General features: G+C 60.8%; 54 protein-coding genes (1 of these 54 cut by a window edge). 28 read left to right on the top strand and 26 right to left on the bottom strand.

Features of this window, described 5'->3' with window-relative positions; genetic code table 11:
* The 7 genes in view from Q5Y75_RS19515 to radC are tightly spaced (at most 35 nt apart) and all read left to right on the top strand, a layout consistent with a single transcriptional unit that may run on beyond the window.
* Positions 1–375 carry the 3' portion of a thiamine phosphate synthase gene (locus Q5Y75_RS19515; protein WP_306200720.1) on the top strand. Its footprint begins 222 nt before the window's first position, so 375 of the gene's 597 nt are visible here — the last part of the coding sequence; its start codon lies beyond the left edge, outside the window; its stop codon occupies positions 373–375.
* Entirely contained in the window at positions 354–1337 is a 984-nt protein-coding gene (locus Q5Y75_RS19510) for a ThiF family adenylyltransferase (protein ID WP_371933292.1), read from the top strand. The genes Q5Y75_RS19515 and Q5Y75_RS19510 overlap by 22 nt, the downstream gene beginning before the upstream one ends.
* 16 nt (positions 1338–1353) lie before the next feature.
* A complete protein-coding gene (locus Q5Y75_RS19505; protein WP_306200718.1) occupies positions 1354–2289 on the top strand; it encodes an ABC transporter substrate-binding protein in 936 nt (311 codons plus the stop codon).
* Positions 2286–2969: a thiaminase II gene (tenA, locus tag Q5Y75_RS19500; protein ID WP_306200716.1), complete on the top strand. Its 684-nt coding sequence runs from the start codon at positions 2286–2288 to the stop codon at positions 2967–2969. The genes Q5Y75_RS19505 and tenA overlap by 4 nt, the downstream gene beginning before the upstream one ends.
* Complete coding sequence (locus Q5Y75_RS19495; RefSeq protein ID WP_306200714.1) at positions 2966–3694, top strand: ABC transporter ATP-binding protein; 729 nt, start codon at positions 2966–2968, stop codon at positions 3692–3694. The genes tenA and Q5Y75_RS19495 overlap by 4 nt, the downstream gene beginning before the upstream one ends.
* Entirely contained in the window at positions 3691–4425 is a 735-nt protein-coding gene (locus tag Q5Y75_RS19490) for an ABC transporter permease (protein ID WP_306200712.1), read from the top strand. The genes Q5Y75_RS19495 and Q5Y75_RS19490 overlap by 4 nt, the downstream gene beginning before the upstream one ends.
* A 35-nt stretch (positions 4426–4460) precedes the next feature.
* Complete coding sequence (gene radC, locus Q5Y75_RS19485; protein ID WP_306200710.1) at positions 4461–5219, top strand: RadC family protein; 759 nt, start codon at positions 4461–4463, stop codon at positions 5217–5219.
* A gap of 50 nt (positions 5220–5269) precedes the next feature.
* On the opposite strand, the gene Q5Y75_RS19480 is transcribed toward radC, so the two are convergent.
* The 3 genes from Q5Y75_RS19480 to secA form a co-directional block, all read right to left on the bottom strand.
* The gene (locus Q5Y75_RS19480) at positions 5270–6829 is read right to left on the bottom strand and encodes a phosphate ABC transporter substrate-binding/OmpA family protein (protein WP_306200708.1); all 1560 of its coding nucleotides are present in this window, start codon (positions 6827–6829) and stop codon (positions 5270–5272) included.
* A gap of 23 nt (positions 6830–6852) precedes the next feature.
* Entirely contained in the window at positions 6853–7833 is a 981-nt protein-coding gene (locus tag Q5Y75_RS19475; RefSeq protein ID WP_306200706.1) for a hypothetical protein, read from the bottom strand.
* Between the two features lie 100 nt (positions 7834–7933).
* Positions 7934–10684, bottom strand: a complete 2751-nt coding sequence (gene secA / locus Q5Y75_RS19470; protein WP_306200703.1) for a preprotein translocase subunit SecA — start codon at positions 10682–10684, stop codon at positions 7934–7936.
* A gap of 175 nt (positions 10685–10859) precedes the next feature.
* Between secA and Q5Y75_RS19465 the strand changes: the two genes are divergently transcribed.
* The 4 genes from Q5Y75_RS19465 to Q5Y75_RS19450 all read left to right on the top strand — a co-directional run bounded on the left by Q5Y75_RS19465 (position 10860) and on the right by Q5Y75_RS19450 (position 13664).
* Complete coding sequence (locus tag Q5Y75_RS19465) at positions 10860–11711, top strand: foldase protein PrsA (RefSeq protein WP_306200701.1); 852 nt, start codon at positions 10860–10862, stop codon at positions 11709–11711.
* 5 nt (positions 11712–11716) lie between these two features.
* Positions 11717–12943 (top strand): bifunctional glutamate N-acetyltransferase/amino-acid acetyltransferase ArgJ, encoded by a 1227-nt coding sequence (argJ, locus tag Q5Y75_RS19460; protein ID WP_306200699.1) that lies wholly within the window; start codon positions 11717–11719, stop codon positions 12941–12943.
* Positions 12940–13338: an 8-oxo-dGTP diphosphatase MutT gene (gene mutT, locus Q5Y75_RS19455; RefSeq protein ID WP_306200697.1), complete on the top strand. Its 399-nt coding sequence runs from the start codon at positions 12940–12942 to the stop codon at positions 13336–13338. The genes argJ and mutT overlap by 4 nt, the downstream gene beginning before the upstream one ends.
* Positions 13339–13529: 191 nt before the next feature.
* Positions 13530–13664 carry a hypothetical protein gene (locus Q5Y75_RS19450; protein WP_306200695.1) on the top strand — a complete coding sequence of 45 codons (135 nt, stop codon included), beginning with the start codon at positions 13530–13532 and terminating at the stop codon, positions 13662–13664.
* A gap of 79 nt (positions 13665–13743) precedes the next feature.
* Here Q5Y75_RS19450 and infB read toward each other — a convergent pair whose 3' ends face one another.
* From infB to Q5Y75_RS19390, 12 genes are all read right to left on the bottom strand, one after another.
* Complete coding sequence (gene infB, locus Q5Y75_RS19445; protein WP_306200693.1) at positions 13744–16230, bottom strand: translation initiation factor IF-2; 2487 nt, start codon at positions 16228–16230, stop codon at positions 13744–13746.
* Between the two features lie 9 nt (positions 16231–16239).
* On the bottom strand, positions 16240–16863 hold the full coding sequence (locus Q5Y75_RS19440) for an RNA-binding protein (RefSeq protein ID WP_306200692.1): 624 nt from the start codon (positions 16861–16863) through the stop codon (positions 16240–16242).
* 22 nt (positions 16864–16885) lie between these two features.
* Positions 16886–18514: a transcription termination factor NusA gene (nusA, locus tag Q5Y75_RS19435; protein ID WP_306200690.1), complete on the bottom strand. Its 1629-nt coding sequence runs from the start codon at positions 18512–18514 to the stop codon at positions 16886–16888.
* A complete protein-coding gene (gene rimP / locus Q5Y75_RS19430) occupies positions 18514–19152 on the bottom strand; it encodes a ribosome maturation factor RimP (protein ID WP_306200688.1) in 639 nt (212 codons plus the stop codon). The genes nusA and rimP overlap by 1 nt, the downstream gene beginning before the upstream one ends.
* Positions 19153–19313: 161 nt before the next feature.
* Positions 19314–20414, bottom strand: coding sequence for a flagellar basal body P-ring protein FlgI (locus Q5Y75_RS19425; protein WP_306200686.1), 1101 nt, complete (start codon positions 20412–20414; stop codon positions 19314–19316).
* Positions 20411–21418, bottom strand: coding sequence for a flagellin (locus Q5Y75_RS19420; RefSeq protein WP_306200684.1), 1008 nt, complete (start codon positions 21416–21418; stop codon positions 20411–20413). The genes Q5Y75_RS19425 and Q5Y75_RS19420 overlap by 4 nt, the downstream gene beginning before the upstream one ends.
* Before the next feature lie 3 nt (positions 21419–21421).
* Positions 21422–22873, bottom strand: coding sequence for a flagellar hook-associated protein FlgK (flgK, locus tag Q5Y75_RS19415; RefSeq protein ID WP_306200682.1), 1452 nt, complete (start codon positions 22871–22873; stop codon positions 21422–21424).
* 36 nt (positions 22874–22909) lie between these two features.
* Positions 22910–24208 carry a flagellar hook protein FlgE gene (locus Q5Y75_RS19410; RefSeq protein ID WP_306200680.1) on the bottom strand — a complete coding sequence of 433 codons (1299 nt, stop codon included), beginning with the start codon at positions 24206–24208 and terminating at the stop codon, positions 22910–22912.
* Positions 24209–24296: 88 nt separating this feature from the next.
* Positions 24297–25145 (bottom strand): flagellar motor protein MotB, encoded by an 849-nt coding sequence (locus Q5Y75_RS19405; RefSeq protein ID WP_306200678.1) that lies wholly within the window; start codon positions 25143–25145, stop codon positions 24297–24299.
* Between the two features lie 98 nt (positions 25146–25243).
* On the bottom strand, positions 25244–25933 hold the full coding sequence (locus Q5Y75_RS19400) for a DNA-3-methyladenine glycosylase I (protein WP_306200676.1): 690 nt from the start codon (positions 25931–25933) through the stop codon (positions 25244–25246).
* A 180-nt stretch (positions 25934–26113) separates the two neighbouring features.
* Positions 26114–27220 (bottom strand): Gfo/Idh/MocA family protein, encoded by a 1107-nt coding sequence (locus tag Q5Y75_RS19395; RefSeq protein ID WP_306200674.1) that lies wholly within the window; start codon positions 27218–27220, stop codon positions 26114–26116.
* Between the two features lie 10 nt (positions 27221–27230).
* Positions 27231–27941, bottom strand: a complete 711-nt coding sequence (locus Q5Y75_RS19390; RefSeq protein WP_306200672.1) for a GntR family transcriptional regulator — start codon at positions 27939–27941, stop codon at positions 27231–27233.
* Between the two features lie 103 nt (positions 27942–28044).
* Between Q5Y75_RS19390 and Q5Y75_RS19385 the strand changes: the two genes are divergently transcribed.
* Genes Q5Y75_RS19385 through Q5Y75_RS19360 form a run of 6 tightly spaced genes read left to right on the top strand, consistent with a single transcriptional unit; the run spans position 28045 to position 33811 of the window.
* On the top strand, positions 28045–29199 hold the full coding sequence (locus Q5Y75_RS19385) for an LLM class flavin-dependent oxidoreductase (RefSeq protein WP_306200670.1): 1155 nt from the start codon (positions 28045–28047) through the stop codon (positions 29197–29199).
* Positions 29199–30089, top strand: a complete 891-nt coding sequence (locus tag Q5Y75_RS19380; RefSeq protein WP_306200668.1) for an aldo/keto reductase — start codon at positions 29199–29201, stop codon at positions 30087–30089. The genes Q5Y75_RS19385 and Q5Y75_RS19380 overlap by 1 nt, the downstream gene beginning before the upstream one ends.
* Positions 30089–30604 (top strand): flavin reductase family protein, encoded by a 516-nt coding sequence (locus Q5Y75_RS19375; RefSeq protein WP_306200666.1) that lies wholly within the window; start codon positions 30089–30091, stop codon positions 30602–30604. Before Q5Y75_RS19380 ends, Q5Y75_RS19375 begins: the two co-directional genes overlap by 1 nt.
* Before the next feature lie 51 nt (positions 30605–30655).
* Positions 30656–31246 (top strand): TRAP transporter small permease, encoded by a 591-nt coding sequence (locus Q5Y75_RS19370; RefSeq protein WP_306200664.1) that lies wholly within the window; start codon positions 30656–30658, stop codon positions 31244–31246.
* On the top strand, positions 31247–32722 hold the full coding sequence (locus Q5Y75_RS19365; RefSeq protein ID WP_306200662.1) for a TRAP transporter large permease: 1476 nt from the start codon (positions 31247–31249) through the stop codon (positions 32720–32722).
* A gap of 24 nt (positions 32723–32746) precedes the next feature.
* Positions 32747–33811 carry a TRAP transporter substrate-binding protein gene (locus Q5Y75_RS19360; RefSeq protein ID WP_306200661.1) on the top strand — a complete coding sequence of 355 codons (1065 nt, stop codon included), beginning with the start codon at positions 32747–32749 and terminating at the stop codon, positions 33809–33811.
* 99 nt (positions 33812–33910) lie between these two features.
* Here the strand turns inward: Q5Y75_RS19360 and Q5Y75_RS19355 are convergent, their stop codons facing one another.
* Positions 33911–34378, bottom strand: a complete 468-nt coding sequence (locus Q5Y75_RS19355) for a tetratricopeptide repeat protein (RefSeq protein ID WP_306200659.1) — start codon at positions 34376–34378, stop codon at positions 33911–33913.
* Positions 34379–34381: 3 nt separating this feature from the next.
* Between Q5Y75_RS19355 and Q5Y75_RS19350 the strand changes: the two genes are divergently transcribed.
* The 5 genes from Q5Y75_RS19350 (at position 34382) to Q5Y75_RS19330 (ending at position 41156) form a co-directional block, all read left to right on the top strand.
* Complete coding sequence (locus Q5Y75_RS19350) at positions 34382–35665, top strand: cytochrome-c peroxidase (protein WP_306200656.1); 1284 nt, start codon at positions 34382–34384, stop codon at positions 35663–35665.
* A 169-nt stretch (positions 35666–35834) separates the two neighbouring features.
* The gene (locus tag Q5Y75_RS19345; protein ID WP_306200654.1) at positions 35835–37424 is read left to right on the top strand and encodes a peptide ABC transporter substrate-binding protein; all 1590 of its coding nucleotides are present in this window, start codon (positions 35835–35837) and stop codon (positions 37422–37424) included.
* A 58-nt stretch (positions 37425–37482) separates the two neighbouring features.
* Complete coding sequence (gene oppB, locus Q5Y75_RS19340; protein ID WP_306200652.1) at positions 37483–38400, top strand: oligopeptide ABC transporter permease OppB; 918 nt, start codon at positions 37483–37485, stop codon at positions 38398–38400.
* On the top strand, positions 38393–39523 hold the full coding sequence (locus Q5Y75_RS19335) for an ABC transporter permease subunit (protein WP_306200650.1): 1131 nt from the start codon (positions 38393–38395) through the stop codon (positions 39521–39523). Before oppB ends, Q5Y75_RS19335 begins: the two co-directional genes overlap by 8 nt.
* A 1-nt stretch (position 39524) precedes the next feature.
* Complete coding sequence (locus tag Q5Y75_RS19330; RefSeq protein WP_306200647.1) at positions 39525–41156, top strand: ABC transporter ATP-binding protein; 1632 nt, start codon at positions 39525–39527, stop codon at positions 41154–41156.
* On the opposite strand, the gene Q5Y75_RS19325 is transcribed toward Q5Y75_RS19330, so the two are convergent.
* Positions 41157–42056 carry a LysR substrate-binding domain-containing protein gene (locus Q5Y75_RS19325; RefSeq protein WP_306200645.1) on the bottom strand — a complete coding sequence of 300 codons (900 nt, stop codon included), beginning with the start codon at positions 42054–42056 and terminating at the stop codon, positions 41157–41159.
* Between the two features lie 96 nt (positions 42057–42152).
* Between Q5Y75_RS19325 and Q5Y75_RS19320 the strand changes: the two genes are divergently transcribed.
* From Q5Y75_RS19320 to phnY, 3 genes are read left to right on the top strand one after another with little or no spacing between them, the layout of a single operon-like run.
* The gene (locus Q5Y75_RS19320) at positions 42153–43340 is read left to right on the top strand and encodes a 2-aminoethylphosphonate--pyruvate transaminase (RefSeq protein ID WP_306200643.1); all 1188 of its coding nucleotides are present in this window, start codon (positions 42153–42155) and stop codon (positions 43338–43340) included.
* 18 nt (positions 43341–43358) lie between these two features.
* Entirely contained in the window at positions 43359–44603 is a 1245-nt protein-coding gene (gene phnA, locus Q5Y75_RS19315; protein ID WP_306200641.1) for a phosphonoacetate hydrolase, read from the top strand.
* A 15-nt stretch (positions 44604–44618) separates the two neighbouring features.
* On the top strand, positions 44619–46067 hold the full coding sequence (gene phnY / locus Q5Y75_RS19310) for a phosphonoacetaldehyde dehydrogenase (protein ID WP_306200639.1): 1449 nt from the start codon (positions 44619–44621) through the stop codon (positions 46065–46067).
* 46 nt (positions 46068–46113) lie between these two features.
* On the opposite strand, the gene Q5Y75_RS19305 is transcribed toward phnY, so the two are convergent.
* The 6 genes from Q5Y75_RS19305 to Q5Y75_RS19280 form a co-directional block, all read right to left on the bottom strand.
* A complete protein-coding gene (locus tag Q5Y75_RS19305; protein ID WP_306200637.1) occupies positions 46114–47757 on the bottom strand; it encodes a DUF4139 domain-containing protein in 1644 nt (547 codons plus the stop codon).
* Between the two features lie 133 nt (positions 47758–47890).
* Positions 47891–48082 (bottom strand): hypothetical protein, encoded by a 192-nt coding sequence (locus tag Q5Y75_RS19300; protein WP_306200635.1) that lies wholly within the window; start codon positions 48080–48082, stop codon positions 47891–47893.
* A gap of 52 nt (positions 48083–48134) precedes the next feature.
* On the bottom strand, positions 48135–48314 hold the full coding sequence (locus Q5Y75_RS19295; RefSeq protein ID WP_306200633.1) for a hypothetical protein: 180 nt from the start codon (positions 48312–48314) through the stop codon (positions 48135–48137).
* A 46-nt stretch (positions 48315–48360) separates the two neighbouring features.
* Complete coding sequence (locus Q5Y75_RS19290; protein WP_306200631.1) at positions 48361–48597, bottom strand: hypothetical protein; 237 nt, start codon at positions 48595–48597, stop codon at positions 48361–48363.
* A 332-nt stretch (positions 48598–48929) separates the two neighbouring features.
* Positions 48930–49952, bottom strand: coding sequence for an aspartate-semialdehyde dehydrogenase (locus Q5Y75_RS19285; protein WP_306200629.1), 1023 nt, complete (start codon positions 49950–49952; stop codon positions 48930–48932).
* A 111-nt stretch (positions 49953–50063) separates the two neighbouring features.
* Positions 50064–51101, bottom strand: coding sequence for a glycosyltransferase family 4 protein (locus Q5Y75_RS19280; RefSeq protein WP_306200907.1), 1038 nt, complete (start codon positions 51099–51101; stop codon positions 50064–50066).
* Between the two features lie 146 nt (positions 51102–51247).
* Here Q5Y75_RS19280 and Q5Y75_RS19275 point away from each other — a divergent pair, with 146 nt between their 5' ends.
* Positions 51248–52405, top strand: a complete 1158-nt coding sequence (locus Q5Y75_RS19275) for a DUF3095 domain-containing protein (RefSeq protein ID WP_306200626.1) — start codon at positions 51248–51250, stop codon at positions 52403–52405.
* Here the strand turns inward: Q5Y75_RS19275 and Q5Y75_RS19270 are convergent.
* Entirely contained in the window at positions 52398–53165 is a 768-nt protein-coding gene (locus Q5Y75_RS19270; RefSeq protein WP_306200624.1) for an HpcH/HpaI aldolase family protein, read from the bottom strand. The two genes, Q5Y75_RS19275 and Q5Y75_RS19270, sit on opposite strands and share 8 nt — an antisense overlap.
* 136 nt (positions 53166–53301) lie before the next feature.
* Here Q5Y75_RS19270 and hpaR point away from each other — a divergent pair, with 136 nt between their 5' ends.
* Positions 53302–53739, top strand: a complete 438-nt coding sequence (gene hpaR, locus Q5Y75_RS19265; RefSeq protein ID WP_306200623.1) for a homoprotocatechuate degradation operon regulator HpaR — start codon at positions 53302–53304, stop codon at positions 53737–53739.
* 44 nt (positions 53740–53783) lie between these two features.
* Here hpaR and iolB read toward each other — a convergent pair whose 3' ends face one another.
* Entirely contained in the window at positions 53784–54611 is an 828-nt protein-coding gene (iolB, locus tag Q5Y75_RS19260; RefSeq protein WP_306200621.1) for a 5-deoxy-glucuronate isomerase, read from the bottom strand.
* A gap of 22 nt (positions 54612–54633) precedes the next feature.
* Positions 54634–55635 (bottom strand): inositol 2-dehydrogenase, encoded by a 1002-nt coding sequence (gene iolG / locus Q5Y75_RS19255; protein WP_306200619.1) that lies wholly within the window; start codon positions 55633–55635, stop codon positions 54634–54636.
* A gap of 196 nt (positions 55636–55831) precedes the next feature.
* Here iolG and Q5Y75_RS19250 point away from each other — a divergent pair, with 196 nt between their 5' ends.
* Positions 55832–56851 carry an adenosine deaminase gene (locus Q5Y75_RS19250; RefSeq protein ID WP_306200617.1) on the top strand — a complete coding sequence of 340 codons (1020 nt, stop codon included), beginning with the start codon at positions 55832–55834 and terminating at the stop codon, positions 56849–56851.
* The last annotated feature ends 447 nt before the right edge of the window (positions 56852–57298 follow it).

Genomic DNA, 57298 nt, shown 5'->3' with positions numbered 1-57298 from the left:
CATCTGGGGCAGGAGGATCTGGACGAGGCCGACCTGTCTGCGATCCAAAAAGCGGGTCTAAGACTGGGACTTTCGACCCATGATGACGCGGAACTGGACCGCGCCCTGTCGCTTGACCCGGCTTATATCGCGCTTGGCCCGGTCTATCCGACGATTCTGAAAAAGATGAAATGGCATCAGCAGGGCCTGCCGAAAGTCAGCGAATGGAAGGCTCGCGTCGGGTCGGTGCCCTTGGTCGGCATCGGCGGCATGAGCGTGGAACGCGCGCCCGGCGTGTTGGAGGCGGGGGCGGATATCGTCTCGGTCGTGACCGACATCACGCTGAACCCTGACCCCGAGGAGCGTGTCCGGCAATGGATCGAGGTCACGCGATGAACCGCTATGCGCGTCAGATGAAGTTGCCAGAGGTCGGTGCTGACGGTCAGGCATTGCTGTCTGATGCCCGCGTTCTGGTAATCGGTGCGGGCGGTCTTGCCGCGCCGCTGCTGCCGCTTCTGGCAGGCGCGGGTGTCGGGCATTTGACCATCCTTGATCCGGACGCGGTCGAGTTGTCGAACCTGCATCGACAAACCTTGTTCAGCGAGGCGGATTGCGGTCAACCCAAGGCGCTACGTGCCGCGATGCGCTGTCAGGAAATCAACTCCGAAGTCTCGGCTGTTGGCGTTGTGCAGGCCTTGACCCCCGCAAACGCGGCGCAACTCGTCCAGCAGGCGGATATCGTGCTGGATTGCGCCGACAGCTATGCGGCGAGCTATGTATTGAGCGACACTTGTCGCGATCTGAAAACTCCGCTGATCAGCGCCTCGGCGCTGGGGTTGGGCGGTTATGTCGGCGGGTTCTGCGGCAACGGTCCCAGCCTGCGCGCGGTGTTCCCCGAGATGCCCGACAACACGCAAAACTGCGCCAGTTCGGGTGTGCTAGGGCCTGTTGTGGCAATGATCGGCGCGCTGCAAGCACAGATGGCGCTGTCGGTCTTGCTGGGGTTTGACCCATCGCCCATCGGTCAGATGGTGCAGGTCGAGGCCAAGAGTTTTCGCCTCTCGACCTTCCGGTTTGACTCCGCGCCTGAGCCCGAAAGCGGCTTTGCCTTTGTGGCCCCGGCCAGCCTCGGTGCTCAGTATAAGATCTTCGAACTGCGTGATGCCATAGAAGCAGCAATTCCGGCCCATCCGGACGCCGTGCGGATCGCGCCGGATCAACTGCACGCCGCGCTTCCCGATCCCGATACTCCGCTTGCGCTGTGCTGCGCTACCGGTCTGCGGGCCTGGCGGGCAGCAGAACAGATCACAGAAATCTGGCCCGGCGAGATCGTCCTCGTCGCGGCCTCCACCTCATGAACAGGGTATTGATAACATGAAGAAAATTCTCACCACATTGGCGCTCCTTGCCGCCACTCCGGCTTTTGCCGCAGACAAGATGACTGTCCTGCTGGACTGGTTCGTGAACCCGGATCACGGGCCCATCATCGTGGCGCAGGAAAAGGGTTACTTCACGGATCAGGATCTTGAGGTCGAGATCATCGCCCCCGCCGATCCGTCCGCCCCGCCGCGTCTGGTTGCGGCCGGTCAGGGCGATCTGGCGGTCAGCTATCAGCCGCAGTTGCATCTGCAAATCCATGAGGGTCTGCCGCTGAAACGTGTCGGTACGCTGGTTGCCACGCCGCTGAACTGCCTGCTGGTGCTTAAGGACGGGCCGATCAAGACGCCCGCCGACCTAAAGGGCAAGAAGATCGGCTTCTCGGTCGCCGGTGTGGAAGAAGCGGTGCTGAGCACGGTTCTGGGCAATTACGGCGTCAAGCTGGACGAAGTTGAACTGGTCAATGTGAACTTCTCACTGTCGCCTTCACTGATGTCCGGTCAGGTCGACGCGGTGATCGGGGCCTATCGGAACTTCGAGCTGAACCAGATGGATATCGAAGGGCGCCCCGGCACCTGCTTTTATATCGAGGAAGAGGGCGTGCCGCCTTATGATGAGCTGATCTATGTCGCCAACCCGGCGAACATGGATGCCGACAAGGTGGCGCGCTTTCTGGACGCGACCGAAAAGGCCACGCAGTTCATCGTGAACCATCCGCAAGAAAGCTGGGAGATTTTTTCGGGCACCTCGCCGGAATTGCAAGATGAGCTTAACAAGCGGGCCTGGAAAGACACTCTGACCCGCTTTGCACTGCGCCCCGCCGGGTTGGATGCGGGTCGCTACATCAGGTTCGAAGAGTTCCTCAAGGACAAGGGCCTGACCGACAGCGTCAATCCGGTCTCCGACATGGCCATTGACGTGACCGCACAATGAGCGCTGCGCCCGAGTATGGCCGCGCCTTCGGCCTGATGCGCGCGGCCACCGGCGAGACGTGGCGGGATTATACCCGCCACGCCTTTGTCGAAGGTCTGAGTGATGGCAGCCTGCCCAATGACGCCTTTCTCCACTATCTGCGGCAGGATTTCGTGTTCCTCACCCATTTCTCGCGCGCCTGGGCGCTGGCGGTGGTCAAGGCCGAAACCCATGACGAAATGCTGGTGGCGTCGTCCACCGTGAACGGGCTGATCCATGAAGAGATGATGCTGCATGTCGGCGTTTGCGCCGAGGCTGGCATTTCGCATGAAGAGCTTGCCGCGACGCCGGAACGGCCCGAAAACCTCGCCTATACGCGCTATGTGCTTGAGGCCGGGTATAGCGGCGACTTCCTGACCTTGCTGGCTGCGCTCGCACCCTGCGTTATGGGCTATGCCGAGATCGGATTGCGCCTGAAGCAAGAGGCACGCTCGGACACCTATCAGCAATGGATCGACACCTATGCGGGCGATCAATACCAAGCCTATTGCCGCGATGTCGGGGCCATGATCGACAGCGCTGTAACCCGCCGTCTGGGCGAGGGCTATGACCAACTGCCGGTCTGGCAGAGCCTGTGCAAGACCTTCCGCACCGCCACAGAGCTTGAGGTCAAGTTCTGGGAAATGGGCCTGACCCCGTGAATGCAGCACCCGAGATAGTGGTCGAAGGGGGCGCCTCCATCGATGGGGTGCCCCTTTTTGCGCCGCTGTCGCTTGTTCTGAAGGCGGGGGAATGGACCTGCCTTCTTGGCGGCTCGGGTATTGGGAAATCGACGGTTCTGCGCCTGATCGCCGGGTTACAGACCGGGGCCATGTTTGACGGTGCAATCCGCGCCTCTGACGGACAACCGGTGGCGCCGCGCGTCGCCTATATGGCTCAGGACGATCTGCTGCTGCCCTGGGCGGATGTGGCGCGCAATGTGACCCTGGGCGCGCGTTTGCGTGGCGAAAAGCCCGATGCCGACCGGTTGGCAAGGTTGTTGGGCCGCGTCGGCCTGTCCGAGCATGCGCATAAGAAACCCGCGGAGCTGTCAGGCGGGCAACGGCAGCGCGCGGCATTGGCACGGACGCTGATGGAGGACAAGCAGATCATTCTGCTGGATGAACCGTTCTCGGCACTCGATGCTCGGACCCGGGCCGATATGCAGGAACTGGCGGTCGAATTGTTGCAGGGGCGCACCGTTCTGCTGGTGACTCATGATCCGGGCGAGGCGGCACGTCTGGGCCAGACCATCGCGGTGATGTCGCACCGCAGTCTCGATCATTGCGCCGTGCCCTCGTCGTCTGCGCCGCGTCTGGTGGATGATATCGAGATGCTGGAAACCCAGGGCGCGCTGCTGCGTTTGTTGCGAGAGCGCGCGGCATGAGGATCGGCGCCCCCCTTGCAGCGACGGTTTTTGCGCTTCTGCTCTGGCAGGGCGTGGTGATGTTCACCGGCCTGCCGCGCTTTATTCTGCCGGGTCCCATGGTGGTGGCCGAGGCCTGGTGGGCAAACCGTGCGGTGATCGCTGAAAACACGCTTGTCACTGGTCTGGAGGTTCTGATCGGCCTTGTCGTCGGTTCGGCGCTAGGGGCTGCCACGGCGATTCAGCTTGCCTCGTCGCGGACCGCGCGGGTGCTGGTGCAGCCGATGCTGGTCTTCACCCAAGCGCTGCCGGTTTTTGCCTTGGCCCCGATCCTGACATTGTGGTTTGGCTACGGGTTAGGGTCGAAAGTGGCCATGGCGGTGCTGATCATCTACTTCCCGGTGACCTCGTCTTTTTTCGACGGGCTGATGCGCACGCCCGAGGGGTATCTGGATCTGGCGCGCACGATGCAGGCCAGCCGCCGTGCGATCCTGTGGCAGATTCGCGTGCCTGCGGCGCTGCCCTCGCTGGCCTCGGGGCTACGGCTGGCGGCGGTCTATGCGCCGATCGGGGCGGTGATCGGCGAATGGGTCGGATCGTCGCGTGGGTTGGGCTATCTGATGCTGCTGGCCAATGGCCGGGCCAAGACTGATCTGATGTTTGCTGCTATGCTGACGTTGGGCGTGCTCTCGGTGCTGCTGCATCTGGTGGTGCGCAAGCTGACTGCGCGTATGGCAGGCGAAGCGCGTTAACCTCGTAGAAAGTGATTCCCGCGCAGCCTCGCGGCATGTCCAGTAAAGACGCGTTTCAAGATGCCCCGATGCTGTTCGACCCGGATGAGGCCCCGGCGGTTGCGCTGCCCAAGGGCCGCATGCCGTCTTATATCAAGGATCACCGCAAACGCCTGCGCGACCGGTTCATGTCGGGTGGGGCTGCGGCGATGCCGGATTACGAGATGCTGGAGCTGGTGCTGTTCCGCGCCATCCCCCGGCAGGACGTGAAGCCGCTGGCGCGCTTGCTGTTGGGGACATTCGGGGACTTCAACCGGGTGCTCAGCGCGCCGTCGGAGCGTTTGGCCAAGGTCAATGGGGTTGGAGAGGCGGTGATCACCGAACTCAAGATCGTCGAGGCCAGCGCGCATCGGCTGGCGCGGGCACGTGTGCTGCAACGCCATGTGCTATCGGGCTGGGATGCGCTGCTGGATTATTGCCACACCACCATGGCCCATCGCGAGACCGAGCAGTTTCGCGTGCTCTATCTGGATCGCAAGAACGTACTGATCGCTGATGAGGAACAGGCACGCGGAACGGTCGATCATGTGCCGGTTTACCCGAGAGAGGTCGCAAAACGGGCGCTAGAGCTGAATGCCTCGGCGCTGATCCTGGTGCACAATCACCCCTCGGGCGACCCGACCCCCTCGCAATCGGATATCGACATGACAATGCGCATTCAGGACGTGTGCCAGGCGCTGGGACTGATTCTGCATGACCACCTGATCATCGGAAAATCGAACGAGTTGAGTCTTCGCAGCGAAGGGTATCTCTGATGCGCGATCCGAAAAACGGCATCCGGATTCCGGCGCAAATTGCGTCTCTCCTAACGGGTCCAGACCTCGACCCGGCGATTCACTTGACGGCCCCATTCGCTGTCATCGCAAGCCATCGGCATCGCCTCGCCAAATGCCTCGACGCCAATTTCCACGCGGTCGAGATTGACCGTTTTGGCGGCCGCAATCACCGCATCGCGCACCGCCTTGGCCCGGCGCAAGGCGATATTCTGATTACCCGAGGCCGGGCCGACCCCATCCGAAAACCCGACAAAGACCAGCTTGCGCGCATCATAGGTGCCGATTTCAAGCGCTTGCGCCAGTTGCTGGATGTTCGAGCGGGATTGCGCGTCGGGGCGTGAAGATCCCGCTTCGAAGCGGAACGAGGTGGTCAGGCGCGCCAGTGGTGACAAGGTTTGTGTCAACCGCTGCAACTCGGTTAACGGCACTTCGCCCCCGGCTGTTGCGATCGCATTGGCCAGCCGGGCACCCTGCGTGTTCAACTCGACCAGCTCCGGCATTTGATCGACAAACCCGGCCTCCCGGATGACCATCTGCGCCGACGAACCGCGCGCATAAACCAGAAATTCGCGAGCGATTTTCGGCAAACGGCGCGCAGGGATATAAAGGAACATGGGCGAATTGAGCGGGTAGTCCTCGGTCTTGATCGACCTGCGGGTGGCGGTGATCAAATACCCGCAAGCCCCGCTGAGCGTGAGGGGGCTGGCAGTGCCAATCTCGGCAAAACTTGCAATTCCGAGGGCGAAAGGGTCGGCCTCGACCGCGCGGGCCAGGCGGCTGCCGCGGCCGTGGCGCACTACATCCGCCGTCGCCACCGCGCTGGCCGGTTTCAGAATGCGATCTTCGACCGCCTGCGCCTGGCCAGACCCCTCGCCGGGCAGATGTACGGCAATGGGCGCATCCGGCCCACCCAACTCGGCCCAGTTGGTCACCGCGCCGGACAGAACCCGCGCCAGATCATCGATCGACAGGCTGCGCACCGGGTTGCCGGGTGCAACGATGGGCACCATGGCGTCAAGGCTCAGAACGCGGCTGCGATTGGGCTCTGTCAGATCGCCGAGCCCGGCTTCGCGGGCGCGCTCCCGCTCCTCTGGCCGAATTTCGCGCAACGCCAGGGCGATATCCGCACGGCCATTCAGCAACGCGTCGATGCCCTGATCGGTATTCGATATCTGAAACAGGAAGCGGGCTGCAGGCAGGGCCCGGTCCGACTGGCGCAGCTCATAGATGAACCCGTTGTCGGGCAGGGGTGCGCGCTGGGTGATATAGCCATTGTGGCGCGCGAACCCCTCAAGCAAGGCAGGCAGCAACACCTCGGCCATGGTGGGGGATCCGGCGAGCGTGATCTCGGCCACGAAATCGGTCAGCTTGGGGCAGGCCGGGCCATCGCAATTGACGCCCGAGGCATCGACTGTCAGCTCTCCAAATTTGGTCTCGACGCGGTAAAACTCGCCGTCAAAACCCAGAAACGCGCCGGTGATTGCCACCGCGCCATCGCGCGAGGTGAGCGTCACATCCTGTGCCAGACCGGGACGCATGGTGCCAGAAACAAAAAGCGCGGCGCAAACCGCCGCACGGAGCCAATTCATGGGAAACCTGATTTGCCTGCGGGTTATTTTTCGGCGATCTTCAGGTCTTCGACAAGATTATTCAACACCAGAAAGTCCCCCGTCGCATCGCAGCTTGGCATCGACAGGGTCAGGTCACGCATGCGCAGGCTGCGGTTCGCGCGCAGTTCCAGCGATTGCGCGGCAATGTCGCGGTCGCAATTGGCGGCGGTCACCTGGGCCTCAATCGTCAAAGAGATCGCATCCGATTGCGCCAGCTGATCGCGGGGAAAGCTGTATATCTCGGCCACGCGAGAGCTGCTGTTGTTTAGTTTTCCCAGGCGAACGACATCACCATAAGCGGTTGAATTCAAGTCGTTCTTGTCTGCCTCGTCATCGCCCTTGGCGTTGATCTGCAGGCCGGATTCGCCGCCCCATTGGATCGCCACGCGCTCGAAATCCAGCAGCTCGTCGACCTCGGCACGGGCAACCGCACCGGCCCCGTTGTCAAACTCGATGATGAAGACCGCATGTTCCGATAGGGCCGGGATGGTGACATTCAGCATACCTTGTCCATCGGTGCTGTCGGTAAAGAAGAGGCCGCTATGATGCACCGTCACCCGCTGGTTCGGAAAACAGGGGGCATCCACGGATAGCCCCACACGAGCCAGCGGCAAGACCGAGGATGCCACGGTTACGTCACATCCCAGCTTCGGCAATGTGGAGTCAACAGGCGGCTCTGGCGGGGTCAGAAACTTGGCGGAAACCGCGCCGTCGGTCACATGTTCCAGCGTTGGTTGCGGCAGCCGTGAGGGGAGTGGCAAGCCCGGCAGTGTTGAGGTCAGCTTGATATCGCGAACCTCAAGCATGCCGTATTCATCCACCTCGGCGCGTGCAAATGGGGCAAGGACGCGTTGTTGCAACCCGGACGGATGTCGGATCATCGACGCATATTGCACCGGCGTTTCGCGCTGCATGAAATACCCGATTGCCAGTGCGCAAAAGGCCGTTCCGCCGACTGTCAGTAGGTTGCGTGTCCGAATCATCACCGTTCCCCCGGCTGTGTTCGGATTAACTTTCTTTAAAAAAGGCGGCCGGTTTGTGGCCGCCGGGGGGAGTCATTTTGTCCGAATAAGGGCAAGCCTCTCAGATCAGGCGCCCGTGGCAGTGTTTGAACTTCTTGCCAGAGCCACAGGGACAGCGATCGTTGCGTGAGGGGTTGCCCCAGGTTGATGGGTCGTCTTCGACAAAACCGGGGGCCGCCTGCGCGCCGCTCTCGGTGGCCTGCTCTGCGCCTGCCAGTGCCGGTTCCTTGGCTTTCGCATTCGGTTGCGCCTCGCCTTCGCCGGACGCGGCGCGCTGCATATCCGCCTGCTGGGCGGTCATCTGGGCCAGCATCTCGCGCTGTTCCTCTTCGGTCAGCGGACGGACCCGTGACAATTGCTGGGTCACCGTTTCGCGCAGACTGTCCAGCATCCCCTCGAACAGCTGGAAGCTTTCGTTCTTGTATTCATTGAGCGGATCGCGCTGGGCGTAGCCGCGGAACCCCACGACCGAGCGCAGATGTTCCAGCGTCAGCAGATGCTCGCGCCAGTTGCTGTCGATGGTTTGCAGCAGCACCTGTTTTTCGATGTTGCGCATGTTCTCGGGCCCGAAATCGACCGCCTTTTTCGCCATGTTCTCATCGGTGGCTTTGATCAGACGTTCGCGGACCTGTTCGTCGTCAACGCCCTCTTCATCCGCCCAATCGATGATCGGCAGATCGACGCCCAGCTTTTCGATTACGGCGGCATATAGCCCCTGCATGTCCCACTGATCGGCATAGGATTTCGGCGGCATATACTGATCAATGATATCGTCGATCACCTGCTCGCGCATGTCCGACACGATCTCGGACAGGTCTTCGGCGGCCATGATCTCGCGGCGCTGGCTGAAGATCACCTTGCGCTGGTCGTTCATCACGTCATCGAATTTCAGGACGTTCTTGCGCATATCGAAGTTGCGGCCTTCGACTTTGGCCTGCGCACGCTCCAGCGATTTGTTGACCCAGGGGTGAATGATCGCCTCGCCTTCTTTCATGCCCAGCGTTCTGAGTACTTTTTCCAGCCGCTCCGAGCCGAAGATCCGCATCAGGTCGTCTTCGAGGCTGAGGTAGAACACCGTGCGGCCCGGGTCACCCTGACGGCCCGAGCGGCCCCGCAGCTGGTTGTCGATGCGGCGGCTTTCATGGCGTTCCGAGGCCATCACGAACAGCCCGCCCGCCTCAAGCACCTTCTGTTTCTCGGCGGCATGCTTGGCTTCTTCGGCGGCGCGCAGCTCGACCGGATCGGCCTCGGGGTTTTCGGCCAGGGCGGCCAGCACCTTCATCTCGACATTACCGCCAAGCTGAATATCGGTGCCGCGACCGGCCATGTTGGTGGCGATGGTGACCGCGCCCAGATGGCCTGCTTCGGCGACGATCTGCGCCTCTTTTTCATGTTGGCGGGCGTTCAGGACGTTGTGTTTGATGCCCTCTTCTGTCAGCAGCTGGCTGAGCATTTCTGACTTTTCGATCGAGGTGGTGCCGACCAGAACCGGCTGGCCCTTTTCGTTGGCTTTCCGGATTTCCTTGATCATCGCGCCGTATTTCTCGCCGGTGGTGCGGTAGACCTGATCGTCCTCATCCACCCGCATGATCGGCTTGTTGGTCGGAACCTCGACCACGCCCAGACCGTAGATTTCGGAAAACTCCTCTGCCTCGGTCAGCGCCGTACCCGTCATCCCGCTCAGCTTGTCATAGAGGCGGAAATAGTTCTGAAAAGTCACGCTGGCCAGTGTGACGTTCTCGGGCTGGATCGGGGCACCTTCCTTGGCCTCGATGGCCTGATGCAGACCTTCCGACAGGCGGCGGCCCGGCATCATGCGGCCGGTGAATTCGTCGATCAGCACAACCTGACCGTCGCGGACGATATAGTCCTTGTCCTTTTGGAACAGTTTATGCGCCCGCAGACCCTGATTGACGTGATGCACGATGGACGTGCTTTCGGGATCATAAAGCGACTGTTCGTCGCTCAGCAGATCACGCGCCTTGAGCTGGTTTTCCAGAAACTCGTTGCCCTCGTCGGTAAAGGTCACGTTCCGGGTTTTTTCGTCCAGCTCATAGTGGCTGTCGTCCAGCGTCGGAATCACCGTATCGATGGTCAGGTAGAGATCCGAGCGGTCCTGCGCTGGCCCCGAGATGATCAGCGGCGTCCGCGCCTCGTCGATCAGGATTGAGTCGACCTCATCCACGATGGCGAAATTGTGATGTTTCTGGAACAGCTGATCCAGGTCTGACTTCATGTTGTCGCGCAGGTAGTCAAAGCCCAGCTCGTTATTGGTGGCATAGGTGATGTCGCAGTTGTAAGCAGCGCGTTTCTCGTCCTCGGGCATGCCGGTCCAGATCACGCCGGTGGTCATGCCCAGCGCCCCGAACACCTTGCCCATCCAGTCGGCGTCGCGCTTGGCCAGGTACTCGTTCACGGTTACCACATGCACACCCTTGCCGGTCAGCGCGTTCAGATAGGCCGGGAAAGTGGCCACAAGCGTTTTGCCTTCGCCTGTCTTCATCTCAGAGATATTGCCCTGATGCAGGAACGCGCCACCCATCAACTGCACGTCAAAGGCGCGCAGGCCCAGCGCCCGCTTGGCCGCCTCGCGCACATTGGCAAAGGCTTCGGGCAGCAAATCGTCCAGGCTTTCCCCGTCAAGGGCGCGCTTGCGCAGGTCGTCGGTCTTTTCCTTTAGACCGTCATCGGACAGCTTTTCGAACTCTTCTTCCAGCGCGTTGATCTTTGCGATCAGCGGGCGGGTCGCCTTGATCTTGCGGTCATTCGGCGTTCCGAACACCTTTTTGGCGAGCGTTCCCAGTCCCAGCATGTTCACTCCAGCGGATCTATTCTTATCGAGGTTGCGACAGGCTTGCCCGCCCTGCGCGCAACCCATAGATACGGGGGGTGAAGGCGGCCCTGTCCAAGGCTTCAACGCGATGTAAGCGGCAGGTCTAAGAGTGTCAACGCCGCGCCCTGTCGCGGCCTGAATATAGGATGAATACATGCCCAAAGGCTTCACTTTTCTGCCATCTCTGGCGCTCGCTGCCGTGATGGCGCTGCCTGTGGCCGCACAAACCCAGCCAGATGCCGACACTGTTGTTGCATCGGTCAACGGTGAAGACATCACGCTTGGGCATTTGATCCTGGCACGGGCGGCGCTGCCGCCAGAATATCAACAGGTCGAGGATCAGGTGCTCTATGACGCCATTCTGGATCAGTTGATCCAGCAGAACCTGCTGCGCGCCGCACTGGGCGACGAGATGCCGCGTCAGGTTGCGCTGTCGCTGGAAAACGAGGAGCGCTCGCTGATGGCGGTGACCATGATCGACCGGCTGACCGCAGAGGCCGTGACCGACGAGGCGCTGCAGGCTGCTTATGACGCGCAGTTTGCAGATTGGGAGGGCGGCGACGAATTTGACGCCGCGCATATTCTGGTCGAGACCGAGGATGAGGCCAAGGCGATTAAGACCGATCTCGATAACGGGGCCAATTTCGCGGAAACCGCAAAAGAGAAATCTACCGGCCCCTCGGGTCCGAATGGCGGCGCGCTGGGCTGGTTTGGGGCAGGTCAGATGGTGCCCGAGTTCGAACAGGCGGTGATGGCGCTGGAACCGGGTCAGGTCTCGAACCCGGTGCAGACGCAGTTCGGCTGGCATCTGATTATCCTGAACGACAAGCGCAAATCCCAGGCCCCGGCGCTGGATGCCGTGCGCGGGGAACTGGCACAGCAGATCCAGCGTGATGTGATCGAGGCGAAAGTGGCGGAACTGACCAGCGCCGCGACGGTGGAACGCCCCGAGATCGAAGGCCTGCAGCCCGAGATCATCAAGCAGCTCGACCTCGTGCAGGAGTAAGCGCCTTGGCGACGATCACCCAGGTCTCACCGCTGGCACCAGCGGGCTTTCCCGATCTGCCGCAAATCGGTGGCGTGCGCTTTGCCACCGCCGCAGCGGGTGTGAAATATACCGGGCGCACCGATGTGATGCTGGCGGTTCTCGATGCGGGCACGTCGGTGGCGGGTGTGTTCACCCGCTCTTCGACCCGCGCTGCACCGGTGCTGGATTGCCAGCAAAAGCTGGGCGGTGACAGCACCGGCCCCGCCGCGATCCTGGTGAATTCGGGCAATGCCAACGCCTTTACGGGCCATTACGGGCAGGCCTCGGTTGCCGAGGTGACCCAGGCGGTCGCAAAGACCACCGGGGTTCCGGTAACCCGCGTCTTCACCGCCTCAACCGGGGTGATTGGCGAGCCGCTGCCCCATGACCGGATCGTATCACGTATCGAAGACATGAACGCGGGCCTGTCCGGTGGTGCCATCGAGGGTGCCGCGCAGGCGATCATGACCACCGACACCTTCGCGAAGGGCGCAAGCGCCCAGGTCGAGATCGAGGGCAAGACCGTGTCCATCGCGGGGATCGTCAAAGGATCAGGCATGATCGCGCCCGATATGGCGACGATGCTGGTCTATATCTTCACTGATGCGGGGTATGATCAGGCGGCACTGCAAGGTGTGGTCTCGGCCATGGCCGACCGGACCTTCAATTGCATTACCGTGGACAGCGATACTTCAACCTCGGACAGCTTGCTGGTCTGTGCCACCGGCGCGGCGGAAGTGGATGCGACCGGGGACGCCGGGTTTGACGCGGCATTGGAACAGGTGATGCGCGATTTGGCGCATCTGGTGGTGCGCGACGGCGAAGGCGCGACCAAGTTCATCGAAATCCGGGTCACCGGTGCAGTGTCGGATTCCGACGCCAAGACCCACGGGTTGTCGGTGGCGAACTCCCCGCTGGTCAAGACCGCCATCGCGGGTGAAGACGCCAATTGGGGTCGCGTCGTGATGGCGATCGGAAAATCCGGCGCCACGGCGGACCGGGACCGGCTGAGCATTTCCTTCGGCGATATTCTGGTGGCGGAAAAAGGCTGGGTAAGCTCGGATTACCGCGAAGAAGACGCAGCCGCCTACATGAAAGCGCAGGAGTTGGTGATCTCCATCGATCTGGGGCTGGGCGCGGGCAAAGCCACCGTCTGGACTTGCGATCTGACTCATGGATATATCGAGATCAACGCGGATTACCGGTCGTGAAGATCATTCTCGTCTCGGCGGTGGCGCTGATTGATCCGGATGGCCGGGTGCTGCTGGCGCAGCGCCCCGAGGGCAAATCCATGGCCGGTCTTTGGGAGTTTCCGGGCGGCAAAGTCGAATCGGGTGAAACGCCAGAGATGGCGCTGATCCGCGAGCTCGAAGAAGAGCTGGGCATCAACACCTGGGAATCCTGCCTTGCCCCGCTGACATTTGCGAGCCACAGCTACGATGATTTCCACCTGCTTATGCCGCTTTTTGCCTGCCGGAAATGGGAGGGCATACCGCAATCCAATGAAGGCCAGAGGTTGAAGTGGGTACGGGCAAAAGATCTGCGCGACTACCCGATGCCGCCCGCCGATATTCCGCTTATTCCGATCCTGCGAGACTGGCTGTGATCTGAATTAGCTGGCTTTCTTTCCGCTGTTGAGCCGCGCCATTCACGGCGTTTTGTATGTAATATCCAAATTCCACGCTACATCTAGAGTTGCAGCGTCAGATCCTTCGATCACCTGACGCTAAACAGTGTCTATTTTTGTTTTTTCGTGTATAATGATGAAATCCAAATACCTATTTGGGAGGATGTCACGTGCTACGGACAATTACGATTGGCACGTGTGTGTTCGTTCAGGGCACATATGTGCGTGCGCTCTCTGATGGTCGCATCGAAGTAAAAGTCGGCAAAAAGCTCTATTCGGGGCGTCCGGTCAAGGCTGCGGCCTGACGAAACGGCAAACTGCCACTCACACGATAAGGGGTTGGCCCATCGGCCAACCCCTTGCTTTTTGTCTTGTAAGAACTGATCAGTCCAGCGTGCGGGTGACTTCCTCGCGCTCGAAAATCTCGATCACGTCGCCAGCGCGGATATCGTCGTAATTCTCGAAGGCCATACCGCATTCCTGACCCGACTGAACCTCGGCCACTTCGTCCTTGAAGCGTTTGAGGGTCTTCAGCGTGCCTTCGTGGATCACCACATTGTCGCGCAGCAGGCGCACACCTGCCGAACGACGCGCAACACCTTCGGTCACGAGACAGCCCGCAACCTTGCCGACGTTGGAGACCTTGAACACGTCCTTGATCTCGGCATAACCGATGAAGTTTTCCTTGATCTCGGCGCTCAGCAGGCCCGAAGCGGCGGCTTTCACGTCATCCACAAGGTCGTAGATCACCGAATAATACCGGATCTCGACACCTTTCTGGTTCGCCGTGTTCCGGGCCGAGGTATTGGCTCGCACGTTGAAGCCCATGACCGGCGCGCCGGACGCTTCGGCCAGACCGATATCGGTTTCTGTAATGGCCCCGACGCCGGAATGCAGCACGCGCACGCGCACCTCGTCATTGCCGATCTTTTCCATCGCCTGAACGATGGCTTCGGCAGAACCCTGCACGTCCGCTTTGACCAGAATCGGCAGTTCCGAGACGTTTTCGTCGTCCTTGGCTTTCTGCATCAGCTGCTCAAGCGTGGTTGCGGCACCGGCAGCGGCGCGTTTGTCCTTGGCGGCCTGTTCGCGGTAATCCGCGATCTCGCGCGCCTGCGCTTCGGTATCGGTCACGTTCAGAACGTCCCCGGCCTCGGGCGTGCCGTTAAGGCCCAGAACCTCGACCGGAACCGACGGCCCGGCCTCTTTCACCCGGTCGCCCTTATCGTTGATCAGCGCACGGACCTTGCCGTATTGCTCACCCACAACAAAGATATCGCCCTGACGCAGCGTGCCTTTCTGAACCAGAACGGTTGCGACGGGCCCCCGGCCCACATCCAGCTGCGCCTCGATCACGGCGCCCTGGGCGGCGCGATCGGGGTTGGCTTTCAGCTCCAGAATTTCAGCTTGCAGCGCGATCGCCTCAAGCAGCTCGTCCAGGCCCTGACCGGAGATGGCGGAAACCTCGACATCCTGAACCTCACCGGACATCTTCTCGACGATCACCTCATGTTGCAGCAGGTCGGTGCGCACCTTGTCCGGGTTGGCCTCGGGTTTGTCGATCTTGTTGATCGCCACGATCATAGGCACCTGCGCCGCCTTGGCGTGGTTGATGGCTTCGATGGTCTGCGGCATGACCGCGTCATCCGCAGCCACCACAAGCACGACGATATCCGTCACCTGCGCCCCGCGCGAGCGCATCGAGGTAAAGGCGGCGTGGCCTGGTGTGTCGAGGAATGTCAGCGTGGTGCCGCCATCGGTTTTCACCTGATAGGCGCCGATATGCTGGGTGATGCCACCCGCCTCGCCGGCGACAACCTTGGCATCGCGAATCGCATCCAGCAGCGAGGTCTTGCCGTGGTCGACATGGCCCATGATGGTGATGACCGGCGGGCGCGGCTGCAGATCGTCTTCATTGTCTTCGACATCGGCGATGACGTCTTCGACATCGGCGTCCGAAACACGCACCACCTTGTGGCCGAATTCCTCGATGATCAGTTCGGCAGTGTCCGCGTCAATCGATTGGTTCTGCGTGACCATCATGCCCATGTTCATCAGCGACTTGACCACGTCACCGACACGTTCGGCCATCCGGTTGGCCAGTTCGGACACCACGATGGTTTCCGGCACCTGAACGTCGCGGATCACCTTTTCACGCTCGACCGAACCACCCATGGCCTTCTGCCGTGCGCGTTCCTGTTTCCGCTTCATCGCGGCCAGCGATTTCTGGCGGCCACCTTCGCCGCCCGACAGCGCCTGGTTCAGCGTCAGCTTGCCCGAGCGGCGGTTGTCGTCGCGGCCCTTGCCACGCGACGGGCGTTGCTCGCGGTCGCGACGCGGCGTTTCGGCAGGGGCGGGGCGACTAGCCGGTGCGCTGCGCTGTTCCGGTTTGGGCGCTTCTTTGGCAGAGGCGGCCTCGGCAGCGGCGCGGCGCGCGGATTCTTCGGCTTCCTTGCGCTGGCGTTCTTCGTCGGCAGCTTTCTGCTTGGCACGCTCTTCGGCCTCGCGCTGCTCGCGTTCCTTCGCCTCGGCCTCGGCCCGGCGACGCTCGCGCTCTTCGGCGCGCGCCTTTTCCTCAGCCGCGCGGCGCGCGGTTTCCTCGGCCTCACGCGCCTTGGCGGCCTGAACCGCTTTCAGGCGGCGGGCCATCTCGGCGTCAGAGATCCCGGCCGGGCGACGCGAGGGATCACCTGAGGGCGCGCCAGACCCGGCCCCGGGCTTTGACGCACCGGGCTTGGGGACCACAACGCGCTTGCGCTTGGTTTCCACCACGACATTCTTGGTCCGTCCGTGGCTGAAACTCTGTTTCACATTCCCCGAGCGGGGCGCTCCACGAAGACCCAATGTCTTTTTGCCGTCACTATCGCTCATCAAGCTTACTTACCCTTCCGTGCGGCCGCTGCCGCCGTCATCCGTTTCGCGCATGCCGCGCAGGCGCTGCGCTTCCTCTACAACACGTTTGGCGAGTCCACCAGAGGCCAGCGCCGCATGTATCACTGTTTGGCGTCCAAACGCCATGCCCAATTCGTCCGCAGTGAGCCAGCCGATGTATTTACCAAAATGCGGCGTGCTCAATTTCGTCTTTCCGCGCGCCGATCCATCGCTGGCCTGAAGCAGAACCTGGGCCTCTTCCTTGTCGAGCCAGGTCTTGACTTTTTCATAGCCCGCCACCGCATCACCCGACTTGCGGGCCAGGCTCAGCAGGTCAACGACGCGGCGCGACAATTGCCGCTCCAGCTCATCGATGAGCCCGTCGGGAACCTTGGCCTGCATCTTCAGGCCCCGGCTGAACAGTTTCTTGTCCACGGCGCGCCCCAGCGCCGCACGGTCGGCTGCGACATAAACGCCGCGACCCGGCAGCTTGCCCATCACATCGGGCACAATCGTGCCGTCCGGTCCCGCCACAAAGCGGATGAGTCCATATTTAGGACGCACCTCGCCCGTGGCGACGCATTTGCGTTCGGGACCGTCCGACCGGTCTTTCGAGGCGCCACCGCGACTCATCTCGACCCAACCGGGCCTGAGATCAGGCCCCGGCCTCCGCGCTGGTTTCTTCGCCGTCTTCTGACTCGATCTCTTCTTGGTCCGCCTCAAGCTCGGCCGGATCAACCCAGCCCAGCAGAACGCGTGCGGTCATCACCATTGCCTGTGCCTCTTCCAGGCTCATGCCGAACGGTTCCAGAATGCCGTCATCCTTGACGCGCTCGCCATCGACCGTGGTCCAGCCGCCCGCCAGCTCCCAGTCGGCGCAGGTGGCAAAATCTTCCAGCGTCTTGACGCCGTCTTTGGCCAATGCCTCGATCATCTGGGGTGACAGACCCTCGAATTCAACCAGGCTGTCCTCAACGCCCAGCGCGCGGGCATTGTCCAGCGCCTGCTTGGCTTGCGCTTCCAGATAGTCGCGGGCGCGCGCCTGAAGCTCCTGCGCGGTGCCTTCGTCGACGCCATCTATGACCAGCAACTCGTCGAGTTCGACATAAGCGACCTCTTCGAGGTTGCCAAACCCTTCGGAGACCAGCAGCTGGGCAAAGAATTCGTCCAGATCCAGCGTTTCCATGAACAGGCTGGTCCGGGCCTCGAATTCCTTCTGACGACGGGCCGATTCCTCGGCTTCGGTCATGATGTCGATGTCCAGATTGGTCAATTGGCTGGCCAGACGCACGTTCTGACCGCGGCGACCAATCGCGAGCGACAGCTGTTCCTCAGGCACGACAACCTCGATCTTGCCAGCCTCTTCGTCCAGAACCACCTTGGAGACTTCGGCGGGCTGCAGCGCGTTCACCAGGAAGGTCGGCTGATCCTCGTTCCACGGAATGATGTCGATCTTTTCGCCCTGCAACTCGTTCACAACGGCCTGAACGCGGCTGCCGCGCATCCCGACACAGGCCCCGACCGGATCGATCGAGCCGTCATAAGAGATCACGGCGATCTTGGCGCGCGACCCCGGATCGCGGGCGACTGCCTTGATGTCGATGATGCCGTCGTAGATTTCCGGCACTTCCATCTTGAACAGTTCGGCCATGAATTCCGGCGCGGTGCGCGACAGGAAAATCTGATGCCCGCGCGGCTCGCGGCGGACCTCTTTGATATAGGCGCGCAGACGGTCGTTCGGGCGATAGCTTTCGCGGCCGATCTTGTCGTTGCGGCGCAGCACGGCTTCGCCGCCGCCCACATCGACGATCACATTGCCAAACTCCTCGCGCTTGACCTGACCGTTGATGATGGTGCCGGCGCGGTCCTTGAATTCCTCATACTGACGGTCGCGTTCGGCTTCGCGCACCTTCTGTAGGATCACCTGTTTGGCCGATTGCGCGGCGATCCGGCCCATCTCGACCGGCGGAACCTCTTCGACGAACTGGTCACCCACGGCGGGGTTCTCCAGATATTGCTTGGCCTGTTCGACGGTGAATTCGGCCTGATAGTTCTCAAGCTCTTCATCCTCGACCACGGTGCGGACGCGGGTAAAGGTGGCCTTGCCGGTCTTGCGGTCGATGCTGACGCGGATATCCATCTCGGCGCCGTAGCGGCTCTTGGCGGCACGGGCGAGGCTTTCTTCCATCGCCTCGACCACCAGACCGGGATCGATCATCTTTTCCCGGGCCACGGCCTCGGCGGTTTGCAGCAGTTCAAGCTGGTTGGCTGAGGTGATTGCCATCAGTTCGTCTCCTCTTCGGACCCTTCCTCGGGCACGATTTCGTCGCCCCGCAGGGGCGCATCTTCTACGATTTCGTCGAATTGGTCTTCGTTCAGGTTTTCGGGCAACGCGCCCGCCGCCTTGCGCTGGCGCAGCATTTCTTTGATCAGATCATCGGTCAGCACCAGCTTTGCATCGCTCAGCCAGTCGAATTGCAGCCCGATGGTGATGGTCTCACCATGCTCGGGGATGTTGATCAGAACCTCATCGCCCTCGACCCCGGCCAATTCCCCCTTGAAGCGGCGGCGGCCATCGATCAGTTCGGCGGTTTCGATCTTGGCCTCATAGCCTTCGAACATGTCGAAATCCTTGAGCCGGGTCAGCGGCCGGTCGATGCCGGGGCTGGACACTTCCAGCGTATAGGCGTCAAGAATCGGGTCCTCGACATCCAGCGTCGCGCTGACCGCGTTCGAGATTTCGGCGCAATCGTCCACCTCAATGCCGCCATCGGGTTTATCTGCCATGATCTGCAGCGTCGACTGCTTGCCGCTCATCAGACGGATGCGCACCAGCTCAAACCCGAGATCTTCGATCACGGGGGTGACGATTTCGGCCAGCCGCCGGTCAATCGCTGCCTTTGCTATCAGGTCGTTGCTCATCTTGGTCCAAACACAAAAAAACGGGCCCGCGGCCCGTCGATATTTCCCGGTGGAGCTTCAGGCCAGAGCCCGACGCGCCGCTGTTGAGAGGCATATACGTGGTGGCGGGTGAGTCTGCAAGAGGCGAAAACGCACGCATCGCTCACCACAGCGTGCGTGTCTCAGCGCACGACAAATTCCGCGTGCAGAGCCCCGGCCGCCTTGATCGTCTTGAGAATGTCGATCATGTCCCTGGGCGAGACCCCAAGTGCGTTCAGACCGGCAACAACCTGCGACAGCGAGGTTCCTTCCGGCACCTCGGCCAGCTTGATGCCGTCACCCTCTTCAAGTTCTGCGGTGGTGCGGGGAACAACCACGGTGCGCCCATTGGCAAAGGGGTTTGGCTGTACGACCAGCGGCGCCTCTTCGATCCGCAGAGTCAGATTGCCCTGCGAAACGGCAACGCGCGAGATGCGCACATCATCGCCCAGCACGATAGTGCCCGATCTTTGATCGACCACCACGCGCGCCCGGCGCTCCGGCGTGACGAGGATGTTTTCAACCCGTCCGATGGCGTGGGCCACCGAGGCCGAGCGTGTTGCTGCGATATCAAGCTCGACTGTTCCGGAATCGCGCATCACCGCCACCGCGCGCCTGAATTCGCGGTTCACTGCTGTTTCGATGCGCCCCGCCGTGGTAAAATCGGGTTCCCGCAGGGCAAGGCGCAGCCGGGTCAGCGATGACAGGTCGAAATCGATCTCTTTCTCGACCCGCGCGCCAGATGGGATGACACCCGAGGTGGGCACACCGCGCACGACCGAGGCCGCCTCTCCTTCGACACTGGCGCCACCGGCCAGCACGGTGCCCTGCGCGACGGCATAAATCTGCCCGTCGGCAGCGTTCAGAGGTGTCATGATCAGCGTCCCCCCCAGCAGGCTTTTGGAATCCCCGATTGCGGAGACGGTAACGTCGATCTGCGAGCCCACCCTTGAGAAGGGCGGCAGGCTGGCCGTTACGAACACGGCGGCGACATTCTTGGGGCGAAATTGCTCTCCGGTGACGTTGACGCCCAGGCGTTCCAGCACATTCGATAGCATGTCTTCGGTGAAGGGCGAATTGCGCAGCCCGTCGCCGGTGCCGTTCAGACCTACAACAAGACCATAGCCGATCAGGTCGTTGCCCCGGACGCCGTCGAAATCGACAAGATCCTTGAGCCGGATTTCTTCGGCGCTGGCGGGCAGGGCCAGCAGGAAGGTCAGGGCAAGAAGTCTGAAAAGGGTCATCTGAGGTAATTCACCAGGGACAATTGCGAGGATCGGACCGTTACAGCGTAGAGGCTTTCCAACTGGAACTGGGCCGCTTCCAGATGCGTTGCCGTGTCATAGGGGTCTGCTGCCAAAAGCCTGTTGCGGGCAAATTCAGTGGCTGTCGCGGTGGCGGCGTTCTGGGTCCGCGCCGCCTCGATCCGGGATTCCGTATACCCCAGATCGGCCTGAAGCAGGGTCAGGTCATCCTGGCTGCGCAGCAGGCTTGTGCCGGTTCTGTTCAGCAGATCTGATTGAACCGTTTCCGAGAGTCCCAATGCCGGGTCGATTGCAAGTGCTGCCAAAGCGGTATCGCGCAGAAGGGCGCGGAAGGTGGGATGATCGGCGCGCAGCGGCAGGCTGGCGTCCTGGGTATCCGACAGTTTGATCGGGTCTAGGCTCTGAGGGGAGCCCTGATAGATGACCGCCTCAAAACCGGCGGGGTCGTTGAACCAGTCGGTGGCGGCCTGGATGATGTCGACCGGCGTAGGCTGACCACTCACCGCCGTGCGCAAGGCCGTCAAAAGGGCCGTGTCATCGGCCAGAGGTGTCGTATCCACCGCCTGCCCGGCAAACAGGCTGCGCCCACCCGATCGTGTGTTCAATGTCGCAACCAGGATTTTGAGGTCATCGGCGGCCTGATTGCTCATATGCTGGCGGGTGGCCTCCTGGCCGGGTGTGGTGAATGTGACCAGTTTTGCCGACAGATCCCTGACCCGGTCATGCAGGTTGGAAAGGCTCGTCTGCATGCCGCTGGCCCAGGCCCCCGCTTCGGCGGTGACGGTGTTGAAGGCCTTTATATGGCGCAGCCTGCGATCCATATCCGCCAGTTGCGAATAATCACCGGCAAGGCGCGTGTTTACATCCTTGGTCCGACCGGAGCTGAGCTCATCGGTCAGCGTCGCGATCCGGGTTTTGATGTCAGCGCTGCGGGTGCGCAATGCCAGCGAGCTGGCCAGATCGCCGATTGATGTCAGGGGCATGGGTCAGATCCTCAGCAATGTATCCATCAGGGTTCCGACAACTTCCAGAACCCGCGCATTGGCGGCGTAAGCCTGTTCGATCTGCATCAGGGATTGCAGCTCCGCGTCGGTATCCACGCCGATTTCCTGCTCGATCCGCTGAAACTCGGTGAAAGTGGCCGCAGCAAAGCTCGCGCGCTGTTCGGTCTCGGCCGAGGCCTGCGAGGTGATCGACAGCATCGCGGTCGCGGCCCCTCCGGCGGTCATCACGCCGGTTCCGAGATTTCCGCTTGCCAGCGCCCGGGGGTCGGTCAACGCGGCACTCATCGCTTTCAGCAAGGCAGCATCGCCCTGCGCGCCGGGACCTGCAGCATTCAAACCGTCGCGCAGCCGCCAACTGTTGCCACCCTGCGACGGATCGACAGCGGCGTTAAGTTCCAGCCGGTTCGACAGGCCAACCTCATCGGCGGGCAGAAAGGCGGCACCAGCGTCGGTGAACAGGCCGGGATCGGCGGCGGCCAGCGTCGGGTCAACAGCGGGGTCGGCAAAGCGATCGATCAGGTCGCGCGCGAGGGCATCGAGATTTTGCTGAGCCTCAACGGCAAGCTCGTCGCGAATTTGGAAATTGGCGGCAAGGGTGCCGCCACGGATGGGTGACGCCCCGCCCTCGGTCCGGATGGCCATGCCGTTGATCTCGAGCCCCGAAAGCAATCCGTTTGCCTGGGTCATATGCGGTTCGGCAGAGGCGGCGGTGGTAAAGCTGAGCGTGGCGGCGGAGCCGTCCAGCAATATCGCGCCCCCTTCGCTGTAAAGCGCAATACCGCTATGGTCACGGGCGGCGATCTTGACCGGGATGATAGTATTGACCTGATCCACAAGTTGCTGGCGTTGGTCAAGCAGAGAGGCAGTATCCGCGCCCGAAAGCTGCACCCGCCGGATACGGGCGTTCAGCGCCTCGATATCTTGTAGCGTGCCGTTTAGGTTGTCGATCTGCTGGCCGATGGTGCGGTCGGCGCGGGTGCGCAGATCGCGCAGGCCGGTGCCCGCCGAACGGATCGATTGCGCCAGATCGCTGGCAGCATTGACCGTGGCATCGAGGCGGCTGGGCGCGCTGGGGTTGCTTGCCGCGGTGATCAGAGACGCCTCAAGCTCGGCCACGCGGTTGGTCAGCGAACCGGGATTGTCGGAGGGGCCGATCAGAGCCCCAAAATCGGCATGAAACCGAGCCAGGTTATCCGCATTCAGGGACATGGCCTCGGCGCTGCGCCGGTTGTCCGTCAGGACGGGATCGGTGCGGCGTACAACCCCCAGGACGCGCACGCCCTGACCGGCGGTTGCGTTCGACGTCAGCTCCAGGCTGCGTTTCGCATAGCCCGGTGTCAGTGCATTGGCGATATTGTCCGAGATCACGCCCGAAGCGCGACCGCTGGCCGTGAGACCGCTGAGTGCGTTGCTGAACGCTGCCGAGATTGTCATATCCGCCCTCCTTCCATGGCCCTAGTGGGCACCATGTCAGCGTTTGATATTGGTGGTTTCCTGCAACATCTCGTCGACGGTCTGGATCACCTTGGCGCTGGTGGAATAGGCGCGCTGCGTCTGAATCATGGCGGTCAGTTCGGTTGCGATGTCGGTCTTGGATTCCTCGCGCGCAAAGGACACCATGTCGCCGGTTGGCCCGTCACCCGCATCCCACAGGAAATAGGTGCCGCTTTCGCGCGATGGCGCATAGGTTTGCTGGTCGAGCGAGAACATGCCGTTGGGATTGGGTAGATCCACCAGCGGAACCTGGTAAACCCGCTGCGAGACCCCGGAATCGAAGAACGCGTAGACATAGCCGTTTTCGTCGATCTCGACCCTGGTCATGGTGCCGACCGCCGATCCGTCCTTGGTGGTCGATACCGGTGCAAACGTGTCAGAAAGCTGCGAGATACCGTCCGTGTCGCCCAGCAGGCCGATATTGATCTCCATCGGGCCGCCTGCGACATTGACCACAAGACTGCCTGTTGCCGGGTCATAGGCACCGCCGGATACGGCTGTGACGCTTGCCAGCGTGCCGCCGGTTGTTCGACCGTCGTTGAAGGTCAGAGTGTATTCCCCGATAACCGCCCCGCCGGATCCTGTGTCGCGCAATGTCATGGTCCATTCGTTGCTGGCACCGGTCGCGGGCACGGTTGGAACCAATTCGATCTGTACGTTTTCCGATTTACCCAGATTGTCGAAATATTCGACCGAGAGAGGCTGGGAATCACCGGTCGCGCCAGCCTCGGTCGCGGTGGCGGGCAGGTTCATGCGCAGGCTCATCCGGGTTGTCGGAGACCCGGAGACCTGGTTCACACCCATCTGAATCGGCTGCAGCCCTTCGGAGGTATCGCGCGGATAAGACGGCATCGTGCCATCTGCTGCGGCAGGCCAGCCCAGCAGAACCAGACCCGATTCGGTCACCAGATACCCTTGTTCATCGGTTCGGAACGACCCGGTCGTGGTCAGCAGCATCTGCGATGAGTTGGCATCTGAAATCTCTGAGGTGCGCCGCACCGGCAGCATCCCGCGCCCCCGGATGGCGAGGTCGGTGGCGTTGCTGGTCGACACGATCGAGCCACCCTGATCGATCAGGCGCCGGTTGGTCGTGCGCACGCCGCCTGCGGAATAATTGCCGCCCGAGGACGAGGTGACCATCGAATGAAAATCCGTTTCAACCCGCTTGTACCCGAAGGTCGAGGCGTTTGCGATATTGTCCGAAATGGTTGCCAGTCGGTTGGCATTGGCTGACAACGCAGCCACGCCTGCGTTCAGCGAAGAGGAAATGGACATCTGAGCCCCTTTTGTTGTTTTGGTCATTCGGCCTGATGCAACAGCTACGCGCTGAGGTTTAACAGCGCGCTAACAAGTAAAATGCGAGCTATTCCCGCGACGGGTCGCGCAGCAGCGTGATCTCAATACGGTTGTTGCGGGCGGCCATCGGGTTCTTGTCCTGAAGCTTGCGATCGGCATGCCCGGTCACGCGTTGAATGCGCGCCGGGTCCAGCCCGGACTGTTCCAGAAGTGTCTTCGCGGCCGTGGCCCGCCACATTGACAGGTCCCAGACCGGGCTGTGCGCCAAGACAACCGGTCGCGCCTGTACATGAGCAGCGACCGCAACATTGTTGGTGACATTTGCCGTGGCTTTCGCGACGAGCGCTGTCAATTCCCGCAGCGTCGCCGTCGGTCTGTCGGAATGTTGATCAAACAGCGGCACCTGATCGGTTGCCGAAAGCTCGATGATCAAACCTTCGTCGGTGACCCGCGTGACGATATGTTTCAGCAAACGGTCAGAGACCTGGCTTTCGCCGCTGCGCCCCTGCAGCATGTTCTGTACATCGCTGAACGCCTCTTCCGAGGCGGCCTCGTCACCGTTTCGGTCAACGCCGGTTGCGCCCCGTGCCCGGCGCGATTCCGTCAGGTGCTGCTTTATCGCACCGCGCCCATCCAGAACCACGGCATCATCCGAGAATACGTTCTCGCCCCCGAATGCCCCATCGCCACCGCCCGAGACGGGGCTGAGCGGGATTGATGGCGAAAAGTAATCCGCCAGGCCCTTGCGTTGTTTTTCGGTCGTTGCGTTCAGCAGCCACATCAACATGAAGAATGCCATCATGGCCGTCACGAAATCGGCATATGCCACTTTCCATGCGCCACCATGGTGGCCACCGCCACCAACGACCTTCTTCCGTTTGACGATGACTGGTGCCGCATTTGATTGCGCACCCATCTCCACCACCTCTTTTCACCCGTCTCTGTGGTAGCTGCTCAGGTGTTAAGAGGGGGCTAACAGATAAAATTGTCGGGGCATTCCCGATCCCGCCGAGGTCAGACGCTATAGGCCAGAACCTGACTGATCTGCGTGAGCCCGCGCCCGGATTGTTCCGCCCAGGTGTTGAACGCGGCCTGGGTCGCAGCCATGTCGCGCTTACTGGTCGGTGGCTTGTCGACCACACCCTCGGCAACGAGGCGCGCGCTGACATCCGGGGACAGGATGAACCCATCCTTGCCCATATTGCGCAGCATCCGCTGGCCGGTTGTGCCGCCCAGCCGCGCACCGGATTTCGAAAGAAGCTGCAAAAGCCCGATATGATCAGCGCCGGGCCACTCGGCAAAAAAGGCCGCTGCAGAGCCGTGCTTTGCAGCCAGATCAAGAACGAAGCGGGCATTGGCGATCACTGCTGCGATCTTTGCCCCGTTGCGCACGATGTCCCGATCGCTCAGCAGGCGGTCGATATCATCGTCATGATAGAAGCCGACCCGGGCGGGATCGAACCCATCAAACCCAGCTTCGAAGCCTGGCCATTTCGCGTTAATGACCTTCCAGTTGAAACCGGCCTGGAACAGACAGCGCGCCATTTCCGACAGCCACCGGTCATCGGGGATTGCCCTGAGTTCCGCCTTGGATCGCGGAGTGCTCAGTAATGCCTCCAGCGCATCAGGGCCGCCTTTCCGATGGGCGGCGATATCGTAGATCTCATCGAAGTGCCGCATCTCGCTGCCTTTCTCGGATTGCACGTCATCTTTCCGGCAGGATGGGTTTATGTAAACCCTCACTAGGTGATTGCGGCCAAGTTCGATCGGAGTGGAAAAACTTGTGGTACCGTGGAAGCAGTTCAGAAATTTGGTGAGACATCGACCCGCGCCCATGTCATCCTGACTGGGCGAGGGTCGTGGATAGCCTGACCTTTTTGCAGCTCAGCAAACAGGCTCTAACAAGACCGATTCGCCGCTTGATGCGGATTGCTGCGCTGCCAGCCCCATGCGGACTGCCCACCAGCCATCCATTAGCGAGACATCCGGTGCATCGCGTTCCCCGCGCAGAAGCTGCAGGAAGGCCTGATGCTGGAAAAATGTCGATCCGTTGTGATCACCGGCGTCCAACAGCGTCTCATCCACCGGGACATCTGTCGTCACCGGCCCTTTGGGCTTACGCGGGCTGACGATCAGTTTCGGCGTGGGCGGATCGCCCAGATGCGTGGGCCAGAAGCGGCCCGGCCCGGGCACCAGCGCCTCGATCTTGCCGGTGGGGCCGATGGCGGAAATCTCTTCCTGATAGGTCGCACCCTCGGCGAACATGCACAATTCCAGCATCGCGCGCGCGCCATTGTTGAAATCGATGATGACATACCCATTATCGAGGATATCGGGCGCTTCACCGTCATAGCGCTCGTCCAGATGATTGACCGATTGCGCCCCCGAGGCCATGACTCGCACCGGTTCGGCACCCAGCGCCAGCCGCATCAGGTCGAAGAAATGGCAGCATTTTTCGACAAATGTGCCGCCGCTATTGCGGTTGAACCGGTTCCAGTTGCCGACTTTCTGTAGAAACGGAAACCGGTGTTCGCGCAGGGTCAGCATTTTGATGCCGCCGGTCGCCGCATCGGCCTGCTCCAGAAACGCCGCGATAGGGGGCATGTAGCGATACTCCATCGCGACCCAGATCGGGGCCGGATAGCTGTCGCGCAGCATCATCATCGCTTCGGCATCGGCCGGATCGGTGAAGAGCGGCTTTTCGATCAGCAAGGGCAGGGGCCGCGTTTCGGCAATCTGCAGGACTTGTTCGACGTGGCAGTGATTGGGGCTAACGATCAGCAGGCAATCCAGATCAGGCAAAGCAAGCAGCGCGTCGAGCGAGGGCACAAGCAGCGCCTCGGGCGCGATTTGTCTGGCGATCTCGGCCATTTCAGCATCGGGCTCAAAGATCGCGTGCGCGCGCGCGCCGTCCAGTAGCGCAATGTTCTTCAGGTGCTCCTGCCCCATCATGCCGCAGCCGATGATCCCGTAATTGATCTGTCGGGTCACGCGCCTCTCCTTATCTGAGCCGTTGGACATAAAGCGCACGGTCCGGGTCGAACCAGGTGCGCGAGAACTCGACCGGTTGGGGGGTATCGGCCCAACTGAGTCGTTCGATGTACCCAATGGTCGTCCCGTTGGGCTTTGTAAACTGCTCTGGCGCCCAATCCGGCACTGTCCCGACCGAGACTCGGTCTTCAGCGCGCCTGATCCAGAAGCCGAGCTGATTCTGGTAGTAGTGATAAAGCGAATCGGACAGGTCTTTGCGCCGAATCAGCCCGGCGGAGGCGTCGAGCCAGATCTCCTCCACCGCGATCACGACGTCATTGAGATAGCGCAGTCGTCGCACCCGCGATCCCCTGTCCGACGTGCCAAAGCCCGGCAGATCGTCAGGTTTTTCCAGCAGATCGACCGACAGCACGTCCGCGCGGGGCAATCCGCCGCCTTCGGGCAGCTCCAACCGGAACATTGCATAGACGCTTTTGGTTTCCGCCCCGCTGCGCACGTAATTGCCCGAGCCCTGCACCCGTTCCAGCAACCCGCGTTCGGTCAACTGGTGCAGGGCTTTGCGCAGGGTTCCAACCGACGTGTTCAGCCGCGCCGCCATCTCGCGCTCGGGCGGCAGGCGTTCGCCGTCGATCAACCGGCCCGCGGCGATATCGCGGGTCAGCAGCTCGGCAATCTGAACATAGAGCGGTAGTGCATTCGGGCTTGGGCCGGGCTGTGTCACGGGTTGCGGCGTCCTGTCGCGGAAAAAATTGATACACTATTGATCTACATCAAAGCGCCTGCTACGCAAGGCAAAACGCGCGCCCCTTGCGGAGAAAATCAACATGACCATTGTGCCCATCACATCGCCTGATCTCGACGCCGCCGAGGTGTCGTGGTTTTCGGCTCTGTGCTCGGACGATTACCAGTTCCTCGGGCAGCCGGACGGCGCGCTGCGGTCGAGCTGGGAGCATTGCTCGGACATCGTGAAGGAGGCTGAGGCGCAAGGGTTTCGCAACATCCTCTGCCCGTCCTCCTATCAGGTCGGACAGGACACGCTGTCATTCGTGGCAGGCTGCGCGCCGATCACCGACCGCATCAACCTGCTGGCCGCCGTGCGTTGTGGCGAGATGCAGCCGATCATGCTGGCCCGCACCATTGCGACGCTCGATCACATGCTGAAAGGGCGGCTGACGGTCAATATCATCAGTTCGGATTTCCCGGGCGAAAAGGCAGAGAGCAATTACCGCTACCAACGCTCACGCGAAGTGGTCGAAATTCTGAAACAGGCCTGGACACAGGACGAGATCAGCTATGAGGGCGAGGTTTATAACTTCGCCGGTCTCACCACCGACCCGGTGAAACCTTATCAGACCGGCGGACCGCTGCTTTATTTCGGGGGCTACTCCCCGGCGGCGCTGGAACTGTGCGGGCAGCATTGCGATGTCTATCTGATGTGGCCCGAGACCAAGGATGCTCTGGAAGGCAGAATGAAGGCGGTCAACGAGGTTGCGCAGCGCTATGACCGGACGCTGGATTACGGTCTGCGCGTCCACATGATCGTGCGCGATACCGAGGCTGAGGCGCGCGAATATGCCGAATATATAGTCTCTAAATTGGATGATGAGTATGGTCGGCTGATCCGGGAACGGGCGCTCGATTCCACCTCGCTGGGGGTGTCGCATCAGGCACGGGCACGCGAACTGGCCGATCAGTTCGGCTATACCGAGGACCACCTGTGGACCGGCGTAGGCCGCGCCCGGTCGGGCTGTGGCGCGGCGTTGGTCGGGTCGGCCGATCAGGTCATGTCCAAGATCGAAGACTATCAAAAGATGGGCATCCGCGCCTTTATCTTCTCGGGCTATCCGCATATCGACGAGGCGCGCCACTTCGGCAGTCGCGTCTTGCCGAACCTGAAAACCTGTTCGCTGCCTGAGGCCTATGGCCGGGTGCCTGCGGACACGCCTGCAACGCCGCTGGGCAACGGAGTACGCCGCTGATGGATCGCGTCAAACTGGGCACTGAACTGGAGCTGAGCCGCATTGTCTACGGCATGTGGCGATTGGCCGATGGCACGGACATGTCGCCCGAGCATGTGACCGCCAAGATCAATGCCTGCCTCGATCAGGGCATCACCAGTTTTGATCAGGCCGACATCTATGGCGGCTACATGGCTGAGGCGGTTCTGGGTGACGCGCTGAAAGCCGATCCCGGCCTGCGCAACAAGATGGAAATTGTCACCAAATGCGGCATCGTTGCGCCTGTCGGACGGTACTCGGATGCGCAGGTGAAGCATTACGACACCTCGCGCGCTCATATCGAGGCGTCGGTCGATCACTCGCTGCGGCTGATGGCGATTGATCATATCGACCTGCTGCTGATCCATCGGCCCGACCCCTTTATGGACCATCATGAGGCCGGCGTAGCGCTGGATGCGGTCGTGGCCTCGGGCAAGGTGCGCAGTGTTGGTGTGTCGAATTTCCGCCCCTGGGATTGGTCGCTGCTGCAATCGGCGATGAAGAGTCCGCTTGTCACAAATCAGATCGAGATATCCCTTTCCGAAATAACACCTTTCTCAAACGGCGATCTGGCTTATCATCAACAGCACGGCCATCCTGTGATGGCCTGGTCCCCGCTGGGAGGGGGTGCGCTGATGACCGGACAGAGCAAAGCCGCGCAGATCGCAGACGAGATCGCCGCTGAGGCAGGCGTCGACCGCTCAGCTGTCGCCGTGGCGTTTCTGCTGGCCCATCCTGCGTCGATCCTGCCGGTCATGGGCACCAACAATCTGGATCGGATCGCCCGCATCTCGGATGCGCTCAAGGTTACGCTCGACCGGGAAAGCTGGTTCCGCCTCTATGAGGCCGCTCTGGGCAAGGAGGTGCCGTGATGAATGCCTTCTCACCAAAGACCCCGGTGGTGTTCGAACCCGACACCGCCAACCCGCGTCAATTGCGCGATGCGTTTGCGAAGTTCGCAACCGGTGTGACGGTGGTCACCTGCGCGGGTGAAAACGGGCCGCTCTGCATCACTGCCAACAGTTTCTCGTCCATTTCCATGGACCCACCACTGGTGATGTGGGCGCCCAGCAAGGGCTCTCGTAGGTTTCCACTGTTCCGTGTTGCCGAGCGATTTGCAATTCACGTTCTGTCTGCCGATCAAAGCGACCTGTGCTGGGCCTGTTCGCAGGACGCGCATGCGCTGAGAGAATTCGATCATCTCGTGGATGAGGCCGGTGTCCCGCTGATTCCCGGCTGTCTGGCGCGGTTCGTCTGCCGCCATGTGGCGTGCCACGAGGCGGGCGATCATGTGATCATAGTAGGAGAAGTAGACAAGGTCGAAATGTCCGAAGGGGACGCATTGGCCTTTTATGCCGGCAAGTTCGGCCAATTCGCGCAGCAATAAGCGCAGCAAGACCTGCCGAACCCGGCAGGCACCAAAGGGAGGGCGATCCGCATGGGCGGATTATTGTCGGTGCTTGCACCGATTGGCTTCGTGAACGAATTCGCATTGCGGATCGGCCGTGCCGTTGGCGTTGTCGCGATCGCCGCGATGGTTGTTGCGATCCTGATTCAGGTGTTTTTTCGATATGTTCTGAACAATGCGCTGCCCTGGCCGGATGAAGCCGCGCGGTTCTGCATGTTGTGGATGACCGGCCTGATGGCACCCACCGCGTTCCGACGTGGCGGCTTTGTTGCCATCGACATGTTCGGCCGCGCGCTGCCCAGCGTTCCCGGCCAGATCCTCAGCCTGTTTCTGCTGATTATCTCTTTGCTGGTTCTGGTTGTTGCGATTGGGATCGGATGGGGGGAAGTCACCGGGTTTGGGGGCAAGTTCACCACCGCCTCGCTCTATCTGCCGACTTCGATTTCCTTTGACGAATGGTTCCGGATACCGCGCAGTTGGATGATGGCCTCGCTGCTGGTCGGGGTGATCCTGCTGACTTCGGTCAATATCGAGCTGATCCTGAGGGGTCTTGTGACGCTGATGGGGGGCGGTGACCGTCTACGCCCCATTGATGATGTCGAAATGCTGGGGAGTGAATAGATGCTGATCTGGTTCCTGCCCGCCTTCCTCTTCTTCCTGCTGATCGGTTTGCCGGTCTTTTTCGGCCTGCTTGCCGCGCCCGGATTGCTGTTGTGGCTCAGCGGGCAGGAAAAGGACATCACGCTGCTCTACCGCAATGTCTATAACGGTATGGACAGCTTTCCGCTGATGGCGATCCCGTTCTTCATGCTCGCGGGCGAGATGATGAATCGCGGCGGAATCACCATCCGGCTTGTGGAGTTCAGCCAGGCCTTGATGGGACATCTGCGAGGTGGTCTGGCGCAGGTCAACATCCTCAGTTCGATCCTGTTTGCAGGGCTTTCAGGTTCGGCGGTGGCTGATACGTCGGCGCTGGGCTCAATGCTGATCCCGGCGATGGAGAAAGAGGGCTATAGCCGCAAATTCGCCGCCGCGATCACGGCGGCCAGTTCGGTGATTGGGCCGATCATTCCGCCTTCGGGGATCATGATCATTTACGCCTATGTCATGGGCGAAAGCGTTGCGGCGCTGTTTCTGGCCGGGATTGTGCCGGGTATTCTGGTGGGCGTCGGGCTGATGGTAATGGTGCGCCTCATGGCCGACCGCTATGAGCTGCCGCCGGCACATCGAGTGGTGCTGACCGGCACCAAGCTTGGCAAAACCGAGACCTGGGTGTCCTTCCTGCTGGTTCGGCTGAATCTGGGGTTGCTGCTGTGGTCCTTCATGCCGGTCGGGGCCGAGGCGAGCGCGGCGATCGAATGGGGTCTGCTGATCGGTGCGCTGTTGATTGCACATGGCATTTTCCTCGGGTTGCGCCGCGTGGTTAGCCATGATTTCCGCATGGTCTGCAAACGCGCCATGGTACCGCTGCAGACACCGATCCTGATCCTTGGCGGCATTCTGGCCGGGGTCTTTACCCCCACCGAGGCCGCTGCGGTCGCCGTGGCCTATGCGGTCTTTGTAGGGTTCTTCATCCTGCGCAGCCTCAGCCTGCGCGACATGCCGCAAATTCTGACCAATGCCGGGATCACCTCTGCCGTGGTGCTGCTGCTGGTGGGCGCGGCGATGGCGTTCAAAACCGTGGTCAGCCTCAGCCATGCGCCAGAGCAACTGGCAGGCTTCATCCTGAACCTCAGTGAGAACCCGCTGATTCTGCTGTTCCTGATCAACCTGCTTTTGTTCATCGTGGGCATGTTTCTGGATGCCGGACCCGCGATCATCATCCTTGGGCCCATTCTGGGGCCGATCTTTACCGATCTGGGTGTCGACTCGATCCATTTCGCGATCATTATGAGCGTCAACCTGACCGTTGGACTGGCCACGCCACCCATGGGGCTTGTGTTATTCGTGGCGGCGGCGGTGTCGAAAGAGAGGGTAGAGACAATCGCAAAGGCCATTCTGCCATTCCTGGCCGTGGAAATTCTGGTGATTTTCCTGATCACCTATATCCCGGCCATATCAATGACGATCCCGAGACTGACCGGGTTCGCACAATGAGTATCTGAACAGGGAGGAAACGCTGTGCTCAAAACTGCCTTAAAATCGGTGGCCGTGGCGGCCATACTGGCTGGCTCTGCCATAACGGCGTCAGCGGCGGACTTTACGCTGCGGGCGACGGCCAACTCGAACGAAAACGACGAGGATTATGACGGTCTGGTCGTCTTCAAGAACTATGTCGAGGCCGCCTCGAACGGCGCGATCGAGGTCGAGTTGTTCATCGGTACGCAGCTTTGTTCGAACGGCGCCGAATGCCTGCAAGGCGTCGCGGATGGCAGTGTAGATATCTATATCTCCACATCGGGCGGCTCCTCGGGCATCTTCCCATTCGTGCAAGTGCTGGACCTGCCTTATCTGATGGCTGATGACCGGGTGGCCGAGGCGGTGCTGGCCAACGACAGCGATTTCATGCAGTCGATGAAGCAGATGGTCTCGGACGGGTCGGGCGGCGCAATTCGGCTGATGACCGTCGGCAATACCGGCGGCTGGCGCAACTTCGCCAATACACAGAAGCGCATCCAGACCCCTTCGGACATGGAAGGCTTGAAAATCCGTACTGTGGTGGCGGACTTGCCGCAGGTTCTGGTCGAAGCGCTGGGGGCATCGCCCACGCCGATCCCGTGGCCGGAACTGTTCACCAGCTTCCAGACTGGTGTCGTAGAAGGCTCTAAAAACGGCATTACCGACATCATGAACATGAAGTTCCCCGATGCTGGGCTGCAATATGTCACGCTGGACGGGCACGCCTATATGGGCGCGCTGTGGTTCATGAATAACGAGAAGTTCATGTCGCTGCCGCCGGAAATGCGCACCGTTGTGGTGGATGGGTTCTATCAGCTTCAGCAGGCGACTTTTGCCTCGCCCAAGCGCAAGTCCATCCAGGCCTATGAGGATTTCGTTGCCGGTGGCGGTGACCTTTATGTGCCGACCCCTGACGAAAAGGCGGCGTTCAAAGAGGCGGCGACGCCTGTCTATGAGTGGTTCACCGCCAATGTCGATGGCGGCCAGCAGGCTTATGACGCGTTGGTCGGTTCGGTCGCTCAGGCCGAAGAGCGGATCAATGCCAGCCGCGCGGCGGATACGCAGTAACCTGACAGAGAGACGGGCGGTTCAGGCCGCCCGGCTCACCTTTTTGATCACGCATGTCCGGGGGACGCAAAAGCGGTCCCCAGTTTTGCGGGGCGTGCTCTAGCGAAACGGGTACATCCAGGGTTGATAATCGTCGATCAGTTCCTGCGCCTTGGCGATCTCTTCCGGCGTCATTTTCTTGACGACCTCTTCCAGGCTGATCGCCGCATCGGGGTCACCGCCGATGGCCGACAGCGCATACCACAGATAGGCACGGGTCAGGTCGGGGGCGGGCAAGCCACGACCAACCTCGTAGTACCAGCCGATACCGGATTGCGCGCCGGGATGCCCCTTCATCGAGGCGCGCAGATACCAGTCGAATGCACGCATATCGTCCCGCTCGACGCCCAGCCCCATCGCATACATCACGCCGATCAGCTCCTCGGCATCCGCGTTGCCGGATCGCGCGGCGGGCCAAAGCGCCTCATAGGCGGCTTTGAACTGCCCGCCCTCCATCAGATCGCGCGCCTCTTCGATATCACCAAGGGCAGGCTGCGCCAGAAACAAAAGAAACAGAAGGCGATACATGGCTTGGTTTTCCTCGTCTTGTCATTGCCTTTGGCGGCAGAGCCGCTGCCGCGCCCACTGAGCGATGCGGACTTCATTCCGGTCGATCCGCAACAGGCGGCGCTGGGTCACCAACTCTTTTACGATCCGATCCTGTCGGGCAACCGGAATATCACCTGCGCCCATTGCCACCACCCCGATTTCGGCACTTCGGACGGGCTGTCGCTCGGGATCGGCGAGGGTGGTGTCGGGCTAGGCACCGAGCGGCACGCAGGTACCGGAGATAGCCGGATCAAAAAACGCATCCCGCGCAATGCGCCGGGCTTGTGGAACCTGGGTGCGCGTGAGTTGCACACGTTTTTCCACGATGGGCGGCTGAGCAAGTCGGACCAGTTCGGCAACGGCTTCGACTCGCCCGCCGAAGAATGGCTGCCGCAGGGGTTGACCTCGCTTCTGTCCGCGCAGGCCCTGTTTCCTCTGGTGGCGCAGTTCGAGATGGCGGGTAATCATTCAGAAAATGAGATCATCGGCGCGGTGCATGACCGTATCGACGCAGCCTGGCCGATCCTGGCCAAGCGGGTGCGCACTGATCCGAGATATGGACAGGCCTTTGTGACCGCGTTCGACCATATCGACGCGCCGGAACAGGTCACGATTGTCGAAATCGGCAATGCGCTGGCGGCTTTCATGGCGGTCGAGTGGCAGAGCATAGACAGCCCGTTCGACGCTTATTTGCGCGGCGACACGACCGCGCTGACCGCCCCTCAAAAACGCGGGATGGAGCTGTTCTATGGCAAGGCGGAATGCGCCGCATGTCATTCCGGCCCTCTGCTGAGCGATCAGAAGTTTCATGCGCTTGGCCTGCCGCCCTTTGGTCCCGGCAGAACCCGCCGCTTCGATCCTTATGCACGCGATGTCGGGCGGATGGGCGAAAGTGACCGACTTGAGGACGCCTACAGGTTTCGCACGCCAATGCTGCGAAATGTGGCTCTAACAGGCCCGTATGGCCATAACGGGGCCTATCCGACGCTTGAGGAGATCATTCGGCATCACCTCAATCCGGATAAGGCGCTAACCCAATGGAGGCCCGAGACTGCACAGTTGCCCGAGGCGGAATGGCTTGCGGCCACCGATTTTGTGATCTGGCAGGATGTGCGCGAAATGCAGCGCCAACGCGGCGCGCGCGACATCGAATCAGCATCGCTGACCGATGATGAGATCGCCGATTTGGTGGCGTTCATGCACGCCTTGACCGGACGGAATGCAAAAGAGACGCCATTTGGTGTGCCTTCAGACTTTGCGCCATAACCGGTTCATCATGACACAATCGTAAAGGTTAAAGGCAAGGCGCGACATTATTGTTCGTACTGAGGATTGTTCCGGTCGAACGGGGCCGATTGTTTCCTGCTGGGGTTGTATCCGTCCGAGACTCGGCAGTAGGAAAGGGGATGCAAAACGTTATCAGGGAGGGAGAACCATGATGACTCTATCGATCAAAACCACACTTCTATCCGCCACCATCCTCGCAGGTCTAACAAGCGCAGCAAGCGCGGCGACCTATATGCGGGGCAATGACGGTAACCCGGAAACGCTCGACCAGCACAAGACGTCGACCGTGGCCGAGGCGAATATCCTGCGCGACCTCTATGAAGGGCTGGTTGTCTATACACCGACCGCCGAGATCGCACCGGGCGTGGCGGAGGAATGGGAGGTCACCGATGATGGCCTGACATACACCTTCAAGCTGCGCGACGACGCAGCGTGGTCAAATGGCGACCCGGTGACCGCAGGCGATTTCGTGTATTCGCTGCAACGGATCATGACGCCGGAGACCGGGGCGAAATACGCTAACATCCTCTACCCGATCCAGAACGCCGAAGCGATCAACAAGGGCGAGATGGAGCCGTCGGAACTGGGCGTGAAGGCGCTGGACGACAAGACGCTGGAAATCACGCTGGCGCAAGCCACCCCGTTTTTTATCGAATTGCTGACCCACCAGACAGGCCTGCCGGTGCATCCTGCCTCCGTCGATGCCCATGGTGCTGATTTCGTGCAGCCCGGTAATATGGTGTCTAACGGGGCTTATTCGCTGACCTCAAATATCCTGAACGACAAGATCGTTCTGACGAAGAATGCCAACTTCCATGACGCAGATAACGTCGCCATCGAAGAGGTGAACTATCTGCCTTTTGAAGACCGGGCCACCTGCGTACGTGCCTGGGAAGCGGGCGAAGTGCATAGCTGCTCGGACCTGCCAGCCGAAGACATTGAGCGTCTGCGCGGTCAGCATGACACAGCCGTTCGCGTTGTTCCCTATCTGGGCACCTACTATTACGCGCTGAACCACAAGGACGACACGCTGGCCGATCCCGAAGTCCGTCAGGCCCTATCGATGGCCATCGATCGCGAATTTCTGGCTGATGAGATTTTCCAGGGCACCATGGTTCCCGCAGAGAGCTTCGTTCCGCCCGGCATTGGCAACTATGCCGCTGGTTCGCCAGTGACCGAGTATTTCGACATGTCGATGCTGGACCGTGAAGACAAGGCTGCCGAGATTCTGGCCGCCAAGGGCATCTCGCCTGACAGCCCGGTCACCATTGAGCTGATGTATAACACCAGCGAAAACCACAAGAACGCGGCGACCGCGATTGCCGATATGTGGTCGAACCTGGGTGTGAATGTAGAATTCAACGTCCGTGATGCCTCGGCCCACTATGCGCATCTGCGTGACAAGGGCGATTTCGACGTGGCTCGCGCCGGCTGGATCGGCGACTATTCCGACCCGCAGAACTTCCTGTTCATGGTCGAGTCGGATAATGACGGGTTCAACTACGCCAATTACGACAACGCCGAGTACGACGGGTTGATGGATCAGGCTGCCGCCGAAACCGACCTGGACAAGCGCGCCGCACTTCTGCAGCAGGCCGAGGGTCTGTTCATGCGCGATCTGCCGTTCATCCCGCTGCTTTATTATTCCTCGCGGTCGCTGGTTTCGCCCGACCTGCAGGGTTGGGAGGACAACATTCAGAATGTCCACGCGACCCGATACCTGAGCCTGCCTCAGTAATCACTTCTTGCGCGGCGCCGGTTTTTTCGGCGCCGCCCTCTTTTGGTGAACCCCTCAGATGCTAAGCTACGCACTCCGGCGGCTCTTATCCGCCATTCCAACTCTTTTTATCATTGTCACCGCGTCGTTCTTCATGATGCGCCTTGCGCCCGGTGGTCCCTTCGATCAGGAGCGGACGCTTGAGGCCACGGTGATGGCTAACCTCAACGCCACCTTCGGTTTGGACAAGCCCCTGTGGCAGCAATACGGGATCTACCTGAGCAACCTGTTTCAGGGCGATATGGGCCCGTCCTTCATCTATCGTGACAAGCGGGTCCACGAGATCCTGGCCGAGGGGCTGCCGATTTCGGTGCAGCTTGGGGCGACCGCTCTGATCCTGGCACTGGTTCTGGGCGCGCTGTTGGGCTCCATTGCCGCGCTGCGCCAGAACACCAAGACCGATTTCGCAGTGATTGCAGTGGCCACCTTTGGCATTACCGTGCCGAATTTCGTGGTCGCACCGGTCCTATCGCTGGTCTTTGCGGTGATCCTCAGCTGGCTGCCCGCGCAGGGCTGGGGCCAGTGGAACCAGATGATCCTGCCCGTGATTGCACTGGCCCTGCCGCAGATCGCCGTCGTGACGCGGCTGATCCGCGGCTCGATGATCGAGGCGCTCCGGTCCGACCATGTGCGCACGGCGCGCGCCTATGGCTTGCCCACCCATATGGTGGTTGGCAAACATGCGCTGCGCGCCGCGATCCTGCCAGCGATCAGTTATCTCGGCCCCGCTGCGGCGGCGCTGCTGACTGGCTCTATTGTGGTGGAACAAGTGTTCAACCTGCCGGGTATCGGGCGCTATTTCGTGATCGGCGCGCTGAACCGCGACTACACGCTGGTGATGGGCACCGTGGTGATCGTTGCCGTTTTTGTCGTGGTCTTCAACCTGATCGTCGACCTTCTTTATGCCGTTCTCGATCCGAGGGTGCGCTATGACTGATATGACTGTTGATAATGCGCCCATTCAGGGCGAAAGCCGCTCGCTCTGGGCAACCGCGATGCTGCGGCTACGGCGGAACAAGGCGGCGATGGCCTCGATCTTTGTGCTGATCATCCTGGCGCTGGCGGGGATTTTCGGGCCGATGCTGGCGCCGCATTCCTATTCCAAGGTTTACCCGGAATTTGTGAAGGTGAAGCCCTCGCTGGAATCGTATCCCCAGGAAGAGCAAGTCATTCCGGCGGCCGAATCTGCCTTGCGCCGCGCGCGTGTGGATCTGGGCGCGATTGATGTCGAAGACGGGAAGGTCCGTATCGAGGTGTCGAGCGACAGCCGAGATATCGACCCACGCATTTCGCGCTATCTGGACCGCTCCAGCGTGTTCTCGGATGCAGAGATCACCGTCGATCCCACCGACCCCAAGAAAGGCGTGATCGAGGCTTCGGTGCAGCAGCTTTATTTCCTGATGGGGACGGATGCGAATGGGCGCGATCTGTTTTCGCGCATCCTGATCTCGCTGAGGATTTCGCTGATGATCGGTGCGTTGGCCACGGCTGTGGCGCTGACGATCGGGGTGATCTATGGCGCGACCGCAGGGTTCATCGGGGGGCGGGTCGACAATGTGATGATGCGCTTTGTCGACGTGATGTATTCACTGCCTTTCGTGTTCTTCGTGATCCTGCTGGTCGTGTTCTTTGGCCGCAATCTGGTACTGATGTTCCTTGCCGTTGGCGCGGTGGAGTGGCTGGATATGGCGCGGATCACGCGCGGCCAGACATTGTCGCTCAGGCGGCGCGAGTTTGTGCAGGCGGCCGAAGCGTTGGGCGTGTCCGGCAAATCTATCGTTCGTCGGCATATCATCCCGAATACGGCCGGGACGGTGATCATCTACATGACCCTGCTGATCCCCAAGGTGATCCTGCTGGAAAGCTTCCTCAGCTTCCTGGGCCTTGGCGTGCAGGAGCCGCTGACCTCGCTGGGCGTGCTGATCTCGGAAGGAGCTAAGAACATGCGCAACGCGCCGTTCATGCTGTTCTATCCGGCGGCGACAATGACCATCCTGCTTTTTGCCCTGAACTTCCTGGGCGATGGCCTGCGCGACGCGCTTGATCCGAAGGACCGCTGATATGGCAAAGGAAATCCATAAAGACCGCGTTCTTGAGATCGACGATATTCGCGTCAACTTCGACACGCCCGACGGCACCGTCGAGGCGGTGCGCGGCGTGTCGATGCATGTCCAGCGCGGCGAGACGGTCGCTGTTGTGGGCGAAAGCGGGTCGGGCAAGAGCCAGATCATGATGTCGGCCATGGGGCTTCTGGCCTCGAACGGGCATGCGACCGGGTCGGTGCGCTATCGCGGAGACGAGATTCTGAACCTGCCGGTCAAGAAGCTTAACAAGATCCGCGGTGCCAAGATATCGATGATCTTTCAGGAGCCGATGACCTCGCTCGACCCGCTCTACACCATTCAGGACCAGCTTTGTGAGCCGCTGATGGTGCATGGCGGCATGTCGCGCTCCAAGGCGCGGGCACGGGTGCTTGAACTGCTCAAACTGGTGCAGATTCCCGATCCCGAGCGGCGGATGAAGTCTTACCCTTATGAGATGAGCGGTGGGCAGCGGCAGCGGGTGATGATCGCCATGGCGCTGGCCAATGATCCCGACCTGCTGATTGCGGATGAACCGACCACAGCGCTTGATGTGACCATTCAGGCAGACATCCTGCATCTGCTGGCCGAGCTTCAAGCCCGGCTGGGCATGTCGATTCTGTTCATCACCCATGATCTGGGCATCGTCGAAGCCTTCGCCGACCGGGTCTATGTCATGCGTAAGGGCCAGCTGGAGGAAGAGGGTGCAACCGAGCAGATTTTCCACAACCCGGCGACCGATTACACCCGCATGCTGCTGGATGCCGAGCCTTCGGGCGAGAAATACGCACCCGATGCGGATGCTGAGGTGATGCTGTCCGGCAAGGATGTTGTGGTGACCTTTGGCGCGCCGGGCGGCTTTCTGCGCAAGGACACGCAGTTCACCGCCGTAAAGGGCATCGACGTCGCCCTGCACCAGGAACAGACCATCGGCATCGTGGGCGAAAGTGGCTCGGGTAAATCTACGCTTGGTCGTGCCTTGCTGCAATTGCTGCCCTCGGATGGTCGGGTGGTCTATCTGGGGCAAGAGATCAGCGGTTTGGATCGGTCCCATATGAAGCCCTATCGCGATGGGCTGCAGATGGTGTTCCAGGATCCATATGGCTCACTCTCACCCCGGATGACGGTCAGCGAGATCATCACCGAAGGGCTGTTGGTGCACGAGCCGGGCCTGTCCCAGCGCGAACGGGCCGACCGCGCGGCGCAGGCGCTGGAGGATGTGGGGCTTGAAGCCTCGATGCGCAACCGCTTCCCGCATGAGTTTTCGGGCGGGCAGCGGCAACGGATCGCGATTGCACGCGCCGTGGTGCTGCGACCCAAAGTGATCGTGCTGGACGAGCCAACCTCAGCGCTGGACCGTTCCGTGCAGAAACAGGTGATCGAGCTACTGCGGCGGCTGCAGAAGGAACACTCGCTGTCCTACCTCTTCATTAGCCACGATCTGGCGGTGGTCCGGGCGCTTTCGGATTACGTGATGGTCATGCGCGAGGGCGAAGTCGTCGAACAGGGGCTGACTGAGCAGGTCTTCGACAACCCGACGCAGGAGTATACCCGCGACCTGATGCGGGCGGCCTTCGATTTGCGAGAAATCCTGCGCGAGAAGCTGGCCTGATCAAGGCTCGCGTGGCCCGTGTACCTCACGGGCCACCTCCATAAAGGCGCGGATCACTCGCACGTCGCGGCGCTGGGCAAGATGCACGATGGCCTCGCTCATCTCGGCCCGGATATCGCTGAGCGGGATTTGACGCAGGCGGGCATCCTCGACATATTCCGCCCGCGAGACAAAACCGATCCCCGCGCCCGAGGCGACCACCTCGCGCACTGCCTCGCGCCCTTCGGCGGTGATGGCGGGTTTCAGGTGAAGGCCGCGCGCCTCGGCCTGTTCTTCGAGCTTTTGGCGCGTCTTAGAGCCTGCTTCGCGGAAGATCAGCGGATATTGTGTCAGGTCGGCAAGGGTCAGGTCGCGTTTATGCGGCACCATATCGAGGGCTGCGAAGGCGGTGATCTCGGTCGAGGCCAGTTCTATCACCTGCATGTCCCGGCCCGGAGGCAAGCCGCCGACTACGCCGATCTCGGCTGCGTAGCTGCGCAGATGCGTGACCACGTCGGCCGTGTTGCCCGAGCGCAGGGAGATTGTCACATTCGGATAGCGCGCCCGGAACCGGCCCAGCAGGTCGGTGACGTGATGGGCGGAATCCGCGATGATGCGCAGCTCGCCTTCAATGGCAGCGCCGGATTCCGACATCACCTCTTCGATCTGTTGTTCGACCTCAAAGAACTGCCGGGTCAGGTGAAATAGGCGCTCTCCGGCCTCGGTCAGGCGGACGCGTTTGCGTTCGCGGTGAAACAGTAGCACGTCGTGATCCTGTTCAAGCTTGCGCACCTGCTCGGAAATCGCTGGCTGTGTCAGGTTCAACGCCTCGGCTGCGCGTGAAAACCCTCCTGTTAGAGCCACATTATGAAACGCTTTCAATTGACTGTACCGCACCGGAATCGAGGTTGAGTTGCGCATAAGTATTACCTATGGATTGATCGTTTAATTCAATTTCACATATGGACCCAGCTTTGGCAAACATGCTCGCAGCGCATCAGCTCGGGAATCGCGGCCATGACTTCGCAACATCGCAGGATCGAGGCACCGAGGCTGGGCGAACCCTATCTGCTGACCCCCGGCCCGCTGACCACGTCTTATGAAGTGAAAGAGGCGATGCTGCGCGACTGGGGCAGTTGGGACGATGATTTCCGCGCCATGACCCGCGACCTGCGCAGCCGGTTGCTGGCACTGCTCGGCCCTGGGGCAGAGGCGTTCGACTGCATTCCCATTCAGGGCTCGGGCACCTATGCGGTTGAGGCGATGCTGGGCAGTTTCCTACCCCGCAACGGCAAGGCGCTGGTTCTGGCCAATGGGGCGTACGGGCAGCGCGCGGTCAAGACGTTGACCTGCCTGGGCCGCGACTACACGGTGCTGGACAAGGGCGATTACCTGCCACCGCGCGGTGCAGAGGTCGCCCACCTTTTGGGTGATGATCCAGCGATCACCCATGTGGTTGCGATCCATTGCGAAACCTCCAGCGGCATCCTGAACCCGATCGATGAGATCGCCGAGGCAACTTATGCAGCCGGGCGCAAGCTGCTGATCGATTCCATGTCGGCCTTTGGCGCAATTGAGCTGCGACCCTCGGACATCCGGTACGAGGCGATGGTCTCCTCTGCCAATAAATGCATCGAAGGGGTTCCGGGATTCGGTTTCGTCATTGCCCGCACCTCTGAATTGGAGGCGGCGCGAGGCAACAGCCACTCTCTTGCGCTGGATGTATATGACCAGTGGGAGTGTATGGAGCGGACCGGCCAGTGGCGCTTCACCCCGCCGACCCACGCGGTTGCGGCCTTTCTAAAAGCGCTGTGGGCCCATGAGGCCGAAGGCGGCGTTGCCGGGCGCGGCGCGCGCTATGCCCGGAACCGCGATGTTGTTGTCGACGGGATGCGCGCGCTGGGGTTCGAGACCCTCCTGGATGACCGCTGGCTCAGCCCGATCATCGTGACCTTCTTCTGCCCGGACGATCCGCGTTTTGACTTCAACCGGTTTTATGAGTTGATGAAAGACAGAGGTTTCATCATCTATCCCGGCAAGCTGACCGTGGTCGACAGTTTCCGTATCGGCTGCATCGGGCAGATGGATGAGCATGTGATGCGGCAGGTGGTCGAGGCCGCCAAAGAGACACTTGATGACATGGGAGTGGCCAGCGCCGTGCCACCCGCCGCCGCCCTGAAAGAACGCGCCAAACTGGCCGCCTGATCTGACAAAGGAACCGAAATGACCCTGCACACCCCCGTCGAGGCTAATGAGCGCGTCTATCCGATGCCCAGAGTGCCCGCCATCGCCATCTGTCTGGATGGATGCGAGCCGGACTATCTGGACAAGGCTATCGCCGATGGGTTGATGCCGACCCTCAAACGCATGCGCGAGACCGGCACCGACCGGCTGGCACATTCGGTGATCCCTTCCTTCACCAACCCAAACAACCTGTCCATCGCAACCGGGCGTCCGCCCAGCGTGCATGGGATTTGCGGCAATTACCTGATCGACCCCGAAACCGGCGAAGAGGTGATGATGAACGATGTCCGCTTCCTGCGCGCACCGACCCTGTTCAAGCAGTTCTATGATGCCGGTGCCAAGGTCGCCATCGTCACCGCCAAGGATAAGCTGCGCGCGCTGCTGGGGGCCGGGCTGAAGTTTGACGAGGACCGGGCCAGATGCTTTTCGGCGGAGCGCTCTGACAGCTCCACCGCAGTCGAGCACGGGCAGGACAAGGCCAGCGCGTGGTTGGGCCTGCCCCAGCCAGAGGTCTATTCCGCCGACCTGTCCGAGTTCGTCTTTGCCGCCGGGGTCAAGCTGTTGAAGGATTGGCAGCCGGATGTGATGTATCTGACCACGACCGATTATGTGCAGCACAAATTTGCCCCCGAGGAGGCCGAAGCGAAGTCGTTCTACGAGATGTTCGATCGCTACCTGACCGAGCTCGACGCCATGGGCGCGGCCATCGTCGTGACCGCCGATCACGGCATGAAGCCGAAACATCATACCGATGGCTCGCCCAATGTTGTCTATGTGCAGGACCTGATGGATCAGTGGCTTGGCAAGGACGCCGCCCGCGTCATCCTGCCGATCACCGACCCGTATGTGGTGCATCACGGCGCGCTGGGCTCATTTGCCACCGCCTACCTGCCTGAGGGCGCGAACCGGGCGGATGTGATCGCCAAGCTGCAGGCGACCGATGGCATCACCCATGTGCTGAGCAAGGAAGAGGCCATCGCTCAGTTCGAATTGCCCGGCGATCGGATCGGGGACCTGGTCATGGTGTCGGGCGAGAATATCTGCATCGGCACTTCGGAACATCGCCACGACTTGGCCGCTCTCAAGGAACCGCTGCGCAGCCATGGTGGGCTGACCGAGCAGGAAGTTCCGTTTATCGTGAACCGCAGGATCGACCTGCCCTCGCAACCGGAGCTTCGCAACTTCGATGCGTTTTTCTATGCAACAACAGCGGCGGCGCTTTGAATGATGGATGGACCAATGAAAAAGGCTGATATTCGCAACGAAGGTATGCGCATCGGGGGTGAAATCGTCTTCACCGACGATGTGGTGCCTGTGCACTATCCTTATACGGATGAACTGGTGGGCACCGTCCCGGCCGGCACTGCGGAACACGCCAGGCGCGCCTTTGAGATCGCGGCGAATTATAAGCCGACCCTCAGCCGCTATGAGCGTAGCGAAATCCTGAAACGCGCGGGCGAGCTTATTGGCGAGCGTCGCGACTATATGGCCAAATGGCTGACGCTGGAGCTTGGCATCTGCAACCAGCACGCCATCTACGAGACCAAGCGCGCGCAGGATGTCTATCAATTTGCTGCCGCACAGGCGATGAACGACGATGGCGAGATCTTCTCCTGCGACCTGACCCATAATGGCAAGGACCGCAAGATATTCACCACCCGCGAGCCGGTGCGGTCGATCTCGGCGATCACGCCGTTCAACCACCCGCTCAACATGGTCAGCCACAAGATCGCGCCTTCCATCGCGACCAACAACTGCATGGTCTGCAAACCGACCGAACTGACGCCTCTGACCTGTCTGGCGCTGGCCGATATCCTCTATGAGGCAGGGCTGCCGCCCGAGATGTTTCAGGTGGTGACCGGCTGGCCGCAGGATATTGGCGACGAGATGGTGACAAATGAAAATATCGACATCATCACCTTCACCGGCGGGGTCCCCGTCGGCAAGATCATCGCCGAAAAAGCGGGTTACAAGCGGCAGGCCCTGGAGCTTGGCGGCAATGATCCCCTGATCGTGCTAAATGACCTCAACGATGCTGATCTGGACAAGGCCGCCACGATTGCGGTGGCCGGGGCCACCGGCAATTCCGGTCAGCGTTGTACCGCCGTGAAACGCATCCTGGTGCAGGAAAGCGTCGCGGACCGCTTTGTGCCGCTGATGCTGGAAAAGGCCAAGGCGATCCGTTTCGGCGACCCGCAAGACCCTGATACGCAACTGGGCTGCGTGATCCATGCGCAGGCGGCAGAACTGTTCGAAAAGCGGGTCTATATCGCCGAAAAAGAGGGCGCGGAGATTCTCTATCACCCTGGTCGCGACGGCGCGTTGCTGCCGCCCATCGTGGTCGACAAGGTGCCCCATGACAGCGAATTGGTGATGGAAGAAACCTTCGGTCCCATCGTACCCATCGTGCGCGTGCCTGATGATGATGCCGAGGTAATGCGGATTTCAAACTCCACCGAGTTCGGCCTGTCCTCGGGTGTCTGCACCAATGATCTGAACCGCGCCATCGCTTTCGTCAACGGGCTGGATGTGGGCACCTGTAACATCTGGGAACAGCCCGGCTATCGGATCGAGATGTCGCCCTTTGGCGGCATCAAGGACAGCGGCAATGGCGTCAAGGAAGGTGTCATTGAGGCGATGAAGTTCTTCACCAATGTGAAGACCTATTCGCTGCCCTGGCCGCGCTGAACCGGGATTGAGGGCCGCCTCGATAGCGGCCCTTCTTCGGCCCTAATCAACGTAAAACCATATCTTCCGGCCAGCTCAGCGTGGTGTCGAGCTGGATGGTCTGGCTTTGCCCGGGTGCCAGGGTCAGATCCCAGGCCAGAATGCCACGCTGTTTGTCGACATTCATCTCGGAAGGTTTCGGGCGCGCGACCCATTGGATTTCCAGATCTTCCTGCTGCGAATAGGGCACGCGGTCGAGAATGCGCAGCGGCCAATCTTCTTCGGTGAGGTTTTCGACTTCGATCTCGACCCGATCCTCGCGCTGGTTCGAGCGGGTCAGAATGCCCCGATCCCCCTCGTTCTGGTCCAGAATGTCCCGCGTCAGCCGCAACCCCTCGATAGGACCAAACCCGATATCGGCTTCCTCGCCAGAGGTCAGCCCCTCGAACGCTTCAAACCCCACCAGTTGGCCATCCACATAATGGGTCGCATGACTGCTTGGGATCAACTCGCGCCCGGTGGAATTGACCATCCGGGCGACGCGAAAGGCGGTTTGATCATAGATCGGCACCGCCACAGCCTGAACATCCGCTTCCTCGCTGAAACTGTCCAACTGCAGCTTAAGGACATCCGCGCCAGAGGCGATCGAGACGGGCTCGGAATAGGTGAGGAGCAGATTGCTTTCGGACCACAGATTAACCTCTTCGACGATGACAGGCGGTTCGACGACCGGCTCTGCCAGACTGCCGGCATCCGCCTCCATCGCTCTTGGCGCTGCGGCCACAAGTTCCCGCTGTTTCAGAACCGGTCTGGGTTCTTCGATGCGATGTAGGCGCGGGTGCAGCGTTCTGGCGTCGATCCGCCCGGTGGCGTCCGTTGTCGACAGGTGCAGCGTGACATCGGTCCAGTTTTCGCCGGTCTCCTGCTGCACCAACGCGCTGCGCTTGATCTCGACGCGGGGGTCGTCGCCGGTGATCAGGTTGAAATCATAGGTCGGGGCCCAACTGGTTTCGTAATTGACCAGATAGCTCATGGTCAGGTCTGACGTCACCGGCTCGGTCGCGCTGACCTCGACCGCGATATAGAGCCTGTCTGCATCTTCCAGCGCGATTGCGGCAAGCGCTTGCTGCGCCTCTGCGAGGTCTTGATGGAGGTCTTTCAATGCCGCTTCGATCTCTCTGGCGCGAATCTCGGCCTCCAGCGCGGCCTGGCTGGCCGCACCTGCCTCTTCGCGGATCATGCGGGCAATGTCGCGCAGGGTGTCTGCGCCGGTCTCGGCCATGCCTTCATTCTCGCCCAGCTTGCGCAGAAACTCGATCGAAACCTCCGACGCTGCCACCGCCGCGCGGGCCTGCGCCGCGTCGTCGCGAACGCTGCGGACGCGCTGTTCGATCTCTTCGATCCGCGTCTCGGCGGCCTTCACCTCGGGCGCGGTTGCGTCATGGGGCGGGCTGAAGTCATCCCGAATGATGGTGCCGATCTGGCGCACGCCGCTGACGGTGACCCGCAGGCTTTCTGCGGCCGCGCTGTTGGGGACGCCCCGCAACACCAGCCGGTGTCTGCCTGCAGGGATCTCGACACTGCCTGTGCGCAGGATTGTCGCGCTGTCGGGATGCATCGTCACCTGGGTGACTTTGCTGGTTGCCGGAATGACATCGGCCTGGGCTGGCAGGGCGCAGACAAGTGCAATCAGTGAAATCGCGAAACGCATGACTCAACCTCGTTGGAATTCGGGCCGAGCTTTGCAATCACTAGGGGAATGCGCAAGGGTGCCGCTAAAAAAGCGAAAGACAACCTTTCGGTTGCCTTCCACCACCGGGGGCTGTTGGTCGAGGGGTAAGGGGTCAGGCCGCCAAAGCCGTTTCGGCGGGCTTGCTGCGGCAGGAGGTGAAGACCAGCGGCTGCATACGCTCGGCGCGCCGTTCCGCAAAGCTCAGGATGTGCTCGCTGCGGGACTTGCTCTGGCGGGTGCGCTTCAGATGGGCAAGAGCGGACAGGCGGTTGGCGCGGGCGGTTTCGAGAAGCGATTGTGTCATGGTCATTCCTTGGCTGGGGGCGAAGATGTGAAAAGCGTTCGAGGAAAAGGGATCAGGCGGCGTCGCCCGAATGTCCCCACATGTTGGTGACGAAGAATACGCCATTTGGGGTGCGCACCGGATGGGGGCGGCTGCGCCAGTCTTCGATCGAAACGATATTGTCGGATTGGCGGGGCTGCGATGTTTTCGGCGCGGTGGATGTGGTGGCGGTGAGGGCGATTACATTGGTCATGGTCTAATTCCCCTTTGATCAGGCTCTGTCCCGATCTGGTTGCGGCTCAGTCCGGTTGGTTCGGTGTGAGGGTTTGCGCGGACGGTTTGGGACTGCTCGGGGTTTCATCGCGTTTTGCGTTTTTGTTGGGCTCCAGCCCGTGGGCTTGATTGAACAGCTTTTCGAGCTCGGACTGTGTCAAATCCGGAAGCCGCTGGCGGCTGTCACTTGCTGTGGAATTCTCAATGCGCATAACCCGCGCCGCAACTTTACCGGTACTACGAGAGAGCGCGTTGGGAGCCATCCGCCATCTCCTTTGTTCGGTTTTTGTCGTCTATGGCCTCATGGTTCGGGCGAAATCTGCCCGGAATCGTGCAATTTCGTGGCGGAAATGTGGTAAATCACACTTTTAACGGGAAATTAACTATCTCTGTTCGCAATCTGGTCGCGAGATCGCCATGATTTTGAGACTCGCGCGGTCTTTTGTTCGCGCTTAAGGCAAAAAACCGAATCGCTTCACCCTCGCTTCGCCCGCTGGTTGCACCTGTGCAGAGGGCCAATGGGACGAAAACAAAACACCGCCCGATCCGATTTAGACCGAGCGGTGTCTCAAATTGACATTAAATTCTAAGGGGTTCAGCCCTTCTTGAGCACTTCGCGGCCCAGCAATTCGGCGATCTGAACCGCATTCAGCGCGGCACCTTTGCGCAGGTTGTCGCTGACGCACCAGAGGTTCAGCCCGTTCTCAATGGTCGAGTCTTGCCGGATACGGCTGATGAAGGTCGCGAAATCGCCGACGCATTCCACCGGCGTGACGTAACCGCCAGCCTCGCGCTTGTCGATCACCATCACCCCCGGCGCTTCGCGCAGGATGTCGCGGGCTTCGTCCTCGTCGAGGAAATCCTCGAACTCGATATTCACCGATTCCGAATGGCCGACAAAGACCGGCACCCGCACACAGGTCGCAGTGACCTTGATTGCCGGGTCCACGATCTTCTTGGTTTCAGCGACCATCTTCCATTCTTCCTTGGTCGAGCCGTCTTCCATGAAGACGTCGATATGGGGAATGACGTTGAAGGCGATCTGCTTTTGGAAGGTCTTGGGTGGATGTTCAGAGGTCGGGTTGTAGACCGCCTTAGTCTGATCCCAAAGTTCATCCATGCCATCCTTGCCCGCGCCGGACACCGACTGGTAAGTCGAGACAACCACGCGCTTGATCTTGGCACGGTCATGCAGCGGCTTCAGCGCCACCACCATCTGCGCGGTCGAGCAGTTGGGGTTGGCGATGATGTTCTTCTTGGCATAGCCGTGGATCGCCTGCGGATTGCACTCGGGCACGATCAGCGGAATATCCGGGTCATAGCGGTAGAGCGACGAGTTATCGATCACCACGCAACCAGCCGCCGCCGCCTTGGGCGCGTAATCCTTGGTCGCGGAAGAGCCCACGGCAAACAGCGCCATGTCCCAGCCGGTGAAATCGAAAGTGGCCAGGTCCTGGGTTGTCAATGTCTTGTCGCCAAAGCTGACTTCGGTGCCCAGCGAACGGCGGCTTGCCAGCGCGGCAAGTTCGTCCACGGGGAACTGGCGTTCAGCCAGAATGTTCAGCATTTCGCGGCCCACGTTACCCGTGGCGCCGACGACAACGACGCGATAGCCCATCTTCTTGTCTCCTGGATTAAGGACGCGGCTACATAGCCGTGTTCATCGCGAGAAAAAAGAGGCAATAGCCGGATAATGGACAGGTCACGTGGCGTTTGTGCCGGTTTGTGGTCACGTTTGGCCCAGCAGGCCGCGATAAACCTCGATAATGGCACGCGCCTCACCTTCGATGGCGAAGTTTGATTCCACATGTTTTCGAGCGGCAATTCCGGCGCTTGCCAGCGCCGCGCGGTCGTCGATCATGTGACGCAGCGCCTCGGTCAGGGCATCTGCGTTGTCCTTTTCGGCAAGCCGCCCGGTTTCGCCATCGATGATCTGGGCGCTAAAGGCCCCGACATCGTGACAGGCGACTGCCGGAACACCCGACGCCATCGCCTCAAGCGGGGTCAGGCCGAAACCCTCATGCCGGGCCGGGGCGACGAAGAGGTCGAGCGCGCGGTAAGTCTTGACGATCTCGTCCCAAGGGCGCTCACCCAGAAAGCGCACACGGTCAGCGATACCTGCTGCGGCCAGCTTCTGCTCCTGTTCGGCTTGAAAGGCTTCGAACTCGGAGGTTGCGCGCCCGGTAAAGACAATATGGATGTCGGGGCGCGAGGGCAGCAGGTCCACCGCTGCGTCCACCAGCAGATCAACGCCCTTTTGCGGTCTGATCCGTCCGAAACACCCGATCAGCAGCCCCTCGGGCAGGTTCAACTCGCGGCGCAGCGCGGCTTTGTCCTCGGCGGGGTGAAACAGCTCGGTATTGACGCCATGCATAATCACCCTCGCGGGGCGTTCGAGAAAGGAGGCGGCCTGCGGTGAGGTTGCGATTAGCCCATCCATCTTCGAGATCAGCCATTTGGTATAGCCCGAGTGATCCCGCTGCGCGGCTGAGGTGAACAGCAGTTTGAAATTGCAACGCAGGACATGTTTCAGAAACAGCCCCATGACCATCTCGGTATTGCGCCTTGCATGCCAGACGCGCGCCAGCCTGCGCGACAGGAACGGCACTTTGATCAGCGGGATATGGGGCACTTCGGGGGGCAGGCCAGGCCCGGTTGCGACGATCCCGATCCATTGGCTTTGCAGTGGCACCAGACGGATCACGGTTGTGGTCACGCCGGACAGCCTGCGCTTGAGATTTGGGGCGATGACGCGCAGGTCCTGCATCAGTGACATGTATCCTTTGGCGGCGCGGGTATCCGTACTTTATCTGGGCTTCGAATGTGATCCGCACGGCATGGCTTGCCGTATATCTCAAGACACCAACAGTTTTCCATGGGTGTTTCAATTGGTTTAGATTGTATGTTCAGATTATGGATCAGCACATTTCAAGCAGCGACTATTTCGCAGACCTGCCACTGATCAGCCGCTTTGGTGATCTGACTGACCCTGCAAACTATACCCCTTTGCCCGATGGCTGGCAGATCGGCACTGCGGATATCGTCGGGTCGACCCGCCATATCGCCGAGGGGCGCTATAAGATGGTGAACATGGTAGGGGCGGCGGTGATCTCGTCCCAGATCAATGCCGGGGGCGGGCATGCCTTTCCTTATGTCTTTGGCGGCGACGGGGCGAGCTTTGCCATCCCGCCCGAGTTTTCCGACACCAGCCGTGCCGTGCTTGGCGTCATGCGGCGCTGGGCGGAAGAGGAGTTCGGGTTGGAATTACGGGCAGCCCAGTTTCCGATTGGCGAGATCAGAGAGGCGGGGCTGGACGTGGCAGTCTCGCGGTATCAGGCCTCGACCGGGGTTGATTATGCGATGTTTGGGGGCGGCGGCCTGTCCTGGGCCGAGGCGCGGATGAAAGAGGGCGTCAATGCCATCCCGCTGGCCGATCCCGGCGCGCAACCGGACCTGACCGGCTTGTCCTGCCGCTGGAACAATGCACCGGCGCGCAACGGTACGATCCTGTCGGTTGTGATCCAGCCCTGCCCAGAGACCGCGCCGGGCGATTTCGCCGCCGTGACCCGGCAGATTGTGGCGGTGGTCGAAACGCTCAGCCGTGGAGGGCATCCTCTTCCGCTGGGCGGCCCCGGCGTGCGCTGGCCGCCGCCGGGCCTGGCGCTTGAGGCGCATGTCTCGCGCGGGGACAGGTCGCTGCTGCGGCGCAAGGCGGAGCTTCTGGTAGGCAATCTGATCGCGTGGTTCTTTTTCAAGACCGGTGTGAAAGCCGGGGAGTTCGACCCGGCCCATTACGCCAATATGGTCACCAACAACGCTGATTTCAGAAAATTCGATGACGGGCTGAAGATGACGCTGGATTGTGATGCCGCAACGGTGGAACGCTTGCGCCAGATCCTTGAAGCGGCCGAAGGCGAGGGCATCCTGCGCTTTGGCTTGTTCGAGCAGGACGAAGCGATGACCACCTGTTTCGTGCCCTCGGTGGTCCGTGACGATCATATCCATCTGGTCGACGGTGCCTCGGGTGGTTATGCGCGCGCCGCCGAGCAGATCAAATCTGCGATCAACTGAGCCATTGCTGCGCCTTCGCGCGCGCCGCCTGTGCTAGCAGAACCACGTCGAGCCCCACCGCCATGAACTGCGTGCCCATATCCAGATAGGCCTGCACCGCCTCGTCGGTCACGCCGAGACAGCCGGAGGCTTTGTCCGACGCATTGATGCGTGAGATGGCGTCAGCGATCACGGCGCGCACCTCTGGGTCGGCGCTGTTGCCATGCAGACCCATATCGGTCGACAGATCCGCCGGGCCGATAAAGACACCGTCGATGCCGTCGACGGCAAGAATGTCATCCAGCGCGTCGATACCCGCGCGGCTCTCGATCTGAACAAGCAGGCAGATCTCGTCCCCGGCGGTTTTGACGTAATCGGTGATCTCGCCGTACCGGGTCGCGCGGGCGGCGGCGGCGCCAACGCCGCGCGTGCCGCTTGGCGGATAGGTCACGGCGCGAACCAGTTCGCGTGCCTGTTCGGCGCTGTCGACCATGGGGACCAGCACGGTTTGCGCCCCAGCATCCAACACCTGCTTGATAATCCAGGTCTCGCCGATGGGCACCCGCACCACCGGATGCGACGCGCTGGCCTCCAGCGCCATCAGCTGGGCGCGGATCGAGCGGATATCGTTGGCGGCGTGTTCGCCATCGATCACCAGCCAGTCGAACCCGGCCGTTCCCATCACCTCTGCCGTCACCTCCTCGGCAAAGCTAAGCCAGCAGCCAATCTGACGTTTGCCCTGTTTCAGAGCCTGCTTGAACGTGTTTTTCGGTGCTGGCATTATCCTGTCTCCCTTAGCCCCAAGCGCCCCGACAAAACGCGATCTGATGCCAGGATTGCAAGCGATTTGTCATTTAACCGTCATATGCTTACCCCTCTGCGGTTGCAGCCTGCGACGCTTTGGGTGACAGTGGGATATGACCAGGACTTTGCCACGTACCTCCCGCTCTCTTCCCATCGCGCTGCTGCGCGCGCGCGAGCAGGTGATGGGCCCGGTGCGTGCGATGCTGGCTGATGTGGGGATCACCGAACAGCAATGGCGCGTGCTGCGCGTGCTGAAAGAGGATGGCCCGCAGGACCCCACCCGGATTGCCGACAAAGCCTGCCTGCTGCTGCCCAGCCTGACGCGCATTTTGCAAAACCTCGAAAACAAGGGGTTGATTGAGCGCGAAACCGATCAAACCGACCGGCGTCGTCAGATCGTGGGGGTTACAACTGCGGGCGAAAAGATCATCAATGACAATCTCGACAAGAGTATCGCATTGCTTGAGGCCACGCGCGCGCGGTTGGGCCCCGAGAAATACGAGACGCTGCTGGATCTGCTGAACGAGCTCGACGACCGCAACAGCGAATGACAGCCTATCGCTGGCTGCGATGAAGCAATTGCCAGTCGCCAGCGTCAGGCATCACGTTGCGCGATCCAGTCGTGGTCGGGATCATTCTTGAACCGCCATTTACGCAGCGGTCCGGCCATCACGTTCAGGTAATACATCTCATAGCCGTAAGGCGCGCCGCAGGGGTGGTGCCCTTTGGGCACCAGAACCACATCGCCATCCTTGACCGCCATGGTCTCGTCCAGTGATCCATCTTCGGTATAGACGCGCTGGATGCCGAACCCCTGACCGGGGTTGAGGCGGTGGTAGTAGGTCTCTTCCAGATAGGTCAAGTCGGGAAAGTTGTCTTCGTCATGGCGGTGGCAGGGATAGCTGGACCAGTTGCCATCCGGCGTGAACACCTCGGTCACCAGCAGGCTGCCTGCGACGTCGCGGTCCTCCATCGCGATGTTGTTGATATGGCGGGTGTTCTGGCCTTTGCCGCGCGGTGTCAGGGTGATGCCCTCGGGACCGAGCCGCTGCGCCGGGTGGGTGCCGTGGCCCGGCGCGGTGCACACCGCCAGCACGCACTCACTTGTCGCCATGGCAGTCCAGTGATTGCCATCGGGGATATAGGCGCAATGAGGCGGGGTTTTCTCAAACACGTTCATCCGGTCGCCCATCTCGCCGAAATCGAGACTGTCGCAGGCGATCCGCGCCTTGCCTTCGACCAGCACCAGAATGGCCTCTCGGTCTCCGGTCGCCTCGGACACGGTTTCACCCGCCTTCAGGTGATAGAGGCCAAATCCCACATAGGCCCAATCGGGGCTCTGCGGGCCGCGCGCGCTTTCGGAGGTGATGTCATGTACCTTGCCCTTGGTCCCGGAGGGCTTTCGCAGCAAATCGCTTTTCAAGATGTATCTCCCATTGGAGGCCTTAAATGATTTCGGAGACCTGAACGCTGCGCCCCTCGGCCACGGATTTCAGCGCAGCTTCGGCCAGCGCCAACGCTTTGAGGCCGTCCTCGCCTGAGGGTGAGACGGGCGCGCCATCGCGGATTGTCGCGATGAAGCCCGCGATTTCTGCGGCATAGGCTTCGGTATAGCGGGTCATGAAGAAATCATGCAGCGGCGGGCGGGTATAGCCTGCGCCAGTGGCGATCTCGATCGAGACCGGGCGCTGGTTCTCGGCGGCGATCATCCCTGTTGCGCCATGCACCTCGATCCGCTGATCATAGCCATAGACCGCGCGGCGGGAATTCAGGATCGTGCATTGCTTGCCGCTGGCGGTGCGCAGCATGACCATGGCGGTATCGAAGTCACCATGATCGGCAACCTCGGGATCGACCAGCACCGAACCCGTCGCCTGAACCGTCTCAACCTCTTCATCCAGCAAGAAGCGGGCGATGTCGAAATCATGAATGGTCATATCCCGGAAAATACCGCCCGAGACGTCGATATACTCCATCGGCGGCAGGCCGGGATCGCGCGAGGTGATCGTGACCTGTTCCACCGCGCCAATGCGACCTTCGGCAATCGCTGCCTTGACCGCAGCGAAATGCGGGTCGAAGCGGCGGTTGAAGCCCAGCATCAGCTTTGCGCCGGTCTCATCCACACTGGCAAGGCAGGCGCGCACGCGGGCGATATCCAGATCGATTGGCTTTTCGCAGAAAATCGCCTTGCCAGCACGGGCGAACCGTTCGATCAGATCGGCATGGGTGTTAGTTGGTGTGCAGATGACGACGGCATCCACGTCCTCCGAGGCTTCGACCTCGTCAATACTGCGCAGATCGCAGCCGAACTCGGCGGCCACCGCACCGGCCGCTTCCGCAAACGGATCCGAGACCGAGACCAGCACCGCGTCGCGATTGCCCGAAATTGCTTTGGCGTGGACCTTGCCGATGCGTCCTGCGCCAAGCAGCGCCATTCTTACCTTCATGCCGTCTCTCTTTCTTCTCGCGATCTGCGCCAGCACACATCGCCTTGCGTCGCCGCGAAGATGTCAGCGACGCCGGATTATCGCAAGTTTGCTGTGACGCCAGGATGAATATTTGCCCAAATGGCCTCCGCAGCCCTTGCCCGGCGGCGGCAGAGGACTCATCCTTGAACAAATCCCAATTTGCCCGGAGGTCCGGATGACCGACCTAATCAACGCCCTGATCGACACCTTGCCGAAAGCGGAGCTACATCTGCATATCGAGGGCACGCTGGAGCCTGAGTTGATGCTGGAACTGGCCAAGCGCAACAAGGTCAGCTTGCCGTATGAAACGGTCGAGGATGTGCGCAACGCCTATCAGTTCGATTGCCTGCAGGATTTCCTCGACATCTATTACTTGGGAATGTCGGTTCTGATCACCGAGCGTGATTTCCACGATCTGACCTGGGCCTATCTGATGCGGGTGCAGCAGGACGGGCTGACCCATGTCGAGATGTTTTTCGACCCACAGGCCCACACCGAGCGCGGCGTTGCCTTTGAAACCATGGTCGCGGGTATCACTTCGGCGCTGGAGCAGGCCAGGCGCGAATTTGGCATCACCTCGAAGCTCATCATGTGTTTCCTGCGCCACCTGCCCGAGGAGCAGGCCTTCGAGGCGCTGGACTGCGCCTGCAAACACAAAGACCATATCTTCGGGGTCGGGCTGGATAGCTCCGAACGTGGACATCCGCCCGAGAAGTTCGAACGGGTTTTTGCGACCGCCCGCGACGAAGGCTTTGTGCCCGTCGCCCATGCGGGTGAGGAAGGCGATGCCGACTATGTGCGCGGTGCGCTGGATAGTTTGAAGGTGGAGCGGGTCGATCACGGCAACCGCGCATTCGACGACCCGGCTCTGATCCGGCGTCTTGCGGACCAACAGACGCCGCTGACCATGTGCCCGATCTCGAACTGGCGTCTGAAGGGCATTCCAAACCTCGCGGCCAGCCCGGTCAAGAAGGCGCTCGATGCCGGTCTGCTCGTTACCGTGAATTCCGATGACCCCTCTTACTTCGGTGGGTATCTGAACGACAATTATCGCGCGGTACAGGAGCATCTGTCGCTGTCCGAAGGCGAGATTGTCAAACTCGCCCGCAATTCCTTTGCGGGATCTTTCCTAAGTGATGCGGAGAAACAGGAACAACTGGACAAGATCGACGCCCAGATTGACAGCCTGCGCTGAGTTTTTGGTTCGGCGAAGGTGCTGTTGGTCGGTTTGCCGACCCGGAATCGAGTCGCGTGAGGGTGTGGCGATTTGTGGTCCGATTCCGTTCATCCACTATATCTGGTGGCCAGTTCATTTCCACATCAGACACGCAACGCCGATTCCCCTGCCCGAACCACACCGGGCGGTGGTTTTTGGCTGAAAAGGTGCGTGCCGCTGTGTTATAAAACGTTGATATATAATCATAAAAATTCCACTTAAGCGCTTTCTGCGATTTTTTGCGGATTCCCGATTTTTTCTCTTGCGGTGGCCGTGCGCTTTGCTTAGAACGCCCTTCACCGGCGCTGGTGAGGTGCTGGGGACACATCGGAGAGACGGTGAGACGCTCTGGAAAGACAGAGGCATCGGAAGCATGAATGGCAGGCGGAAGCGCTGAAATTGGCGCATCTGTCTTTGTTTTGGTCC

The organism is Ruegeria discodermiae, from assembly GCF_030758345.1.
Classification (GTDB): Bacteria; Pseudomonadota; Alphaproteobacteria; order Rhodobacterales; family Rhodobacteraceae; genus Ruegeria_C.
This window is presented reverse-complemented; position numbering and strand designations above follow the sequence as displayed.

What these genes read in the sequence shown, in the direction of transcription:
- Q5Y75_RS19305 (WP_306200637.1), bottom strand. Translation starts at nt 47,757, where the DNA reads ATGCGTTTCGCGATTTCACTGATTGCACTTGTCTGCGCCCTGCCAGCC.
- Q5Y75_RS19380 (WP_306200668.1), top strand. Translation starts at nt 29,199, where the DNA reads ATGGATCGCGTCAAACTGGGCACTGAACTGGAGCTGAGCCGCATTGTC.
- Q5Y75_RS19440 (WP_306200692.1), bottom strand. Translation starts at nt 16,863, where the DNA reads ATGAGTCGCGGTGGCGCCTCGAAAGACCGGTCGGACGGTCCCGAACGC.
- Q5Y75_RS19420 (WP_306200684.1), bottom strand. Translation starts at nt 21,418, where the DNA reads ATGCCCCTGACATCAATCGGCGATCTGGCCAGCTCGCTGGCATTGCGC.
- nusA (WP_306200690.1), bottom strand. Translation starts at nt 18,514, where the DNA reads ATGGCAATCACCTCAGCCAACCAGCTTGAACTGCTGCAAACCGCCGAG.
- Q5Y75_RS19365 (WP_306200662.1), top strand. Translation starts at nt 31,247, where the DNA reads ATGCTGATCTGGTTCCTGCCCGCCTTCCTCTTCTTCCTGCTGATCGGT.
- Q5Y75_RS19300 (WP_306200635.1), bottom strand. Translation starts at nt 48,082, where the DNA reads ATGACACAATCGCTTCTCGAAACCGCCCGCGCCAACCGCCTGTCCGCT.
- Q5Y75_RS19475 (WP_306200706.1), bottom strand. Translation starts at nt 7,833, where the DNA reads ATGATTCGGACACGCAACCTACTGACAGTCGGCGGAACGGCCTTTTGC.
- radC (WP_306200710.1), top strand. Translation starts at nt 4,461, where the DNA reads ATGTCCAGTAAAGACGCGTTTCAAGATGCCCCGATGCTGTTCGACCCG.
- Q5Y75_RS19285 (WP_306200629.1), bottom strand. Translation starts at nt 49,952, where the DNA reads ATGGGCTATCGCGTCGTTGTCGTCGGCGCCACGGGTAACGTGGGCCGC.
- rimP (WP_306200688.1), bottom strand. Translation starts at nt 19,152, where the DNA reads ATGAGCAACGACCTGATAGCAAAGGCAGCGATTGACCGGCGGCTGGCC.
- Q5Y75_RS19275 (WP_306200626.1), top strand. Translation starts at nt 51,248, where the DNA reads ATGGATCAGCACATTTCAAGCAGCGACTATTTCGCAGACCTGCCACTG.
- iolG (WP_306200619.1), bottom strand. Translation starts at nt 55,635, where the DNA reads ATGAAGGTAAGAATGGCGCTGCTTGGCGCAGGACGCATCGGCAAGGTC.
- Q5Y75_RS19280 (WP_306200907.1), bottom strand. Translation starts at nt 51,101, where the DNA reads ATGCAGGACCTGCGCGTCATCGCCCCAAATCTCAAGCGCAGGCTGTCC.
- Q5Y75_RS19295 (WP_306200633.1), bottom strand. Translation starts at nt 48,314, where the DNA reads ATGACCAATGTAATCGCCCTCACCGCCACCACATCCACCGCGCCGAAA.
- flgK (WP_306200682.1), bottom strand. Translation starts at nt 22,873, where the DNA reads ATGACAATCTCGGCAGCGTTCAGCAACGCACTCAGCGGTCTCACGGCC.
- Q5Y75_RS19355 (WP_306200659.1), bottom strand. Translation starts at nt 34,378, where the DNA reads ATGTATCGCCTTCTGTTTCTTTTGTTTCTGGCGCAGCCTGCCCTTGGT.
- Q5Y75_RS19370 (WP_306200664.1), top strand. Translation starts at nt 30,656, where the DNA reads ATGGGCGGATTATTGTCGGTGCTTGCACCGATTGGCTTCGTGAACGAA.
- Q5Y75_RS19385 (WP_306200670.1), top strand. Translation starts at nt 28,045, where the DNA reads ATGACCATTGTGCCCATCACATCGCCTGATCTCGACGCCGCCGAGGTG.
- Q5Y75_RS19410 (WP_306200680.1), bottom strand. Translation starts at nt 24,208, where the DNA reads ATGTCCATTTCCTCTTCGCTGAACGCAGGCGTGGCTGCGTTGTCAGCC.
- Q5Y75_RS19290 (WP_306200631.1), bottom strand. Translation starts at nt 48,597, where the DNA reads ATGGCTCCCAACGCGCTCTCTCGTAGTACCGGTAAAGTTGCGGCGCGG.
- Q5Y75_RS19375 (WP_306200666.1), top strand. Translation starts at nt 30,089, where the DNA reads ATGAATGCCTTCTCACCAAAGACCCCGGTGGTGTTCGAACCCGACACC.
- Q5Y75_RS19505 (WP_306200718.1), top strand. Translation starts at nt 1,354, where the DNA reads ATGAAGAAAATTCTCACCACATTGGCGCTCCTTGCCGCCACTCCGGCT.
- hpaR (WP_306200623.1), top strand. Translation starts at nt 53,302, where the DNA reads ATGACCAGGACTTTGCCACGTACCTCCCGCTCTCTTCCCATCGCGCTG.
- phnY (WP_306200639.1), top strand. Translation starts at nt 44,619, where the DNA reads ATGAAAAAGGCTGATATTCGCAACGAAGGTATGCGCATCGGGGGTGAA.
- Q5Y75_RS19270 (WP_306200624.1), bottom strand. Translation starts at nt 53,165, where the DNA reads ATGCCAGCACCGAAAAACACGTTCAAGCAGGCTCTGAAACAGGGCAAA.
- Q5Y75_RS19250 (WP_306200617.1), top strand. Translation starts at nt 55,832, where the DNA reads ATGACCGACCTAATCAACGCCCTGATCGACACCTTGCCGAAAGCGGAG.
- tenA (WP_306200716.1), top strand. Translation starts at nt 2,286, where the DNA reads ATGAGCGCTGCGCCCGAGTATGGCCGCGCCTTCGGCCTGATGCGCGCG.
- oppB (WP_306200652.1), top strand. Translation starts at nt 37,483, where the DNA reads ATGCTAAGCTACGCACTCCGGCGGCTCTTATCCGCCATTCCAACTCTT.
- Q5Y75_RS19480 (WP_306200708.1), bottom strand. Translation starts at nt 6,829, where the DNA reads ATGAATTGGCTCCGTGCGGCGGTTTGCGCCGCGCTTTTTGTTTCTGGC.
- Q5Y75_RS19425 (WP_306200686.1), bottom strand. Translation starts at nt 20,414, where the DNA reads ATGACCCTTTTCAGACTTCTTGCCCTGACCTTCCTGCTGGCCCTGCCC.
- Q5Y75_RS19465 (WP_306200701.1), top strand. Translation starts at nt 10,860, where the DNA reads ATGCCCAAAGGCTTCACTTTTCTGCCATCTCTGGCGCTCGCTGCCGTG.
- phnA (WP_306200641.1), top strand. Translation starts at nt 43,359, where the DNA reads ATGACCCTGCACACCCCCGTCGAGGCTAATGAGCGCGTCTATCCGATG.
- Q5Y75_RS19510 (WP_371933292.1), top strand. Translation starts at nt 354, where the DNA reads ATGGATCGAGGTCACGCGATGAACCGCTATGCGCGTCAGATGAAGTTG.
- Q5Y75_RS19325 (WP_306200645.1), bottom strand. Translation starts at nt 42,056, where the DNA reads ATGCGCAACTCAACCTCGATTCCGGTGCGGTACAGTCAATTGAAAGCG.
- Q5Y75_RS19335 (WP_306200650.1), top strand. Translation starts at nt 38,393, where the DNA reads ATGACTGATATGACTGTTGATAATGCGCCCATTCAGGGCGAAAGCCGC.
- Q5Y75_RS19490 (WP_306200712.1), top strand. Translation starts at nt 3,691, where the DNA reads ATGAGGATCGGCGCCCCCCTTGCAGCGACGGTTTTTGCGCTTCTGCTC.
- Q5Y75_RS19320 (WP_306200643.1), top strand. Translation starts at nt 42,153, where the DNA reads ATGACTTCGCAACATCGCAGGATCGAGGCACCGAGGCTGGGCGAACCC.
- infB (WP_306200693.1), bottom strand. Translation starts at nt 16,230, where the DNA reads ATGAGCGATAGTGACGGCAAAAAGACATTGGGTCTTCGTGGAGCGCCC.
- secA (WP_306200703.1), bottom strand. Translation starts at nt 10,684, where the DNA reads ATGCTGGGACTGGGAACGCTCGCCAAAAAGGTGTTCGGAACGCCGAAT.
- Q5Y75_RS19330 (WP_306200647.1), top strand. Translation starts at nt 39,525, where the DNA reads ATGGCAAAGGAAATCCATAAAGACCGCGTTCTTGAGATCGACGATATT.
- Q5Y75_RS19345 (WP_306200654.1), top strand. Translation starts at nt 35,835, where the DNA reads ATGATGACTCTATCGATCAAAACCACACTTCTATCCGCCACCATCCTC.
- Q5Y75_RS19405 (WP_306200678.1), bottom strand. Translation starts at nt 25,145, where the DNA reads ATGGGTGCGCAATCAAATGCGGCACCAGTCATCGTCAAACGGAAGAAG.